Raw genomic sequence first — 57,671 nt, 5'->3', positions numbered from 1 at the left:
TTCGCGCAACCAGCCTAACTGGCAGCAGCGGGCGCAGCAGCTGTTGAAACGGCTTAATAGCCGGGGGGGAATGCCAGACAGCAATAATATCGCGAATCTTCTGGCGCAGGCTTTCCCGGACAGGATTGCACGTCGGCGTGGGTTGGACGGGCGCTACCAACTGGCAAATGGTATGGGTGCGATGCTGGACAGTGATGACGCGTTAACGCGCCACGAATGGCTCATTGCTCCGCTATTATTGCAGGGCAGTCATTCCCCGGATACGCGCATCCTGCAAGCCATTGCCGTTGATATCGAGGGGCTCACCCGCGCTTGCCCGCAATTGCTTGAGCAATCTGATACGGTGGAGTGGGACGATGCGCAAGGGACGCTGAAAGCTTTTCGTCGTAGCCAGATTGGTAAACTGACGTTGAATGTGAAGCCGCTGGCGAAGCCTTCAGAAAACGAGTTGCACCAGGCGATGCTGAACGGCATTCGGGAAAAAGGGCTGAGTGTGCTGGGCTGGACACCGGAAGCGGAACAGTATCGACTTCGCCTGCACTGCGCCTCGCGTTGGTTGCCTGAATATACCTGGCCTGACGTCAGTGATGATGCCTTGCTGGCGACGCTTGAGAGGTGGCTATTGCCGCAAATGAGCGGTGTACATTCGTTACGAGCCCTGAAAGCACTGGATGTGAAGACGGCGTTACAAAATTTACTCGACTGGTCATTGCGTCAACGTCTGGATAGTGAACTGCCAGGGCATTACACTGTGCCGACCGGAAGCCGGATTGCCATTCGTTATCACGAAGATAATCCGCCTGCGCTGGCTGTACGTATGCAGGAGATGTTTGGTGAGGCGACAACGCCGTCTATTGCCGAAGGGCGTATTCCTTTGGTGCTGGAACTGCTGTCTCCTGCTCATCGGTCACTGCAAATTACGCGTGATTTACGTGCGTTCTGGGCAGGAAGCTATCGTGACGTGCAAAAAGAGATGAAGGGGCGTTACCCCAAACACGTCTGGCCGGACGATCCGGCAAATACTGCGCCGACAAGGCGGACGAAGAAATATTCTTAGTGGGTGCGGCCTGATGCCCTCACCCCGGCCTTCTCCCACAGGGAGAGGGGGAAACCAATTTTGAGAGATTTCTTCTTTCACGGTGATGTGGAAGAAAAGAGAATCTGGCCTTTGCGCCTGAATGTTGCGGAGAAAAAGCATGGCGGGGAATGACCGCGAGCCAATAGGACGTAAGGGAAAACCTGCGCGTCCGGCAAAAGAAAAGGTGAGTCGTCGTCGTAGTGATGAGGATTACGACGATGACTATGAAGATGATTATGAGGATGAAGAACCTATGCCACGTAAAGGAAAAGGCAAAGGGCGTAAGCCTCGCGGTAAACGCGGCTGGTTCTGGCTGCTGCTGAAGCTGTTTATTGTTTTTGTTGTTTTGATGGCTATTTACGGCGTCTATCTGGATCAAAAGATCCGTAGCCGTATCGACGGAAAAGTCTGGCAATTACCGGCGGCGGTTTATGGCCGTATGGTGAACCTTGAGCCGGATATGTCCATCACAAAGAACGAAATGGTGAAACTGCTGGAGGCCACTCAGTATCGTCAGGTGTCGAAGATGACGCGTCCTGGTGAGTTTACTGTTCAGGCGAAAAGCATTGAGATGATCCGTCGTCCATTTGATTTCCCGGACAGCAAAGAGGGGCAGGTGCGTGCGCGTCTGACCTTCGATGGCGATCATCTTGAAACCATCGAGAACATGGACAACAACCGTCAGTTCGGGTTCTTCCGTCTCGATCCGCGTCTGATCACCATGCTCTCTTCTGCCAATGGCGAGCAGCGTCTGTTTGTGGCGCGTAACGGTTTCCCGGATCTGCTGGTGGATACCCTGCTGGCAACGGAAGACCGTCATTTCTATGAGCATGACGGTATCAGTCTTTACTCCATTGGCCGTGCGGTGCTGGCAAACCTGACCGCCGGGCGTACGGTGCAGGGGGCGAGTACGCTGACGCAGCAGTTGGTGAAAAACCTGTTCCTCTCCAGCGAGCGCTCATACTGGCGTAAAGCGAACGAAGCCTACATGGCCGTGCTGATGGATGCGCGTTACAGCAAAGATCGTATTCTTGAGCTGTATATGAACGAGGTGTACCTCGGTCAGAGCGGCGATAACGAGATCCGCGGTTTCCCGCTGGCGAGCCTTTATTACTTTGGACGTCCGGTGGAAGAGTTGAGCCTTGACCAGCAGGCACTGCTGGTTGGTATGGTGAAAGGGGCCTCAATCTATAACCCGTGGCGTAACCCGAAACTGGCGCTGGAACGTCGTAACCTGGTTCTGCGTCTGCTGCAACAGCAGCAGGTCATCGACCAGGAGCTTTACGACATGCTGAGCGCGCGTCCGCTGGGTGTGCAACCGCGCGGTGGGGTGATCTCTCCACAGCCTGCATTTATGCAAATGGTCCGCCAGGAGTTGCAGAGTAAGCTGGGCGATAAGGTGAAAGATCTCTCTGGCGTGAAGATCTTTACCACCTTCGATTCTGTTGCCCAGGATGCAGCTGAAAAAGCGGCGGTCGACGGAATTCCGGCACTGAAGAAACAGCGTAAGCTGAGCGACCTTGAAACCGCTATGGTTGTGGTTGACCGTAATACGGGGGAAGTGCGCGCCATGGTGGGCGGTGCGGAGCCACAGTTTGCGGGCTACAACCGGGCCATGCAGGCACGTCGCTCTATCGGTTCTCTGGCGAAGCCAGCAACCTATCTCACGGCGCTGAGCCAGCCAAATCAGTATCGCCTGAATACCTGGATTGCCGATGCGCCGCTCGCGCTGCGTCAGCCTAACGGTCAGGTATGGTCGCCACAGAACGATGATAAGCAGTTCAGTGGACAGGTTATGTTGGTGGATGCGCTGACCCGCTCCATGAACGTACCAACGGTAAATCTGGGGATGGCGCTTGGCCTGCCTGCGATTACCGATACCTGGCAGAAACTGGGTGTGCCGAAAGATCAACTGAACCCGGTTCCTGCCATGATCCTCGGCGCATTGAACCTGACGCCAATTGAAGTCGCTCAGGCGTTCCAGACCATCGCCAGCGGTGGTAATCGCGCGCAATTGTCGGCATTACGTTCGGTAATTGCTGAAGATGGTTCCGTGTTGTACCAGAGCTTCCCGCAGGCGGAGCGTGCTGTTCCGGCTCAGGCCGCCTACATGACACTGTGGACCATGCAGCAGGTTGTTCAGCGTGGTACGGGGCGTCAATTGGGAGCGAAGTACCCAGGATTGCATCTGGCAGGTAAAACCGGGACCACCAATAACAACGTGGATACCTGGTTTGCCGGTATCGATGGTCGTGAAGTGGTGATTACCTGGGTGGGACGCGATAATAACCAGCCGACCAAACTCTATGGTGCAAGTGGGGCAATGTCGATTTACCAGCGTTATCTGGCAAATCAGTCCCCGGTTCCGCTGAATCTGGTCGCACCTGAAGATGTCGTAGATATGGGCGTGGATGAGGCGGGTAACTTTGTTTGCGGCGGTGGTGTGCGTTCGCTGCCGGTCTGGACGACCAACCCAGACTCGCTGTGCCAGCAAAGTCAGCCTCAGCAGCCGACAGGCAATCCGTTTGATTCATCTTCTCAACAACAGCCGCAGCAGCAACAGCAGCCGCAGCAACAAAATGAGAAGAAAGACAGCGACGGTGTTGCAGGCTGGATCAAAGATATGTTCGGCGGAAACTAATCTGCCTCTGACCCCCTTCTGCGGAAGGGGGTTCTCTTCACCAGTAACACACATATCCCTAACCAAAATACCATCACTTCTTAACCCTACGTTTTCTCTTGTTTAATTCTTAAACCCTCAATTCTCGTAGGGGCGTATATCACTTGCTATGCCTTTTATGTTTCGCATAATATGCTGCGGTCATAATAATAATTCTCATTTTCGTTATCATTCACTTTCATCAGAGATACATCATGGCGCTTTCCAATACTGCCCAGCCAATGAATACGTCGCTGCGTAAAATCGCAGTTGTCGTAGCCACAGCGGTGGTCAGCATGTCTGCTTATGCGCAGGCTGCTGAAACCCCTAAAAAAGAAGAAACCATCACTGTTACCGCCGCTCCTGCCGCACAGGAAAGTGCCTGGGGTCCTGCTGCAACGATCGCCGCAAGACAATCCGCGACCGGGACCAAAACGGACACCCCAATTCAAAAGGTTCCACAGTCTATTTCTGTCGTGACAGCCGAAGAGATGGCGCTGCATCAGCCACGCTCGGTTAAAGAAGCCCTCAGCTATACGCCGGGTGTTGCAGTAGGCACTCGTGGTGCTTCCAATACCTATGATTATCTGGTTATTCGCGGCTTCGCGGCCGATGGTCAGAGCCAGAACAACTACCTCGACGGTATGAAGATGCAGGGCAACTTCTATAACGACGCGGTGATTGATCCTTATATGCTGGAGCGTGCTGAAATCATGCGCGGTCCGGTTTCCGTTCTTTACGGAAAAAGTAGCCCTGGTGGCCTGCTGAACATGGTGAGTAAGCGCCCAACAACCGAGCCGCTGAAAGAGATCCAGTTCAAAGTCGGTACTGATAGCCTGTTCCAGACTGGTTTTGACTTCAGCGATGCGATCGACGATGACGGCGTTTATTCATACCGCCTGACGGGTGTTGCGCGTTCTAACAACGCACAGCAAGAGGGCAAAGGGGAGCAGCGTTATGCCATCGCGCCCTCATTCTCCTGGCGTCCAGATGATAAAACCACCTTCACTTTTCTCTCCTATTTCCAGAACGAGCCTGAAACGGGTTATTACGGCTGGCTGCCAAAAGAGGGAACGGTTAATCCACTGCCAAACGGCGATCGTTTGTCGACGGATTTCAACGAAGGTGCGAAGAACAACACCTACACCCGTAACCAGAAAATGGTGGGGTACAGCTTCGACCACGAATTCAACGATACCTTTACCGTGCGTCAGAACCTGCGCTTTGCCGAGAACAAAACTTCGCAAAACAGCGTTTACGGTTATGGCGTATGTTCCGATCCTGCCAACGTTTACAGCCAGCAATGCGCGGCGTTAGCACCTGCGGATAAAGGTCACTATCTGGCACGTAAATACGTTGTCGATAATGAAAAACTGCAAAACTTTACCGTTGATACTCAGTTGCAGAGCAAATTTGCGACCGGTCAGGTGGATCACGTCTTGCTGACCGGCGTCGACTTTATGCGTATGCGTAATGACATCAACTCCTGGTTTGGTTATGACGACTCGGTCCCGCTGCTGGATCTCTACAATCCAGTAAACAGCAATTTTGATTTCGGCTCTAAAGATCCGGACAATTCCGGTGCGTACCAAATCCTAAACCGCCAGAAACAGACCGGCCTGTATGTTCAGGATCAAGCGCAGTGGGATAAAGTGCTGGTGACTCTGGGCGGCCGTTATGACTGGGCCGATCAGGACTCTTATAACCGTGTAACGAACACCACGTCTAAACGTGATGATAAACAGTTCACCTGGCGTGGCGGTGTTAACTACCTGTTCGACAACGGTGTCACGCCTTATTTCAGCTACAGCGAATCGTTTGAACCGGCTTCACAGACAGGCGCGAGTGGCAACATCTTTGCACCATCTAAAGGCAAGCAGTACGAAGCGGGCGTGAAATACGTGCCGAACGATCGTCCGATCGTGATTACTGGTGCGGTGTACCAGCTGACCAAAACCAACAATCTGATGGCTGACCCGGCAGGCTCATTCTTCTCTGTTGAAGGCGGTGAAATCCGTGCCCGTGGCGTAGAGCTGGAAGCGAAAGCGGCACTTTCTGCGAGCGTCAACGTAGTGGGTTCCTATACCTATACTGATGCAGAATACACCACCGACACCAACTACAAAGGCAATACACCTGCGCAGGTTCCAAAACACATGGCATCCGTGTGGGGGGATTACACGATGTTTGATGGTGCGCTGTCTGGCCTGACGCTGGGAACTGGCGTTCGTTATACCGGTTCCAGTAAAGGTGACCCGGCGAACTCTTTCACTGTGGGCAGCTACACCCTGGTGGATGCGTTGATCAGATACGATCTGGCGCGTGTCGGTATGGCGGGCTCAAACGTGGCGCTTCATGTGAACAACCTGTTCGATCGTGAATATGTTGCGAGCTGCTTCAACACCTACGGTTGCTTCTGGGGTGCTGAACGTCAGGTTGTCGCGACCGCGACCTTCCGCTTCTAATCTCTCTTCGGGCACGCTTCGCCGTGCCCTTTTATTAAGTTGGCCACCATGCAGGATAATAAAACGCAAACCGATACCACCTTTGCACTCCACAACACCTCCTTTCGCGTACCCGGGCGCACCTTGCTGCACCCGCTCTCTTTGACGTTCCCTGCAGGTAAAGTCACTGGCCTGATTGGTCACAATGGTTCCGGTAAATCGACCTTGCTGAAGATGCTTGGACGCCATCAATTGCCCTCCGAAGGTGATATTTTGCTGGATGGGCAGCCGCTGGAGAGCTGGAACAGCAAAGCATTTGCCCGCAAGGTGGCGTATCTGCCCCAGCAACTGCCGCAAGCAGAAGGGATGACGGTGCGTGAGCTGGTGGCGATTGGACGTTATCCGTGGCACGGTGCGCTTGGCCGCTTCGGTGTGGCTGACAGAGAGAAAGTAGAAGAGGCCATTGCATTAGTGGGATTAAAACCGCTGGCGCATCGTCTGGTGGACAGTTTATCGGGTGGTGAGCGTCAGCGAGCGTGGATTGCCATGCTGGTTGCGCAGGATAGCCGTTGTCTGCTGCTTGATGAGCCTACCTCTGCGCTGGATATTGCTCATCAGGTTGATGTTCTGGCGCTGGTGCATCGCTTAAGCCAGCAGCGTGGTCTGACGGTGATTGCCGTCCTGCATGATATCAATATGGCGGCGCGCTATTGTGATTATCTGGTTGCGCTTCGGGGGGGGGAGATGATCGCTCAGGGAACGCCATCTGAGCTGATGCGTGGCGAAACGCTGGAACATATTTACGGCATTCCTATGGGTATCCTGCCTCACCCGGCAGGGGCTGCACCGGTGAGCTTCGTGTATTGATGCTGGATTCAACTTTAATCAGCCGCCGCCGCTTGTTGACGGCGATGGCGCTTTCACCCCTGTTGTTGAAAATGGGGGCTGCACAAGCAGCGACAATCGATCCGCACCGCATTGTGGCGCTGGAATGGCTACCGGTAGAATTAATGCTGGCTCTGGGCATCACGCCTTACGGTGTTGCTGATATTCCTAACTACAACCTGTGGGTCAATGAACCGAAACTGCCTGATTCGGTTATTGATATTGGTCTGCGCACTGAGCCTAATCTTGAGTTGCTCACCCAGATGAAACCCTCTTTTTTGTTCTGGTCGGCAGGCTATGGTCCTTCTGAAGCGACGATGGCACGCATTGCGCCTGGCCGGGGCTTTACCTTCAGCGACGGTAAAAAACCGCTGACAATGGCAAAAAACTCCATCAATGAGATGGCGCAGTTTCTGAATCGTGAAGCCGAGGCGAAAAAACATCTCGCCGAATTCGACGCTCTGATTGATTCTCTGAAGCCGCGATTTACCCATCGTGGCGATCGTCCGTTACTGATGGTGACCTTGCTGGATGCCCGTCATATGCTGGTGTTCGGCAAAAACTGTCTGTTCCAGGAAGTGCTTGATAGCCTGGGTATTCGTAATGCCTGGGATGGAGAGATGACCTTCTGGGGCAGCACTACGGTGGGGATCGACCGTCTGGCGTCGTTTCGCGATGTGGACGTACTCTGCTTCGATCACGGCAATGAGCGTGAGATGCAAACCCTGATGGCAACGCCACTCTGGCAGGCGATGCCGTTTGTACGTGAACAACGATTCCAGCGTGCGCCAGCGGTGTGGTTCTATGGCGCAACGCTGTCAGCAATGCATTTTGCCCGCGTGCTGGATAATGCGCTGGGAGGCAAGGCATGAGTTCACGTATCGCGCGCTTCCCCGCATTGTTGCTGGTCCTTCTCTCTCTGACGGCACTCGCCTTAACCTGGATGAACCTGTCGACGGCACTGCCTCGCGATCAGTGGAGTTCGGCATTTGCCGCGCCAGATATCGACAACATTCAACAAATGCTGTTCCACTATAGCCTGCTGCCGCGTCTGACAATTTCATTGCTGGTCGGGGCTGGTCTGGGGCTGGTGGGCGTATTGTTCCAGCAGGTCTTACGTAATCCTCTGGCTGAACCCACCACGTTAGGGGTGGCGACCGGGGCTCAGCTCGGGATCACCATCACCACGCTGTGGGCGTTTCCGGGGGTATTAACCTCGCAGTTTGCCGCGCTGGCGGGGGCGTGTGTGGTGGGGGTGTTGGTCTTCGGTGTAGCCTGGGGAAAACGCCTCTCTCCCGTTACGTTGATCCTCGCCGGTCTTGTGGTGAGCCTATACTGTGGAGCCATCAACCAGCTGCTGGTGCTGTTCCATCATGATCAGTTGCAAAGCATGTTCCTGTGGAGTACCGGAACGCTGACGCAAACTGACTGGAGCAGCGTACAACGCCTGTGGCCGCAACTGCTGGGCGGCGCTTTGCTGACGCTTCTGCTGTTACGTCCCCTGACGTTGATGGGCCTGGATGATGGTGTGGCGCGCAACCTGGGGCTGGCGCTTTCGCTGGCCCGTCTGGCGGCTTTGTCGCTGGCCATTGTGCTGAGCGCATTGCTGGTGAATGCGGTAGGGATCATCGGCTTTATCGGGCTGTTTGCTCCACTGCTGGCGAAAATGCTCGGCGCGCGCCGTTTACTGGCTCGGCTGATGCTGGCGCCCTTGATTGGGGCGCTCATCCTTTGGCTCTCGGATCAAGTCATTCTCTGGCTGGCGCGTGTCTGGATGGAAGTCTCTACGGGGTCGGTGACGGCGCTTATTGGCGCACCGCTCCTGCTGTGGTTACTGCCACGCCTTCGCAGCATGAGTGCGCCGGCGATGGATGCGGGCGATAAAGTGTATGCCGAGCGCCAGTCGGTGCTGTGGTATAGCTTGGCTGGTCTGGCGATATTAGCACTTGCTGTATTGATGGCGCTTTCGCTTGGGCGTGATGCGCAGGGCTGGCACTGGGCAACCGGGACATTGCTTGACGAGCTGTTGCAATGGCGCTGGCCGCGTATCTTCTCTGCATTGATCGCGGGCATGATGCTGGCTGCTGCAGGTTGCATTATCCAGAGACTGACCGGCAACCCAATGGCCAGCCCGGAAGTTCTGGGTATCAGTTCCGGCGCAGCGTTTGGCGTGGTGTTGATGCTGTTCCTCGTGCCGGGTAATGCGTTTGGCTGGCTTATGCCCGCCGGGAGCATTGGCGCGGCGGTCACGCTGCTGATCATCCTGATTGCATCCGGAAGAGGCGGTTTTTCACCGCATCGTATGTTGCTTGCCGGGATGGCGCTCAGCACTGCATTTACCATGCTGCTGATGATGCTACAGGCGAGCGGTGATCCACGTATGGCGCAGATCCTGACCTGGATCTCCGGTTCGACTTATGGCGCGACCGGTAGTCAGGTTGTTCATACCGGAATTGTGATGGTGGTGTTGCTGGCAATTGTGCCGTTATGTCGTCGCTGGATGACGATCCTGCCACTGGGTGGCGAAACGGCGCGTGCTGTCGGGATTGCACTTACGCCCACCCGCATTGGCCTGCTGCTACTTGCTGCCTGCCTGACTGCGGCGGCGACGATGACTATCGGTCCATTGAGTTTTGTAGGGCTGATGGCCCCGCATATTGCCAGAATGCTTGGCTTCCGCCGGACCATGCCGCATATCGTGATTTCTGCTCTGACAGGTGGTGTGATGCTGGTCTTCGCTGACTGGTGCGGGCGAATGGTGCTCTTTCCGTATCAGATCCCGGCAGGGCTGTTGTCGACCTTTATCGGTGCGCCGTACTTTATTTATCTGCTGAGAAAGCAGAGTCGATAGTGAACATGCAGGCCGGGTAAGCGCGTAAGCGCTACCCGGCAATTCACACATGACTTAGAGCTTAGCAAACGCCTTACGTGCTGCGTCGATGGTGTTATTGATATCTTCTTCGCTATGCGCCACGGACATAAAGCCCGCCTCAAACGCGGATGGTGCCAGGTAAACCCCTTCTTCCAGCATCAGGTGGAAGAAATGCCTGAAGCGCTCTACGTCGCATTTCACCACGTCCTGATAGCAGGTAACCGTTTTGGCGTCGGTGAAGAAAATCCCGAACATCCCGCCTACGTGGTTCACTACCAGCGGAATACCTGCCTCTTCTGCGGCTTCCAGCAGGCCGTTTGCCAGTTGGGTTGTCAGGGCTGTCAGCGTTTCGTGAATACCCGGTTGCGCGACTTCGGTCAGGCAGGCAAACCCGGCAGCCATCGCGATAGGGTTACCGGACAGCGTACCCGCCTGGTAAACCGGACCCGTTGGAGCCAGTGCTTCCATCACGTCCTTACGACCACCAAATGCACCGACCGGCATACCGCCGCCGATGATTTTACCCAGACAGGTCAGGTCCGGCTCTACGCCGTAGTAAGACTGTGCCCCCGCCAGAGCCACACGGAAACCGGTCATCACTTCATCGATAATCAGCAGGGCGCCAAATTCGTCACACAGTGCGCGCAGGCCTGGCAGGAAGTCAGGCTGCGGTGGAATGCAGTTCATGTTGCCCGCAACGGGTTCAACGATGATGCAGGCAATTTCCTGCGGATACTGTTCGAATGCGGCGCGAACGGTCGCCAGATCGTTGTAGGTGCAGGTCAGCGTGTGTTTAGCAAAGTCAGCCGGTACGCCTGGAGAGTTCGGTTGTCCGAGGGTTAGCGCACCGGAACCTGCTTTCACCAACAAGCAATCAGCATGGCCGTGGTAACACCCTTCGAATTTGATGATCTTATCGCGACCGGTAAACCCGCGCGCCAGACGAATAGCGCTCATGGTCGCTTCTGTTCCGGAGTTGACCATGCGGACCATGTCCATGGTAGGAACCAGTTCGGTCACCAGTTCCGCCATTTTGACTTCCATCTCGGTTGGCGCACCAAAACTTAATCCGCGATGAGCCGCTTCAATGACCGCGTTGCGGATCGACGGGTGGTTGTGACCCAGTACCATCGGACCCCAGGAGCCAACATAATCAATATAGGCTTTGTCATCGACATCATACAGATACGCGCCGTCTGCACGTTCGATAAACAGCGGCGTTCCGCCTACGCCGGTAAAGGCGCGAACAGGGGAGTTCACGCCGCCTGGGATGAGCTCCCGGGCAGCACTGTAGAGGTTTTCTGACTTGCTCATGGCGTCGTTCCTGGTTCGTAGAAATAAGTTAAGGAGACTATTCTAAGGGATTAACCAAAGGTTATGAAATTTTTGCCGCATTGACACTTAACAATTGTTAAGGATTTTTCCGAAGACGCAGTGGTTGCGTCTGGTAGAATTCCTTGTGCTATTTGTATGACTAAAAAGAAAAGGCAATGAAAGCAGATAACCCCTCTTTTGAAGAACAGCAATTTTCGCGTGCACGACAACGTATCAGCATTCGACGACTGCTCAATCGCGATAAAACGCCACTGGCGATCCTGCTTGCTGCCGCAGTCGTGGGGTCGCTGGCAGGGCTGGCTGGTGTGGCGTTCGAAAAGGCCGTTAATGTGGTCCTGAACTGGCGCATTGGTACGGTTGCGGGATACGCGGATCGCGGCTGGGTAGTTTGGGTCATGGCGTTTGGCTTGTCCGCATTACTGGCGATGGCCGGCTATTTTTTGGTTCGCAGATTTGCGCCTGAAGCCGGAGGGTCTGGGATCCCGGAGATTGAGGGGGCGCTTGAAGAACTGCGTCCGGTTCGCTGGTGGCGGGTTATTCCGGTGAAATTTATCGGCGGGATGGGGACGCTGGGCGCGGGTATGGTGTTGGGACGCGAAGGGCCAACCGTCCAGTTAGGCGGAAACCTTGGACGTATGGTGGGCGATCTCTTCCGTATGCGTAGCGCTGAATCACGTCATACGTTACTGGCGACTGGGGCTGCTGCGGGTCTTTCTGCCGCGTTTAACGCCCCTCTGGCGGGCATCCTGTTTATTATCGAGGAGATGCGCGCGCAATTTCGCTACAACCTGATCTCCATTAAAGCGGTGTTTACAGGCGTTATCATGTCGAGCATCGTCTTTCGCATTTTCAACGGCGAAGGTGCAGTGATCGAGGTGGGAAAGCTGACCAACGCACCGGTGAACACGCTCTGGCTTTACCTGATCCTCGGTATGATTTTTGGCGTTGTAGGGCCGTTGTTTAATACGCTGGTGCTGCGAACGCAGGACATGTTCCAGCGTATCCATGGCGGGAACACAACTAAATGGGTGCTCGTGGGTGGTCTGCTTGGCGGGATGTGCGGCATACTGGGATTTGTGGAACCCAATGCTGCAGGCGGAGGCTTTGGGCTCATTCCGATTGCCGCAGCAGGCAATTTTAGCGTTGGTCTGCTCTTGTTTATGTTTGTCTCCAGAGTGATCACCACGCTGCTGTGTTTCTCTTCGGGCGCGCCCGGCGGAATATTTGCGCCCATGCTGGCATTAGGAACGCTGCTTGGCACAGCCTTTGGCATGGCGGCGGAAGCAGGCTTTCCGGCTTATCACCTGGAGGCGGGAACATTTGCTATTGCGGGAATGGGGGCGTTACTCGCGGCCTCTCTTCGTGCTCCGCTGACCGGAATTGTGCTTGTTCTGGAAATGACCGACAATTATCAGCTCATTTTGCCAATGATCATTACCTGTCTCGGCGCGACACTATTGGCCCAATTCCTGGGTGGAAAACCGCTATACTCCACCATTCTTGCTCGTACCCTGGCGAAACAGGAGGCTGAACGGGCCTCAACGCAGAATACTTGAATGAATTACCAGGGTATTAGATAATGAAAAAAAGAATTGGGTGATTTTTACCCAATAGCAGTAAGCAGTATTCATGGGAGCATAAGATGAGTGATGACGTAGTCGCTGTGCCGCTGGAGTTTACAGAAGCCGCAGCCAACAAAGTGAAAACCCTGATTGCCGACGAAGACAATCCGGATCTGAAACTGCGTGTATATATTACCGGGGGCGGCTGCAGCGGCTTCCAGTACGGTTTTACCTTTGACGACCAGGTAAACGATGGTGATATGACTATCGAGAAGCAGGGTGTCGCGCTGGTTGTTGACCCGATGAGCCTGCAATATCTGGTGGGCGGTGCGGTTGATTACAGCGAAGGCCTGGAAGGTTCTCGCTTTGTGGTGACGAACCCGAATGCAACAAGCACTTGCGGGTGTGGTTCGTCATTCAGTATTTGATTTTCCGGCGGGAGTGGCCTGATGCCATCATCCCGGAATCGCACTAAAAACGGTAACCCTCGGGTTACCGTTTTGCTTTTTACCTGCCATTCTCATCAAGCGCAAACGTCGGCAGTTTCAGATGCCAGCGAATAGCCGCTAACCGAATCGCCAGCGTCACCACCATACCCAACATGGCCGCATTCTCCAGCGGAACGGCAAAGGTGTAATAGGCTGTGGCATGAACAATCCCGCCAATAATACAGGCTGTGGCATAGATTTCAGTCCGCAGGATCATGGGAACTTCGCGTGCCAGAATGTCGCGAATGATGCCACCCCCGACGCCCGTCAATACGCCCATGCAGATGGCAACCATCGGTCCGGTATTCGCCATAAAGGCTTTATTGACGCCAATTCCTACAAAGACGGCCAGGCCGACGGCATCCAGCACCGGTAGCACCCATTTGGGCAGCCTGCGAGGCTGACGCACTAGCACGATTGTTAGCAGACAGGTGACCATCGCCACCACCAGATCGGTGGGATCTTTCACCCAAAATACCGGGCCGTTCGCGAGAGCCATATCGCGAATTGTGCCGCCGCCAACGGCGGTAACAACGCCCAGCACCAGAACACCGAACGGGTCCATGCGTAATTTCCCGGCGAGCAAAACGCCGGAGATAGCAAATACGGCTGTGCCAAGAATATCCAGCCAATAGACGAGCATCGTTAAATCCTCGGGTTTGGGTCTAAAACAACGTTAATGACTTTGTGCCAGTGCGGTGCAGAGCTGTTTAGCGGCGAGGATAATACGCGGGCTGGCGCGTTCAAACCAGTCGCTGTGCAGGGCAATCACCGGAATTTTTAACTGGCGCTGCCAGAATTGTTCAATTTTAGGAATTTCGCTTGCGTCACCGACGACGACAATGGCCTGCGGCTGGCGTGCCAGGACCTGTTCCCGGCTGACCTGTGGCCAGGGCACTCGGCTGGCGGCAAAGATATTTTCACCCCCGCAGATTTCGAGCACCTGATTCTGGATAGATCCCTGACCGGTAGTGAACAGCGGCTGACTACCAAATTGCAGAAACACCCGCTTTTTGGTGGTCTTATCATATTCGGTTTTTAGCGCCGCGTAGTCACTGAGCATACGTTGTGCAGCTTGTTCGGCTTTGCTGGGGGTTGGGCTGAAAGGGGCAAGATCGCGAAGCGCCTGAGCGACTTGCTCAATGCTTACTGCATCAATCCATTGCACTTTTATGCCCAGAGAGATGAGTTGGTTTACCTGCCGCTCGGCATTGCCACCGCGCCAGGCGAGCACCAGATCGGGCTTCAGGGCAACGATGCGCTCAAGATTCATACCTTGCCAGGTCGAGACTTGTTCGATCTGCTTCGCTTCAGGAGGAAAATCGGAATAACTGCTGACACCAACGGGGGTGATCCCGGCGGCAAAAGCCAGCTCAGTATTCGCGGGGGAGAGGGTAATCACACGCGGCGCGGCGTAAAGCCAGGCCGGTGTGAGCAGTAACAGGGCGACCAGCGCCCTTAAGGTCTGTTTACCCACGAGCCAGTTTCTGCACCAGGGTTTCCACCATTACGGTGGATTGTTTTGCTGCGACGGCCAGGAACTCGTCAAAGCTCAGGTGTGACTGTTGGTCGGCAACGTCTGAAATGGCGCGAACTACCACGAACGGGACGTTAAAGTTGTGGCATACGTGTGCAATCGCCGTGGCTTCCATTTCAACGGCAACGGCCTGTGGGAAGTTGTGACGGATTTTCGCCAGGCCCACTGAACCATTGATGAAAGCGTCACCGCTAACAATCAGGCCGCGCACAGCGTTGAGGTTCAGCTCAGCGATGCAGGTTTCTGCGGCACTAATCAGTTTCGCATCAGCTTTAAAGCCTGCCGGGCAACCCGGAAGCTGACCATATTCGTAACCGAATGCCGTGACATCCGCATCGTGATAACGCGCTTCGTCGGATACCACGATATCGCCCACTTTCAGCGTTGGAGCCAGACCGCCAGCAGAGCCGGTGTTAATGATCACATCTGGCTTACAGCGTTCGAGCAGCAGCGTCGCGCCCAGTGCTGCAGCTACTTTACCGATGCCTGATTTCAGCAGAGCAACGTCAACGCCGTTCAACTGGCCGGTATAAATTTCACAACCACCCAGTGAGAGGGTCTGACGGTTCTCAATTTTGTCACGCAGCAGCGTAACTTCTTCTTCCATTGCACCAATAATGCCGATTTTCATAGATTTACTCGCGATGTGCCTTGTTAAGATGCATAGTCTATCATGCGCATACGGGGAAACGCATTCTCACGCGGGGGAGCACATGGAACCAATCGATTTTCGCAATAAAATTAACTGGCATCGTCGTTTCCGTTCTCCGCAAGGAGCGAAAAGCGAGCACGAGATCCTGCGTATCTTTGAAAGCGATCGCGGGCGCATTATCAATTCTCCTGCCATCCGCCGCTTACAGCAAAAAACACAGGTTTTCCCACTCGAGCGTAATGCGGCAGTTCGCACGCGACTGACCCACTCAATGGAAGTTCAGCAGGTCGGGCGTTATATTGCCAAAGAGATCCTGAGCCGTCTTAAAGAGCAACGTCGCCTGGAAACCTACGGTCTGGATGAACTGACCGGGCCGTTTGAAAGCATCGTTGAGATGGCGTGTCTGATGCACGATATTGGCAACCCGCCTTTTGGACATTTTGGGGAGGCCGCTATTAATGACTGGTTCAAACAGCGGTTGTTCCCTTCAGACGCCGCCAGCCAGCCGCTTAGCGACGATCGTTGTGTCGTCAGCGCCTTACGTTTGCGGGAGGGTGAGGAAGTTGTAAACGACTTGCGGCGTAAAGTACGTCAGGATCTGTGTCACTTTGAAGGCAACGCGCAGGGTATCCGTCTGGTGCATTCCCTGATGCGTATGAACCTGACCTGGGCGCAAGTCGGTTGTATTCTCAAATATACGCGTCCGGCATGGTGGATGGGCGAACCTCCGGAGTCACACAGCTATTTGATGAAAAAACCGGGCTATTACTTATCGGAAGAAGCCTATATTGAGCGGTTGCGTAAAGAACTTTCACTGACCCCAAATGGGCGCTTCCCATTAACCTGGATAATGGAAGCGGCCGACGATATTTCCTATTGTGTTGCAGACCTGGAAGACGCGGTTGAAAAAAGAATATTCAGCGTCGAAGAACTTTATCAGCATCTTTATGATGCCTGGGGTAAACATGAAAAAGGATCTCTGTTTGCTCAGGTCGTCGAAAACGCGTGGGAGAAATCGCGTTCTAATTCTCTTAGCCGCAGTACGGAAGATCAGTTCTTTATGTATTTACGGGTCAACACATTAAATAAGTTGGTCCCCTATGCCGCAGCCCGCTTTATTGACAATTTACCGACGATTTTTACCGGTGAATTCAATCACGCCTTGCTGGAAGATGACAGCAGCTTTAGTCAACTTCTTGAGTTATATAAGAATGTAGCCGTACGCCATGTGTTCAGCCACCCGGACGTTGAACAACTGGAATTACAAGGTTATCGGGTCATAAGTGGTCTGCTGGAAATTTATCGCCCGTTACTGCAATTATCAGTCGATGAGTTTAGCGAACTGGTAGAAAAAGAACGTGTGCGGCGCTTGCCTATTGAATCCCGCCTGTTCCATAAACTTTCAACACGACATCGTCTTGCCTATGTTGAAGCAGTGAGCAAAATTGATCGCCAGACTTCCCGCTGGCCAGTGCTGGAATATTATTATCGTTGTCGACTGATTCAGGACTATATCAGCGGAATGACGGATTTGTATGCGTGGGATGAATACCGCAAGCTCATGGCGGTTGAATAAACACTGAGTTTTGTAAAGACGACCAATAAATTTTTACTTTTTCCATAAACTTAATCCCGGAACTTCGCGCTATAAAACGAATCTGATGTACACAGCAATTTTGCGTTATCTGTAAAATAGAGATTGAGAAACATGAAAAAAACCACATTAGCAATGAGTGCACTGGCTCTGAGTTTAGGTTTAGCGCTGTCTCCTCTGTCTGCTACTGCAGCCGAGACCGCGTCTTCGGCTGCAACCGCGCAGCAGATGCCTAGCCTGGCCCCGATGCTCGAAAAAGTGATGCCATCGGTGGTGAGCATTAACGTTGAGGGCAGTACAACCGTCAATACGCCGCGTATGCCGCGTAACTTCCAGCAGTTCTTTGGCGATAACTCCCCGTTCTGTCAGGACGGTTCGCCATTCCAGAGCTCCCCGTTCTGTCAGGGGGGGGGGGCAGGTGATGACAGCGGAAGCAGCAACGGTGGCGGTCAACAGCAGAAATTCATGGCTCTTGGCTCTGGCGTTATCATCGATGCGGCGAAAGGCTATGTCGTAACCAACAACCACGTTGTCGATAATGCTAACAGCATCAAAGTTCAGCTGAGTGATGGTCGTAAATTCGATGCAAAAGTGGTGGGGAAAGACCCACGCTCTGACATCGCACTGATTCAGATTCAGGATCCGAAAAACCTGACAGCGATTAAAATCGCCGATTCTGACGCACTGCGCGTTGGTGACTACACCGTTGCAATCGGTAACCCGTTCGGTCTGGGTGAAACCGTAACCTCGGGTATTGTCTCTGCGCTGGGACGTAGCGGCCTGAACGCTGAAAACTACGAAAACTTTATCCAGACGGATGCCGCGATTAACCGGGGTAACTCGGGCGGTGCGCTGGTTAACCTGAACGGCGAGTTGATTGGTATCAACACCGCGATCCTGGCGCCAGACGGTGGCAATATTGGTATCGGTTTTGCTATCCCGAGCAACATGGTGAAAAACCTGACGGCTCAGATGGTGCAGTATGGCCAGGTTAAACGCGGTGAGTTGGGCATTCTGGGTACTGAACTGAACTCTGAACTGGCGAAAGCGATGAAAGTTGACGCTCAGCGCGGGGCATTTGTCAGCCAGGTTATGCCAAATTCATCTGCGGCGAAGGCTGGTATCAAAGCAGGTGATGTGATCACCTCTCTGAACGGTAAGCCTATCATCAGTTTTGCAGCGCTGCGTGCCGAAGTGGGCTCGATGCCGGTGGGTAGCAAAATTCAGTTGGGTCTGCTGCGTGATGGTAAACCGGTGAACGTGAGCCTTGAACTGCAGCAGAGCAGCCAGACTCAGGTTGACTCCAGCTCTATCTTCAGCGGTATTGAAGGGGCTGAGATGAGCAACAAGGGTGACGATAAAGGCGTGGTGGTGAATAACGTGAAAGCGAATTCTCCGGCAGCCCGAATCGGCCTGAAAAAAGGTGATGTGATCATGGGGGCTAACCAGCAACCCGTGAAAAACATTGCCGAACTGCGCAAAATTCTCGACAGCAAACCGTCTGTGCTGGCGTTGAATATTCAGCGTGGTGATTCTTCACTCTACCTGTTAATGCAGTAACCCTCTCAACCCTCTGCTCGCGTTCGGGCAGAGGGTTTTCCTGTTTCTGTGACCCTTTCCACAAGTCCATACTTCTCCCCCTGACTTTGTGCATTCGCACAATGTAGCAGTGATTGAACTCCCCTATGCTTGAGCTCTGCTCACAGGAGGGTTACATGGCTGGCTGGCATCTCGATACCAAAATGGCGCAGGATATCGTGGCACGTACTATGCGCATCATTGATACCAATATTAACGTAATGGATGCGCGTGGCCGTATTATTGGCAGTGGCGATCGGGAGCGTATTGGGGAATTGCACGAAGGCGCACTGCTGGTGCTCTCTCAGGGGCGCGTGGTGGATATTGATGATGCCGTTGCAAAACATCTCCACGGTGTACGTCAGGGCATTAATTTACCTCTGCGGCTTGAAGGTGAAATTGTCGGTGTGATTGGCTTGACCGGAGAGCCAGAGTCACTGCGAAAATACGGTGAACTGGTGTGCATGACGGCAGAGATGATGCTGGAGCAGTCACGGCTAATGCATCTGCTGGCGCAGGATAGCCGCCTGCGTGAAGAGCTGGTCATGAACCTGATTCAGGCTGAAGAACACACGCCCGCTCTCAGTGAATGGGCACAGCGTCTGGGAATCGACCTCAATCAGCCGCGCGTGGTGGCGGTGATAGAGGTGGATAGCGGCCAGTTAGGGGTAGACAGTGCGATGGCGGAACTGCAACAGCTGCAAAATGCGCTGGCTACACCGGAACGTAATAACCTCGTCGCGATTGTCTCCCTGACGGAGATGGTTGTACTTAAGCCAGCACTCAATCAGTTTGGCCGCTGGGATGCAGAAGATCACCGCCGACGAGTCGACCAACTGATCGCCCGTATGAAAGAGAACGGCCAGCTCCGTTTTCGCGTTGCATTAGGAAACTACTTTACCGGGCCAGGCAGTATTGCCCGTTCGTGGCGTACGGCACGCACCACGATGATGGTCGGTAAACAACGTATGCCCGAAAGCCGTAGCTATTTCTATCAGGATTTGATGTTACCGGTGTTACTCGACAGCTTGCGCGGTGGTTGGCAGGCCAATGAACTGGCGCGTCCTTTGGTTCGCCTGAAAGCGATGGATAACAATGGGCTGTTGCGCCGTACATTGCAGGCCTGGTTTCGTCATAACGTGCAGCCTTTGGCAACATCTAAGGCACTGTTTATCCACCGTAATACGCTGGAATATAGACTTAACCGGATTTCGGAGCTAACGGGTCTGGATCTGGGGAATTTTGACGACAGGTTGTTATTGTATGTGGCGTTGCAACTGGATGAGCAGCGGTAGGTAAATGCAAGACGGCAACCTTAGGTTGCCGTTTTAGTGTTTGCTCCCTCTCCTCATAGGGAGAGGAGGGGGAAAGCATCAGGCCGCACCTGGCTTATTTGGTGCGAGTCAACTTCTCAAGATCGGCTTCGATTTCACTGATCTTGTTGGTGACAACGCTTTCCAGATGGCGCAGGTCATCCAGGATCTTACGTTTAAGATCCACTTCGGTGCGGTCACGTTGGCAGATCTGATCGAGTTCATCGATCACATAGCGCAGGTTCGGGCTAATCTCCTGAACCTCTTTGTATCCCTGCCCGATGCCATCAGCGACGACAGTCTTACGCTGACGTGGGTATTTAAACTTCACGCTCTTTGCAAAAAACTCGCCCTTGTCCTTGTGAAAATAGATTTTCAGAATATCGTTATTGGCTTCCTGGCGGAGGCTGTAACGATCAATTTCATCAGGATTGGTAATGCCCAGACTTTTCAGATTATCGTACATAGCGGTACCCTTTGATCTCAACATAACCTTTGAATAATTAACGAAAAAATCTAATTTCGCTACCCCCGGATACAAAAAAAGCGGGGTTGCCCCCGCTTTTTGTTATACCGGATTAATCGATAGTACGCAGCAATTCATTAATGCCGACTTTGCCGCGGGTTTTAGCATCAACTTTCTTCACAATCACTGCACAGTACAGGCTGTATTTGCCATCTTTTGACGGCAGGTTGCCGGAAACGACAACGGAGCCTGCTGGCACGCGACCGTAGTGAACCTCACCGGTTTCACGGTCATAAATGCGGGTGCTTTGGCCGATGTAAACGCCCATGGAGATGACTGAGCCTTCTTCAACGATCACGCCTTCAACGACTTCAGAGCGTGCGCCGATGAAGCAGTTATCTTCGATGATGGTTGGGTTAGCCTGCAGAGGCTCCAGTACACCACCGATACCCACGCCGCCGGACAGGTGAACGTTTTTGCCGATCTGAGCACAAGAACCCACGGTTGCCCAGGTATCCACCATCGTACCTTCGTCAACGTATGCACCGATGTTCACATAAGATGGCATCAGGACAGTATTACGCGCAATGAATGCACCCTGACGAACCGCTGCCGGTGGAACGACACGGAAGCCTTCTTTCTGGAAACGCGCTTCGTCGTAATCGGCGAATTTCATGGGTACTTTATCGAAGTAGCGGCTTTCTGCACCGTCGATAACCTGGTTATCGTTAATACGGAAAGAGAGCAGCACGGCCTTCTTCAGCCACTGATGGGTTACCCAATGGCCATCAATTTTTTCCGCGACGCGAAGTGCGCCGGAATCAAGCAGGGAGATCACCTGGTTAACCGCTTCGCGGGTTACGGTATCCACATTTGCCGGAGTGATGTCGGCACGACGCTCAAAAGCGGACTCAATAACGTTCTGTAACTGCTGCATTGTTTACTCTATCCATTTCACTAAAAAACACGTCACCCTTTATCGTTTGGATTGAGGGCTGCTGTCAACCGTTGTTGTACCTCTCGTTGCAACGCATTATTAAGTGCGCGCCTGTCGGCGGTTGCGATTATGAATAAATCTTCTACTCGCTCGCCAATGGTTGTAATTCTGGCTCCGTGAAGCGAAATTCCCAGATCGGCAAAAACCTGGCCGACGCGGGCAAGCAGTCCAGGCTGATCGAGCGCTATCAGCTCCAGGAAGGATTTACGGTCGGTGTGGGTCGGCAGGAAATTGACCTCGGTATCGACAGTAAAATGGCGCAATTTGGCGGGCTGACGACGAGGCTGTGGTGGCTGCCAGCTGTGCTGGGTAATGGCTTGTTCCAGACCAAATCGAATGCCTTCGTGGCGATCTGCCGAAAGTGGACTCCCGTCCGGCTCCAGCACGATAAAGGTATCCATCGCCATTCCGTCGCGGGTCGTGAAAATTTGCGCGTCATGAACGCTCAGATTGCGCCGGTCCAGCTCCGCACACACGGCAGCGAACAGATAGGCTCTGTCCGGGCTCCAGATGAAGATCTCCGTGCCGCCGCGCGTGGCTTGTGGGCTGAGCAAGATCATCGGTTTCGACAAATCGTGCTTCAGTAAATGCCGTGCATGCCAGGCAAGCTGATTTGGGCTATGGCGTACAAAGTAGTTCGCGCGACAGCGTGCCCAGATTTGATGTAATGCTTCTTCATCAATGTTTTCCATCCGCAGTAGCGCCAGGGCCTGGAGCTGGTGGTGACGGACGCGCTCGCGCATGTCTGGGGTGTTTTGCATCCCGCGTCGCAGCTGTTTTTCCGTCGCGAAATATAGCTCGCGCAACAGGCTCTGTTTCCAGCTGTTCCACAGCGTCTCATTGGTGGCGCAAATATCAGCCACTGTCAGGCAGACCAGATAGCGCAGACGGTTCTCGGTTTGCACCTCTTCGGCAAACTGCTTAATGACCTCCGGATCCTGAATATCACGGCGCTGTGCGGTGACTGACATCAGCAGATGATGGCGTACCAGCCAGGCGACAAGTTGCGTTTCACGTGAATTCAGGCCGTGCAGTTCGGCAAATTTGAGGACGTCTTGTGCACCCAGTACCGAATGGTCTCCGCCCCGGCCTTTGGCAATATCGTGGAACAGCGCGGCGATCAAAATCAGTTCTGGATGTGTGAGACGTGGCCACAGTTCGACACACAATGGGTGACGGGAGCGAGTCTCTTCTTTGGCGAAGCTCTCCAGTTTGAGCATGACGCGGATCGTGTGCTCATCTACGGTATAGGCGTGGAAAAGATCGAACTGCATCTGGCCCACAATGTGTGACCATTGCGGCATATAAGCCCACAGTACACTGTGGCGATGCATAGGCAACAAGCCACGGCTGACTGCGCCTGGGTGGCGGAGCATGCTTAAAAAGAGCGAACGCGCTTCCGGGATATAACACAGTGGCTGAGTCAGATGGCGACGCGCATGGCGCAAATGGCGCAGTGTTGTGGAGTAAATTCCGGTGATCGTGCTGTTGCGAACCATGGTGTAGAACATTCGCAGGATCGCTTCCGGCTCGCGGATAAACAGTGTTTCATCGCGCAGATCGATAAGCGTACCGCGTAACTGGAATTCATCATCAACAGGACGCGGTTTTTCATCGGCAGTGAGCGCCAGAATGGCCTCGTCGAACAGTTGCAGCAGCATCTGGTTTAGCTCAGTGACACGACGAGTGACACGGAAGAAATCCTTCATCATATGCTCAACCGGTTCGTTACCTTCACCGCTGTAGTTCAGACGCTGGGCGACACTAAGCTGGCGGTCGAAAAGCAGACGGTTATCGTAGCGGTTAAGTTCCAGATGCAGAGCAAAGCGAATACGCCACAGGAGATGCAGACATTCGTTTAGCTCGTTGCGCTCGGCTTCGGTTAAGAAGCCGAAACCGACCATTTCATCCAGCGACGTTGCACCAAAGTGGCGGCGCGCAACCCACTGCAACGTGTGGATATCGCGCAGGCCTCCGGGGCTACTTTTAATATCTGGCTCAAGGTTATAGCTGGTTCCGTGGTAGCGCTGGTGGCGCACGTTTTGTTCTTCAACCTTGGCGGCGAAAAACTTTTCAGAAGGCCAAAAACCGTCGCTGAAAATGTGTTTTTGCAGCTCAAGAAACAGAGCAACATCGCCAATTAACAGGCGCGTTTCAATCAGGTTGGTGGCAACGGTGAGATCCGATAGTCCTTCAAGCAGACACTCTTCCAGCGTCCGGACGCTGTGACCGACTTCCAGCTTCACATCCCACAGAAGGGTGAGCAATTCACCTATTTTTTGCGCCTGATCGTCTGACAGCTTTTTACGGCTCAGGATCAAAAGATCGATATCGGATAAAGGATGTAATTCGCCACGCCCATAGCCGCCGACGGCAACCAGTGCCACATCGCTGATTTGTCCGAATCCATAGTCAATCCACAGGCGTTGCAACAACTGGTCGATAAACTCGGTGCGTGCTTCGATGAGCGCTTCAGCAGAGATCCCTGCATCAAACGCGCTACCTAGCCAGCGATGGAAAACATCCATATGCGCTTTAATATCAGCGCAGGTCAGCTCTTGTTGAGGCCAGACGCCGGGGTTATCGGGCTGATCGGGAAGGGTGGGGAGTGCCGTATTAGCATACTGTTCAGGTAAAAGATTACTCATCGCGTGCCACCCATAAGAAAAAACTATAGCCATTAAAAAAGCCGGCATTTGCCGGCTTTTTATCATTCGTTGTGCGTCAGTATTGCCGGGATGGTGTCATCCTTGCGCAACGTCATAATTTCGCAGCCGTTGTCTGTTACCACAATAGTATGCTCGTACTGCGCAGACAAGCTTCTGTCTTTGGTTTTCACCGTCCAGCCATCTTTCATGGTGCGGATACGGTAATCGCCGGAGTTGACCATAGGTTCGATGGTAAAGGTCATGCCTTTTTGCAGGACAACACCGCCGTCATCTGCATCATAGTGCAGAACCTGTGGCTCTTCGTGGAACACACGACCAATGCCGTGACCACAGTATTCGCGCACCACGGAAAAACCTTCAGCTTCAACGAATTTCTGAATAGCCGCACCGATAGTGCGCAGACGAATGCCTGGCTTAACCATTTTCAGCGCCAGGTAGAGGCTTTCCTGGGTCACTTTGCATAAACGTTCACCCAGAATGGTCGGTTTGCCGACAATAAACATCTTCGAGGTGTCGCCGTGATATTCGTCTTTAATAACGGTCACATCGATATTAACGATATCGCCATCTTTCAGCAGTTTCGCATCATCAGGAATGCCGTGACAGACCACTTCATTAATAGAGATGCAAACGGATTTCGGGAAACCGTGGTAGCCGAGGCAGGCGGAGACGGCATGTTGCTCATTTACAATGTAGTCATTACAGATACGATCCAGCTCGCCAGTGCTTACGCCGGGCTTAACAAAAGGTTCGATCATTTCCAGCACTTCAGCGGCCAGACGACCGGCGACGCGCATCTTTTCAATTTCTTCAGGTGTCTTAATAGAGATAGCCATGTAATCTGTCCATCGGTGTCGTTTTTTTCGACAATACTAATCTACGTGTCGTCAATGGTATCAGTCTGGCGTACTCGCTGCCAAATTGAGAATCATTAACAGCACACCCCGCCAACAACTGTTGGTTTCTGGCTGCATTTTGTGGTATAAAGCGCGCCGGACTTCCGATCCATTTCATATACACAGAATGGACGGAGGCGACAAATCTCACTTTGTGTAACAACACACACGTATCGACACATATTCCGGGGTGCCCTTTGGGGTCGGTAATATGGGATACGTGGAGGCATAACCCCAACTTTTAAATAGAGGTTTTAAAACATGGCAACTGTTTCCATGCGCGACATGCTCAAGGCTGGTGTTCACTTTGGTCACCAGACCCGTTACTGGAACCCGAAAATGAAGCCTTTCATCTTCGGCGCACGTAACAAAGTTCACATCATCAACCTTGAGAAAACTGTACCAATGTTCAACGAAGCCTTGGCTGAGCTGAACAAGATCTCTTCCCGTAAAGGTAAGATTCTGTTCGTTGGTACTAAGCGCGCTGCAAGCGAAGCTGTGAAAGATGCTGCTAACAGCTGCGACCAGTTCTTCGTGAACCATCGCTGGTTGGGCGGCATGCTGACTAACTGGAAAACCGTTCGTCAGTCAATCAAACGCCTGAAAGATCTGGAAACTCAGTCTCAGGACGGTACTTTCGACAAGCTGACCAAAAAAGAAGCGCTGATGCGCACTCGTGAGCTGGACAAGCTGGAAAACAGCCTGGGCGGTATCAAAGATATGGGCGGCCTGCCAGACGCGCTGTTCGTAATCGATGCTGACCACGAGCACATCGCAATCAAAGAAGCTAACAACCTGGGTATCCCGGTATTCGCTATCGTTGATACCAACTCCGATCCGGACGGTGTTGACTTCGTTATCCCGGGTAACGACGATGCAATCCGTGCTGTTAGCCTGTACCTGAGCGCTGTTGCTACTACCGTTCGTGAAGGCCGTTCCCAGGATCTGGCTTCTCAGGCGGAAGAAAGCTTCGTAGAAGCTGAATAATAAGGTTCTAACCCTTATTTAGTACCGTGTATAAATAGGGGCCTCTATCTGGCCCCTTTTTCACTTTTAAGCCTGTTTGGTTTCTTAAAACCGGGCAGGTCATCTCTCCCGAGGATTAAAGAATGGCTGAAATTACCGCATCCCTGGTAAAAGAGCTGCGCGAGCGTACTGGCGCAGGCATGATGGATTGCAAAAAAGCGCTGACTGAAGCAAACGGCGACATCGAGCTGGCAATCGAAAACATGCGTAAATCTGGTGCGATCAAAGCGGCGAAAAAAGCAGGTAACGTTGCTGCTGACGGCGTGATCATCACTAAGATCAACGGCAACTACGGTATCATTCTGGAAGTTAACTGCCAGACTGACTTCGTTGCTAAAGATGGCGGCTTCCAGGCATTTGCTAACAAAGTTCTGGACGCAGCTGTTGCTGGCAAAATCACTGACGTTGAAGTTCTGAAAGCACAGTTCGAAGAAGAACGTGTTGCGCTGGTTGCTAAAATCGGTGAGAACATCAACATCCGTCGCGTTTCTTCTCTGGAAGGTGACGTTCTGGGCTCTTACCAGCACGGCGCACGTATCGGTGTTCTGGTTGCGGCTAAAGGTGCTGATGAAGAGCTGGTTAAACAGCTGGCAATGCACATCGCTGCAAGCAAACCAGAATTCGTTAAACCAGAAGACGTGTCTGCTGAAGTGGTAGAGAAAGAGTACCAGGTTCAGCTGGATATCGCGATGCAGTCTGGTAAGCCAAAAGAAATCGCAGAGAAAATGGTTGAAGGCCGCATGAAGAAATTCACCGGCGAAGTTTCTCTGACTGGTCAGCCTTTCGTAATGGACCCAAGCAAGTCTGTTGCTCAGCTGCTGAAAGAGCATAACGCTGACGTGACTGGCTTCATCCGCTTCGAAGTGGGCGAAGGCATCGAGAAAGTTGAGACTGACTTCGCAGCAGAAGTTGCTGCAATGTCCAAGCAGTCTTAATAATGAAAAGGAGCCGCCTGAGGGCGGCTTCTTTTTGTCACCCGTCACACGAAAATCAGACAGGTTGCTGTATCACTGTGCTGATATGCGACATATCATGTCGCCAGAATTAACCCCCATCTTAATCGTTGACAGTCTCAGGAAAGAAACATGGCTACCAATGCAAAACCCGTGTACAAACGCATTCTGCTTAAGCTGAGTGGCGAAGCGCTGCAGGGATCGGAAGGCTTCGGTATTGACGCAAGCATCCTTGATCGCATGGCACAGGAAATCAAAGAACTGGTCGAACTGGGCATTCAGGTTGGCGTGGTCATTGGCGGTGGCAACCTTTTCCGTGGTGCTGGTCTGGCGAAAGCGGGGATGAACCGTGTTGTGGGCGACCACATGGGTATGCTGGCAACCGTGATGAATGGCCTGGCCATGCGTGATGCGCTTCATCGCGCCTATGTAAACGCCCGTCTGATGTCTGCTATTCCACTGAATGGTGTATGTGATAACTACAGCTGGGCAGAGGCCATTAGCCTGCTGCGTAACAACCGCGTAGTGATCCTCTCTGCGGGTACAGGGAATCCGTTCTTTACCACCGACTCTGCGGCATGTCTGCGCGGGATTGAAATTGAAGCCGACGTTGTGCTTAAAGCAACGAAAGTAGATGGCGTGTTTACAGCCGATCCAGCCAAAGATCCCACGGCGACCATGTACGAACAGCTGACCTACAACGAAGTTCTGGATAAAGAGCTGAAAGTGATGGATCTTGCCGCCTTCACGCTGGCCCGAGACCACAAACTGCCAATTCGTGTCTTCAACATGAATAAACCTGGTGCACTGCGTCGCGTAGTGATGGGTGAAAAAGAAGGCACTTTGATTACGGAATAATTTCCGTTGGCGGTAAATACAGGTAAGATTCGGCTCTACTTTATTGCGGTTTTTTACCTGGACGCGCCCCGGGCGCTGTCATGAATTAAACAGGGCTATACTTAGCACATCTTTTAACGGTGGTGCTGGCGGATAGTCTGCCTGAGACAAGTTTTCAAGGATTCGTAACGTGATTAACGAAATCAGAAAAGATGCAGAAGTGCGCATGGATAAATGCGTAGAAGCCTTCAAAAACCAAATCAGCAAAGTGCGTACTGGTCGTGCTTCCCCAAGCCTGCTTGATGGCATTATCGTGGAATACTACGGTACACCAACACCACTGCGTCAGTTGGCAAGCGTCACGGTTGAAGATACCCGTACGCTGAAAATCAACGTATTCGATCGCTCTATGGGGCCGGCCGTTGAGAAAGCGATTATGGCGTCCGACCTGGGTCTGAACCCAAGCTCCGCAGGTACTGACATCCGCGTACCACTGCCAGCGCTGACGGAAGAACGTCGTAAAGAGTTGATCAAAGTTGTTCGTGGTGAAGCAGAGCAGGGGCGCGTTGCTGTTCGTAACGTGCGCCGTGATGCGAACGATAAAGTGAAAGCCCTGCTGAAAGATAAAGAAATCAGTGAAGACGACGATCGCCGTTCTCAGGACGACGTGCAGAAACTGACTGACGCTGCCATCAAGAAACTTGATGCGGCGCTGGCAGATAAAGAAGCGGAACTGATGCAGTTCTGATTTCTGTCGTAATCTGATTGAACGCCGTACAGAAAGTCCTGGTGACTTTGCTGGCGGCGTTTTGCTTTTTTCTGGTTTAATTTTTTCCGGACATCTCATGAAGCATTTAACTCTCCTCGGCTCAACTGGCTCTATCGGTTGTAGCACTCTCGACGTCGTTCGCCATAACCCTGAACATTACGCAGTGACTGCCCTGGTGGCCGGTAAAAATGTTCAGCGTATGGTTGAGCAATGTCTTGAGTTTACCCCCCGCTATGCGGTTATGGATGACGAGGACAGTGCTCGCCAGGTTAAGGCATTGCTTCTTGAAAAAGGCAGTCACACTGACGTTCTGAGTGGTCAGCAGGCGGCATGTGATATGGCTTCACTTGATGATGTTGATCAGGTCATGGCGGCAATCGTCGGTGCGGCAGGGCTTTTGCCGACGCTTGCCGCTATTGATGCGGGGAAAACCGTCTTACTGGCGAACAAAGAGTCACTGGTGACCTGTGGGCGCTTGTTTATGGATGCAGTTAAGCAACGAGGTGCACGTCTTTTACCTGTCGACAGCGAACACAACGCTATTTTTCAGAGTTTGCCGCAACCTTTTCAGCAAAACCTGGGGTACGCTGATCTGGAGCAAAATGGTGTTGTGTCCATTCTGCTTACCGGGTCTGGTGGCCCGTTCCGGGAAACGCCACTGTCTGAATTGAGCGCGATGACGCCGGATCAGGCATGTCGTCACCCGAACTGGTCGATGGGACGCAAGATTTCAGTCGATTCAGCCACCATGATGAACAAAGGTCTGGAATACATTGAAGCGCGTTGGCTGTTCAATGCCTCTGCAAAACAGATGGAAGTACTGATCCACCCGCAATCGGTGATTCACTCCATGGTGCGTTACCAGGATGGCAGTGTGCTTGCGCAACTGGGTGAGCCGGATATGCGTACACCCATTGCACATTCGATGGCGTGGCCAAACCGTGTGCAGTCTGGCGTAAAGCCGCTCGATTTTTGCAAGCTAAGTTCACTGACGTTCAGCGAGCCTGATTATGACCGCTATCCGTGCCTGAAGCTGGCGATGGAAGCGTTCGACCAGGGGCAGGCAGCGACAACAGCACTCAATGCGGCTAATGAAATTACCGTTGCCGCGTTTCTTGCACAGCAAATCCGCTTTACGGATATTGCCGCATTAAATCTATCTGTTCTGGAAATGATGGATTTACGTGAGCCGCAAAGCGTAGAAGAGGTGCTGACTGTCGATGCTGATGCACGTATTGTGGCGCAAAAACAGGTGACTCGTCTCTCAAGCTGGTGATAATCCACCCACTAGTGGTCGTGCTATTTGTTAGCGTTGTGCTTCAGTGATATAGTCTGCGCCACCTGATCGCAGGTATTTGGCTTTATGTGGTCAGGTAAGCCGTGGTTTGACACGGCTTTTTTGTGTATAGGCTTCAGTATTCCTGAGTACCGTTAAATCCTTTTCAGGGACTAAAAACGCGTTATGTTGTCTGTGAATCAACCATTAAGCGTAAACTTGCCAGCACATGGCTGTCGTCATGTCGCAATCATTATGGATGGCAATGGCCGCTGGGCGAAAAGACAAGGGAAGATACGGGCCTTTGGGCATAAAGCTGGGGCGAAATCTGTTCGCCGCGCCGTTTCTTTTGCCGCCAATAACGGCATTGATGCGTTAACGCTCTATGCTTTTAGCAGTGAAAACTGGAATCGACCCGCGCAGGAAGTGAGCGCGTTGATGGAGTTATTTGTGTGGGCGCTCGACAGTGAAGTAAAAAGCCTGCACCGCCACAACGTCCGTCTGTGCATCATTGGTGATACCAGTCGTTTTAACTCGCGTCTGCAGGAACGTATTCGTAAAGCTGAGGCGTTGACCGAAAATAACACAGGTCTGACACTCAATATTGCGGCGAATTACGGCGGGCGTTGGGATATTATCCAGGGCGTTCGGCATTTGGCTGAACAGGTTCAGGAAGGGCTGTTGAGACCCGACCAAATTGATGAAGAGGCGCTGAGTAAGCAAATCTGCATGAATGAACTGACTCCCGTGGATTTAGTAATTAGGACAGGGGGAGAGCATCGTATTAGTAACTTCTTGCTGTGGCAAATTGCCTATGCCGAACTTTACTTTACAGATGTTCTTTGGCCCGATTTTGATGAACAAGACTTTGAAGGTGCGCTGCATGCCTTTGCCAATCGAGAGCGTCGTTTCGGCGGCACCGAGCCTGGTGGCGACAAAGCCTGATGGGGGTAGCTTTTGCTGAAGTATCGCCTGATTTCCGCTTTTGTATTAATACCTATTGTTATTGCGGCGCTGTTTTTACTGCCTCCGGTGGGATTCGCTATTGTCACGCTGGTGGTATGTATGCTTGCCGCGTGGGAATGGGGACAGTTTAGCGGCTTTACCTCACGCACTCAGCGGGTATGGCTGGCGGTGCTCTGTGGCCTGTTATTGGCGCTGATGCTGTTTACGTTGCCTGAATACCATCATGATATTCATCAGCCATTGGTTGCTGGCGCACTGTGGGCGTCGCTAGGCTGGTGGGGTGTTGCACTCTTGCTGGTGCTTTTTTATCCAGGCTCAGCGGCAGTATGGCGTGAATCTAAAGTTCTGCGTCTTATTTTCGGCCTGCTCACAATTGTTCCTTTTTTCTGGGGTATGCTCGCGCTGCGCGCCTGGCACTATGATGACAATCACTACAGCGGTGCATTTTGGCTGCTTTATGTCATGATTCTCGTCTGGGGGGCTGACTCCGGGGCCTATATGTTTGGTAAACTGTTTGGCAAGCATAAACTTGCGCCAAAGGTTTCCCCTGGTAAAACCTGGCAAGGGTTTATCGGTGGCCTGTTTACGGCCGCGGTGATTTCCTGGGGCTACGGTGTCTGGGCGAATCTCGAAGTCGCACCGTCAACGTTGCTGGTTTGCTCCATTTTTGCTGCGCTGGCATCGGTACTCGGTGATTTGACTGAAAGTATGTTCAAGCGTGAAGCAGGGATTAAGGACAGTGGTCACCTTATTCCAGGTCATGGCGGTATTCTGGATCGCATTGATAGCCTGACAGCTGCGGTCCCTGTGTTTGCCTGCCTGTTGTTACTGGTATTCGGGACGATTTAACGGAAGGTTTTATGCTGAGCATTCTCTGGAATCTGGCGGCGTTCATTGTTGCACTGGGTGTACTGATTACCGTGCATGAATTTGGCCATTTCTGGGTTGCTCGGCGCTGTGGTGTGCGAGTGGAGCGATTCTCCATCGGGTTTGGTAAATCACTCTGGAAACGCACCGATCGCCATGGCACTGAATTTGTCATCGCACTTATTCCTCTGGGTGGCTATGTCAAAATGCTCGACGAGCGTGTTGAGCCTGTAGCCCCCGAATTGCGGCACTATGCGTTCAACAACAAAACTGTTGGCCAACGTGCTGCTATCATTGCTGCCGGTCCGGTAGCCAACTTTATCTTTGCTATCTTCGCTTACTGGCTGGTGTTTATCATCGGTGTTCCTGGTGTGCGTCCGGTGGTGGGTGAAATTGCCCCTAATTCCATCGCGGCAAATGCGCAAATTAATCCTGGGATGGAACTTAAAGCGATTGATGGCATCGAAACCCCTGATTGGGATGCCGTGCGACTACAACTGGTTGCCAAGATTGGTGATGAGCAGGCAACTGTCAGCGTGTCGCCGTTTGGGTCTGATCAGCGGCAGGAGAAAGTCCTGAACTTACGCCACTGGGATTTCGAGCCTGATAAAGAAGATCCCGTTTCAGCGTTGGGTATTCGTCCTCGTAGCGCGCAGATCGAGCCGGTATTAGCCGAAGTACAGGTAAATTCAGCGGCGAGTAAAGCGGGTTTGCAAGCGGGCGACAGGATCGTTAAAGTCGATGGTCAGCCATTAACACAATGGATGACCTTTGTTAATCTGGTGCGCGATAATCCAGGTGTTTCGCTCGCGCTAGAAGTAGAAAGGCAGGGGAGTCCGCTCTCTCTGACGTTAATTCCGGATACTAAATCGGGTAGCGGTAGGGCTGAGGGGTTCGCAGGCGTTGTGCCTAAAGTGATCCCACTGCCAGATGAGTATAAGACAATACGCCAGTATGGGCCGTTTAGTGCCATTCTTGAAGCCACGGATAAAACATGGCAACTGATGAAGCTAACGGTCAACATGTTGGGGAAATTGATAACCGGTGATGTGAAACTGAACAACCTCAGTGGGCCAATCTCTATTGCCCAGGGGGCTGGGATGTCAGCGGAGTTCGGGGTGATTTACTATCTCATGTTTCTCGCGCTCATTAGCGTGAACCTGGGGATAATCAACCTGTTCCCGCTTCCCGTGTTAGACGGGGGTCATCTGCTGTTTTTAGCGATTGAAAAGCTAAAAGGCGGACCGGTATCCGAGCGAGTTCAAGACTTTAGTTATCGCATTGGCTCGATTTTGCTGGTGCTGTTAATGGGGCTTGCACTTTTCAATGATTTCTCTCGGTTGTAAGAGAGTTAGTTAGGAAGAACGCATAATAACGATGGCGATGAAAAAGTTGCTCATAGCGTCGCTGCTGTTTAGCAGCGCAACCGTATACGGTGCTGACGGGTTCGTAGTGAAAGACATTCATTTCGAAGGCCTTCAGCGTGTCGCCGTTGGTGCAGCCCTCCTCAGTATGCCTGTGCGCCCTGGCGACACGGTTAATGATGATGATATCAGTAACACCATCCGTGCTCTGTTTGCCACTGGCAACTTTGAGGACGTCCGCGTCCTGCGTGATGGTGATACGCTGCTGGTTCAGGTAAAAGAACGCCCGACGATCGCCAGTATCACTTTCTCCGGCAACAAGTCGGTTAAAGATGACATGCTCAAGCAGAACCTTGAAGCATCTGGTGTCCGTGTGGGTGAATCCCTGGACCGCACAACTCTCTCCGATATTGAGAAAGGACTGGAAGACTTCTACTACAGCGTCGGTAAATACAGCGCTAGCGTGAAAGCGGTTGTCACACCGCTGCCGCGTAACCGTGTAGACCTTAAGCTGGTCTTCCAGGAAGGTGTCTCTGCGAAGATCCAACAGATCAACATCGTTGGTAACCATGCTTTCACCACCGATGAGTTGATTTCAACGTTCCAGTTGCGTGATGAAGTACCATGGTGGAACGTGGTTGGCGATCGAAAATACCAGAAGCAAAAGCTTGCGGGTGACCTCGAAACTCTGCGTAGCTACTATCTGGATCGCGGTTATGCCCGTTTCAACATCGATTCTACTCAGGTGAGTCTGACGCCGGACAAGAAAGGTATCTACATTACGGTTAACATTACTGAAGGCGAGCAGTACAAGCTTTCGGGTGTTGAAGTGAGTGGAAATCTGGCGGGCCATTCTGCAGAGATCGAGACACTGACTAAAATTCAGCCAGGCGATCTGTATAGCGGCGCGAAAGTAACCAAAATGGAAGACAGCATTAAGAAACTGCTCGGCCGTTATGGTTATGCCTATCCACGTGTACAAACTCAGCCTGAAATCAACGATGCTGATAAAACCGTTAAGCTGCGTGTGAATGTCGATGCCGGTAACCGTTTCTACGTGCGTAAGATCCGCTTTGAAGGTAACGATACCTCCAAAGATTCCGTTCTGCGCCGCGAAATGCGTCAGATGGAAGGTGCATGGTTAGGCAGCGATCTGGTTGACCAGGGTAAAGAACGTCTGAACCGTCTCGGCTACTTTGAAACAGTAGATACAGATACCCAGCGTGTTCCTGGCAGCCCGGATCAAGTTGATGTTGTTTATAAAGTGAAAGAGCGTAACACCGGTAGCTTCAACTTCGGTGTGGGTTACGGTACTGAAAGTGGTGTGAGTTTCCAGGTTGGTGTTCAACAAGATAACTGGTTAGGCACAGGTTATTCTGTTGGCATTAACGGGACCAAAAACGACTATCAGACCTACTCTGAATTCTCTGTCACAAACCCTTACTTCACTGTTGATGGTGTAAGTTTGGGTGGTCGTATTTTCTATAACGACTTTAAAGCGGATGATGCGGATCTTTCCTCCTATACCAACAAAAGTTATGGTCTGGATGGTACGCTCGGCTTCCCGATTAACGAATACAACACCCTGCGTGCTGGCTTAGGTTACGTACATAACGACCTGTCCAACATGCAACCGCAGGTGGCAATGTGGCGTTATCTGGACTCTATTGGTCAGTCGACAAGCACATCCAGTGACAGCAACGGGTTTGCTGCGGATGACTTCACCTTCAACTACGGCTGGACCTATAATCGTCTTGATCGCGGTTATTTCCCGACAGAAGGTTCGCGCGTTAACCTGAACGGTAAAGTCACCATCCCTGGTTCCGATAACGAGTTCTATAAAGTTACGCTGGATACCGCGTCTTACTTCCCTATTGATGATGACCATAAATGGGTCGTTCTGGGTCGTACCCGTTGGGGTTATGGCGATGGTCTGGGCGGTAAAGAACTGCCGTTCTATGAGAACTTCTATGCCGGTGGTTCCAGTACCGTTCGTGGCTTCCAGTCCAATAACATTGGTCCGAAAGCGGTGTATTACGGCGGTAAAGGGCTGGATAACTGCGATACGACAGATACGACGAAATTATGTAGCTCTGATGATGCCGTTGGTGGTAACGCCATGGCTGTCGCTAGCCTTGAGTTCATCACACCAACGCCGTTTATCAGTGATAAATATGCGAACTCAGTCCGTACTTCCTTCTTCTGGGATACGGGTACAGTGTGGGATACCAACTGGAGTACGAAAGGGATGCCTGCTGACATTCCAGACTACAGCGATCCGAGCAATATTCGCATGTCTGCAGGTATCGCATTACAATGGATGTCACCGCTGGGGCCGTTGGTGTTCTCCTACGCCCAGCCGTTTAAGAAATACGATGGAGACAAAGCGGAACAGTTCCAGTTTAACATTGGTAAAACCTGGTAATAATTCGCTGCAACGGAATGCGCAGGCAGTGTAGCGCTGACAATTGGCGATCGTGAAAACGATCGCCTTGCCACGCAAAGAACGGCACTCTTGGGTGCTAATGGGATGGTAAGGAGTTAATTGTGAAAAAGTGGTTATTAGCTGCAGGTCTCGGTTTAGCGATGGTAACGTCTGCCCAGGCAGCGGATAAAGTTGCAATCGTCAACATGGGTAGCTTGTTCCAGCAGGTTGCACAGAAAACGGGTGTTTCCGCAACGCTGGAAAACGAGTTCAAAGGCCGTGCAAGCGAACTGCAAGGTATGGAAAACGATCTTCAGTCCAAAATGCAGCGTCTGCAGCGTGATGGTTCTACCATGAAGGCAGCAGACCGTAGCAAACTGGAAAAAGACGTAATGGCTCAGCGCCAGACTTTCTCTCAGAAGGCACAGGCATTCGAGCAGGATCGTCAACGTCGTTCTAACGAAGAACGTGGCAAACTGGTTACTCGTATTCAGACTGCTGTTAAATCAGTTGCTGCCGATCAGAGCATCGATCTGGTTGTAGATGCGAATGCCGTTGCTTACAACAGCAAAGATGTTAAAGACATTACTGCTGATGTACTGAAACAGGTTAAATAAGTAATGCCTTCAATTCGACTGGCTGATTTGGCTCAGCAGTTGGATGCAGAATTACACGGTGATGGCGATATCGTCATCACCGCTGTTGCGTCCATGCAATCTGCTAAAGCTGGCAACATTACCTTCATGGTAAGCCCTAAGTACCGTGAACATCTGGCTCAATGCCAGGCGTCGGCTGTTGTTCTGACGCAGGATGATCTTCCGTTTGCCGCAGGCGCTGCATTGGTAGTGAAGAACCCCTACCTGACGTATGCTCGCATGGCTCAAATTCTTGATACCACGCCGCAACCGGCGAAAAACATTGCTGCAAGTGCAGCGATCGACCCGACGGCGAAGCTGGGTAACAATGTTGCTATTGGCGCGAATGCTGTTATTGAATCCGGCGTTGTACTGGGTGATAACGTAGTGATTGGTTCGGGTAGCTTCGTTGGGAAAAATACCAAAATTGGTGCAGGTTCCCGTTTATGGGCCAATGTGTCCGTTTACCATGAAGTTGAGATCGGCGAAAATTGCCTTGTTCAGTCTGGAACTGTAATTGGTTCAGACGGGTTTGGTTATGCTAACGATCGTGGTAATTGGGTGAAGATCCCACAGCTTGGTCGTGTCATTATTGGCGATCGTGTTGAGATCGGTGCATGTACAACCATTGACCGTGGGGCGCTTGATGACACCATTATTGGCAACGGTGTTATCATCGATAATCAGTGTCAGATTGCACATAACGTCGTGATTGGCGACAATACTGCTGTTGCAGGTGGCGTAATCATGGCTGGCAGCCTGAAAATTGGCCGTTATTGTATGATTGGCGGGGCTAGCGTGATCAATGGGCATATGGAAATATGCGACAAAGTCACGGTAACCGGGATGGGCATGGTGATGCGTCCTATTACTGAGCCAGGTGTCTACTCCTCCGGTATCCCGCTGCAGCCCAACAAGGTGTGGCGTAAAACAGCAGCTTTGGTGATGAATATTGATGATATGAGCAAGCGACTCAAGGCTCTTGAGCGCAAGATCGATCAACAAGACTAAACGTTCACCCGTTTAACGCTAACTTTCCCGGCCTGTCGGCTTTCTTATAAACCGGCAGGCCGTGTTATTATTGCTATTCAGTACATTTTGACAGGAAGAGTATTTTGACTACTGACACTCATACTCTGCATATTGAAGAGATTTTAGAACTTCTGCCTCACCGCTATCCGTTTTTGCTGGTAGACCGTGTGCTGGATTTTGAAGAAGGTCGTTTTCTGCGCGCAGTGAAAAATGTCTCCGTAAATGAGCCATTCTTCCAGGGGCATTTCCCTGGTAAACCTATCTTCCCGGGGGTGTTGATCCTGGAAGCGATGGCACAGGCAACGGGTATTCTGGCGTTTAAAAGCGTTGGTAAACTGGAGCCTGGTGAGTTGTATTACTTCGCAGGTATTGATGAAGCGCGCTTTAAGCGTCCAGTCGTGCCCGGTGATCAGATGATCATGGAAGTCACTTTTGAAAAAACGCGTCGTGGCCTGACTCGCTTCAAAGGCGTAGCTCTGGTTGATGGCAAAGTTGTTTGCGAAGCGACAATGATGTGCGCGCGTAGCCGGGAGGCCTGATACGTGATTGATAAATCCGCCTTTATTCATCCTACTGCGATTGTGGAAGTTGGTGCCATCATTGGTGCTAATGCCCACATTGGTCCTTTCTGTATTGTTGGGCCCAATGTTGAAATTGGTGAGGGTACAGTACTGAAATCTCACGTTGTGGTGAATGGTCATACGACCATTGGTCGCAACAACGAGATCTATCAGTTTGCCTCCATTGGTGAAGTAAACCAGGACCTGAAATACGCTGGTGAACCGACCCGTGTGGAAATTGGCGATCGTAACCGTATTCGCGAAAGCGTCACCATTCATCGTGGCACAGTACAGGGTGGTGGATTGACAAAGGTGGGCAGCGACAACCTGTTTATGATCAATGCACATATCGCGCACGATTGTACGGTAGGTAGCCGCTGTATTCTCGCCAACAATGCAACGCTGGCGGGACACGTATCGGTTGATGATTTCGCAATTATTGGCGGCATGACTGCTGTCCATCAATTTTGCATCATTGGTGCACATGTGATGGTCGGTGGCTGCTCCGGTGTGGCGCAAGATGTCCCACCGTACGTCATTGCGCAGGGCAATCACGCAACGCCGTTTGGCGTGAATATCGAAGGTCTCAAGCGTCGTGGCTTTAGCCGTGAAGCGATTACAGCGATCCGTAACGCGTACAAACTACTGTACCGTAGCGGAAAAACGCTGGAAGAGGCTAAACCGGAAATTGCTGAGTTAGCGAAAAAATACCCTGAAGTGAATGAGTTCATGGAGTTCTTTGAACGTTCAACTCGCGGTCTGATTCGTTAATGGTCGACAATCGTCCTCTTACGATAGCCCTGGTCGCCGGAGAAACCTCCGGCGATATTCTTGGTGCAGGTCTTATCCGTGCGCTTAAAGCTCGTGTACCGAATGCTCGCTTTGTGGGTGTTGCGGGTCCACTTATGCAGGCTGAAGGTTGCGAAGCCTGGTATGAAATGGAAGAGTTGGCGGTCATGGGCATTGTTGAGGTGCTGGGACGCCTGCGTCGCCTGTTGCATATTCGCGCCGATCTCACTCGCCGTTTTACCGATCTCAAACCCGATGTGTTTGTTGGTATCGATGCGCCTGACTTCAATATCACGCTTGAAGGCAATCTGAAAAAACAGGGCATCAAAACCATTCATTACGTCAGTCCATCTGTTTGGGCGTGGCGACAGAAACGCGTTTTCAAAATAGGAAAATCCACCGATTTGGTGCTGGCTTTTCTGCCTTTCGAAAAAGCGTTTTACGATAGATTCAATGTTCCGTGCCGCTTTATCGGCCATACCATGGCAGATGCAATGCCATTGGATCCAGATAAAAATGCGGCGCGTGACGTGTTGGGTATTCCGCATGATGCACATTGTCTGGCACTACTGCCCGGAAGTCGTGGAGCGGAAGTGGAGATGCTGAGTGCTGATTTCCTGAAAACAGCACAAATACTGCGTAACACATACCCCGACCTGGAAGTGGTTGTACCGTTAGTGAATGCTAAACGTCGCGAGCAGTTCGAACGAATTAAGGCAGAGGTTGCACCTGACCTGCATGTCCACTTACTGGATGGTAAAGGCCGCGAGGCTATGGTGGCCAGCGATGCGGCATTGCTGGCGTCGGGTACGGCAGCGCTGGAGTGTATGCTGGCAAAATGCCCGATGGTTGTAGGCTACCGCATGAAGCCATTCACCTTCTGGCTGGCAAAACGTCTGGTTAAAACGGATTATGTTTCTTTGCCAAACTTACTTGCCGGGCGTGAATTGGTGAAAGAATTGTTACAGGATGAATGCCAGCCTCAGGCGTTGGCGGATGCATTATTGCCGCTCCTGGCAGACGGTAAAACCAGCCATCAGATGCATGATACTTTCAGGGAACTGCATCAGCAGATCCGTTGTAATGCCGATGAGCAAGCGGCTGACGCGGTGCTGGAGCTAGCAAAATGATAGAATTTATCTATCCACACACGCACCTTGTGGCGGGTGTGGATGAAGTGGGCCGTGGCCCTCTGGTTGGTGCAGTGGTGACTGCTGCCGTGATCCTTGATCCGGCTCGCCCGATTGTTGGGTTAAACGATTCTAAAAAACTTTCAGAAAAGCGCCGATTGGCGCTCTTTGATGAGATCAACGAAAACGCTCTGGCCTGGAGTCTGGGTCGCGCGGAACCGCATGAAATCGATGAATTAAATATATTGCACGCTACTATGCTGGCGATGCAGCGTGCGGTTGCGGGACTGAAAATTGCGCCGGAATACGTCCTTATTGACGGTAATCGCTGTCCGGCACTGCCAGTGCCTTCTATGGCTGTGGTCAAAGGTGATAGCCGGGTTGCTGAAATCAGTGCCGCTTCTATTATGGCTAAAGTGACACGTGACGCCGAAATGGCTGAACTGGATCTCATTTATCCCCAGTATGGTTTTGCCCAGCATAAGGGATATCCAACCGCTTTCCATCTGGAAAGGCTGGCTGAATATGGCGCAACTGAACATCATCGGCGCAGCTTTGGTCCGGTGAAACGCGCGCTGGGACTGGTGTCCTGAATCAATACGCAAGCAAATAAGTAACGCGGAATCTGAAGATGGCTGAACCACGTTTCGTACACCTGCGGGTGCATAGCGACTACTCCATGATTGATGGGCTGGCGAAGACCGGACCGCTTGTAAAAAAGGCGGCTGCTCTTGGCATGCCTGCGCTGGCGATCACCGATTTCCTCAACCTTTGCGGTCTGGTGAAGTTCTACGGGACGGCGCATGGCGCAGGGCTGAAACCTATCGTTGGAGCAGATTTTCATGTGCAGAGCGAGTTACTCGGCGATGAAATGACGCAGCTCACCGTACTTGCCATGAACAACACAGGGTATCAGAACCTGACGTTGTTGATCTCCCGTGCGTATCAGCGTGGCTATGGCGTATTGGGTCCCTGGATTGATCGCGACTGGCTGGCGGAGTTGAGTGAAGGGCTGTTGCTGATTTCAGGCGGTCGCATGGGCGATGTCGGTAAAAGCTTGCAGCGAGGAAACCCGGCTCTGGTTGAGCAGTGTGTTTCATTTTACGAACAGCATTTCCCGGATCGTTACTATCTTGAACTGATCCGTACCGGACGGCCAGAAGAAGAAAATTATCTGCATGCCACTGTGGCTCTGGCGGAGGAGCGCGGGTTGCCGGTTGTGGCCACTAACGATGTGCGCTTCCTCGAACCGGGGGATTTTGACGCGCATGAGATTCGCGTGGCGATCCATGATGGTTTTACGCTCGACGATCCCAAACGCCCACGTAACTACTCACCGCAGCAGTATATGCGCAGTGAGGATGAGATGTGCGAGTTGTTCGCCGATCTTCCGGAAGCGCTGGAAAACTCAGTTGAAATTGCTAAACGCTGTAATGTGACGGTGCGTTTAGGCGAATACTTCTTGCCCCAATTCCCGACCGGCGAGATGACTACGGAAGATTTTCTGGTCCTCAAATCGAAAGAGGGCCTGGAAGATCGTCTGGAATTTCTGTTCCCTGATGAAAATGTGCGGAAAGAGAAACGACCGCCTTACGATGAGCGACTGGATATTGAACTCCAGGTTATCAACCAGATGGGATTCCCTGGCTACTTCCTGATCGTGATGGAGTTTATCCAGTGGTCCAAGGATAACGGCGTACCTGTTGGTCCAGGACGTGGTTCTGGTGCGGGGTCGCTCGTGGCCTATGCACTTAAAATTACCGATCTTGATCCGCTGGAGTTTGACCTGCTGTTTGAACGTTTCCTTAACCCGGAACGTGTTTCCATGCCCGACTTTGACGTTGACTTCTGTATGGAGAAGCGCGACCAGGTTATTGATCACGTGGCTGAAATGTACGGTCGTGATGCGGTATCGCAGATTATCACTTTCGGTACAATGGCCGCGAAAGCGGTTATCCGTGACGTAGGACGCGTGCTGGGACATCCATACGGATTTGTTGACCGAATTTCTAAGCTAGTTCCGCCTGATCCTGGCATGACGCTTGCGAAAGCGTTCGAAGCAGAGCCGCAATTACCGGAAATTTACGAAGCGGACGAAGAAGTTAAAGCGCTGATTGATATGGCGCGTAAGCTGGAAGGTGTCACGCGAAATGCCGGTAAGCACGCGGGGGGCGTGGTTATTGCGCCAACCAAAATTACTGACTTTGCTCCGCTATACTGCGATGAGGCAGGGCAGCATCCAGTAACCCAGTTTGACAAGAATGACGTTGAATACGCCGGGCTCGTGAAATTTGACTTCCTGGGTTTGCGTACGCTCACTATCATTGACTGGGCACTGAAGATGATCAATCCGCGTCGGGCTAAACAAGGCCTGGAACCGATTGATATCGCAGCCATCCCTCTTGATGATAAGAAAAGTTTCGACATGCTGCAGCGCTCGGAAACCACAGCGGTATTCCAGCTTGAATCCCGTGGCATGAAAGATTTGATTAAGCGCCTGCAGCCTGACTGCTTCGAAGATATGATCGCACTGGTCGCCCTTTTTCGTCCGGGCCCACTGCAGTCAGGGATGGTAGATAACTTTATTGACCGTAAACACGGGCGCGAAGAGATTTCTTACCCGGATGTACAGTGGCAGCACGAAAGCCTGAAACCCGTACTGGAGCCGACCTACGGCATTATCTTGTACCAGGAACAGGTTATGCAGATTGCACAGGTGCTTTCTGGCTATACGCTCGGCGGCGCAGATATGCTTCGCCGCGCGATGGGTAAGAAAAAGCCTGAAGAGATGGCCAAACAGCGTGGTACGTTCGAAGAAGGCGCAAAAAATAACGGCGTTGATGGCGAGCTGGCGATGAAGATTTTCGACCTGGTGGAGAAATTCGCTGGGTACGGATTTAACAAATCACACTCCGCCGCCTATGCTTTGGTGTCATACCAGACGCTGTGGCTGAAAGCGCACTATCCCGCAGAGTTTATGGCAGCGGTAATGACCGCAGATATGGACAACACGGAGAAAGTGGTTGGCCTGGTGGATGAGTGCTGGCGCATGGGGTTGAAAATCCTGCCGCCAGACATTAACTCCGGTCTTTACCATTTCCACGTCAATGATGACGGCGAGATTGTGTATGGGATCGGTGCGATCAAAGGGGTAGGTGAAGGTCCGATCGAAGCGATTCTTGAGGCGCGTAACAACGGCGGATATTTCCGCGAGCTGTTCGACCTCTGTGCCCGTACCGACACTAAAAAATTGAACCGTCGTGTGCTGGAAAAGCTGATCATGTCTGGCGCGTTCGACAGGCTGGGGCCACATCGTGCCGCGCTGATGAACTCGTTGGCGGATGCCCTGAAGGCAGCCGATCAGCATGCAAAAGCGGAAGCGATTGGGCAGGCCGATATGTTTGGCGTGCTGGCAGAAGAACCTGAGCAAGTTGAACAGTCTTATGCCAGCTGCCAGCCGTGGCCAGAACAGGTTGTACTGGATGGTGAGCGTGAAACGTTAGGGCTTTACCTGACGGGTCACCCGATCACCCAGTACCTAAAAGAAATTGAGCGCTATGTCGGAGGCTATCGGCTGAAAGACATGCATCCGACAGAACGTGGTAAAATTACCACAGCTGCGGGGCTCGTGATTGCTGCAAGGGTAATGGTCACCAAGCGCGGCAATCGTATCGGCATCTGTACGCTGGATGACCGTTCCGGGCGTCTGGAGGTGATGTTGTTCACCGACGCGCTGGATAAATACCAGCAATTGCTGGAAAAAGACCGCATACTTATCGTCAGCGGACAGGTCAGCTTTGATGACTTCAGCGGGGGGCTTAAAATGACCGCCCGTGAAGTGATGGACATTGACGAAGCCCGGGAAAAATATGCTCGCGGGCTTGCTATCTCGCTGACGGACAGGCAAATTGATGACCAGCTTTTAAACCGACTCCGTCAGTCTCTGGAACCCCACCGCTCGGGGACCATTCCAGTACATCTCTACTATCAGAGGGCGGATGCACGTGCGCGCTTGCGCTTTGGTGCAACGTGGCGTGTCTCTCCGAGCGATCGTTTACTTAACGATCTCCGTGGCCTCATTGGTTCGGAGCAGGTGGAACTGGAGTTTGACTAATACAGGAATACTATGAGTCTGAATTTCCTTGATTTCGAACAGCCGATTGCAGAGCTGGAAGCGAAAATCGATTCTCTGACAGCGGTAAGCCGTCAGGATGAAAAACTGGATATTAACATCGACGAAGAAGTGCATCGTCTGCGTGAAAAAAGCGTAGAACTGACGCGCAAAATCTTTGCCGATCTCGGCGCATGGCAGATAGCCCAACTGGCACGTCACCCTCAGCGTCCGTACACCCTGGATTATGTCCGCCTGGCGTTTGATGAATTTGACGAACTGGCTGGCGATCGCGCTTATGCTGACGACAAAGCCATCGTGGGCGGTATTGCTCGTCTGGATGGGCGTCCGGTGATGATCATTGGTCATCAGAAAGGGCGTGAAACCAAAGAGAAAATTCGTCGTAACTTTGGTATGCCAGCGCCAGAAGGCTATCGTAAAGCACTGCGTTTGATGGAGATGGCTGAGCGTTTCAATATGCCAATCATCACCTTCATTGACACCCCAGGTGCGTACCCTGGTGTGGGGGCTGAAGAACGTGGTCAATCTGAAGCGATTGCCCGTAACCTGCGTGAGATGTCACGCTTGAATGTACCGGTTATCTGCACCGTTATTGGTGAGGGTGGCTCCGGTGGGGCGCTGGCAATCGGTGTGGGCGATAAAGTGAATATGCTGCAGTACAGCACCTATTCCGTTATTTCCCCAGAGGGTTGTGCATCCATTCTGTGGAAAAGCGCGGACAAAGCCCCGCTGGCTGCAGAAGCCATGGGTATCATTGCGCCACGCCTGAAAGAACTGAAGTTGATCGACTCCGTGATCCAGGAGCCGTTGGGTGGTGCGCATCGCAACCCGGAAGCGATGGCTGCATCGCTGAAAGCACAGCTGCTGGCCGATCTCGCCGATCTCGATGTGTTAAGCAAAGACGATCTGCGCAATCGCCGTTATCAGCGTCTGATGAACTACGGTTACGCCTAAGCGTCACAATTATCCGAAAAGCCGCACAATGTTGCGGCTTTTTTTATACCTGTTGTTTAGCTCAGCTATGCTTAGCTAATGTTTTTCAAGGAGGTAAGCCGTGAATATTATTGCGATTATGGGGCCGCACGGCGTCTTTTATAAAGACGAACCCATCAAGGAGCTGGAACAGGCATTAGCTGCGCGTGGGTTTCAATTGATCTGGCCGCACAACAGTGCTGATCTGCTAAAGTTTATCGAGCATAACCCCCGGATTTGCGGCGTCATCTTTGACTGGGATGAGTATGATCTGGAGCTGTGCAGTGACATCAATCAGCTCAATGAATACTTGCCGCTCTATGCTTTCATTAATACCCACTCAACGATGGATGTCTGCGCCCATGATATGCGCATGGCGTTATGGTTCTTCGAATATGCGCTGGGTGCTGCGGAAGATATCGCGACGCGCGTTGAACAGTATACGCGTGAATATCTCGACAATATTACCCCACCGTTTACCCGCGCGCTTTTCACCTATGTGAAGGAAGGGAAGTACACCTTTTGTACGCCAGGACATATGGCTGGCACGGCGTATCAGAAGAGCCCTGTCGGTTGTCTTTTCTATGATTTTTTTGGCGGGAACACTCTTAAAGCTGATGTATCGATTTCAGTCACGGAACTGGGTTCTTTGCTCGACCATACCGGCCCGCATCTGGATGCCGAAGAATACATTGCCCGCACTTTTGGTGCGGAGCAGAGTTACATGGTGACTAACGGAACGTCGACGTCGAACAAAATTGTTGGGATGTATGCAGCGCCCGCTGGCAGCACGCTACTGATTGACCGTAATTGCCATAAATCTTTGGCACATCTTCTGATGATGAGTGATGTTGTCCCACTGTGGTTATCACCCACGCGTAATGCGCTGGGGATCCTGGGGGGAATTCCGCGTCGTGAATTTTCCCACGCTGCCATTGAACAAAAAGTGGCAACCATTCCCGGTGCAACCTGGCCGATTCACGCGGTGATCACCAACTCCACGTACGATGGTCTGCTGTATAACACCAACTGGATCAAGCAGACACTCGACGTGCCTTCTGTTCATTTCGATTCGGCCTGGGTTCCTTATACCAACTTCCATCCAATCTATGCTGGTAAAAGTGGGATGAGCGGTGAACGCGTACCGGGCAAAGTCTTCTTCGAAACGCAGTCGACTCACAAAATGCTGGCTGCCTTTTCTCAGGCCTCCTTAATCCATATTAAGGGCGAATATGACGAAGAGACATTCAATGAAGCCTTTATGATGCACACCACCACTTCCCCGAGCTATCCGCTGGTGGCCTCCATTGAAACGGCAGCGGCAATGCTGCGTGGAAATCCGGGCAAGCGACTGATCAACCGTTCTGTGGAAAGGGCGCTCCATTTCCGCAAAGAAGTACAGCGGCTAAAAGAGGAAGCTGACGGATGGTTCTTTGACATCTGGCAACCGGAAGAGATTGATGAAGCTGAATGTTGGCCCGTAGCACCGGGTGAAAACTGGCATGGCTTCCGTGATGCCGATGGCGATCATATGTTCCTCGATCCCGTGAAAGTGACGATTCTGACGCCGGGCATGGACGAACAAGGCGTGATGAGTGATGAAGGGATCCCTGCCGCACTGGTAGCGAAATTCCTTGATGAGCGTGGTGTCGTGGTGGAGAAGACCGGACCATATAATCTGTTGTTCCTGTTCAGCATCGGCATTGATAAGACCCGCGCGATGGGACTGTTGCGCGGTCTGATGGAGTTCAAACGTGCCTACGATCTGAATTTGCGGGTGAAGAATATGCTGCCCGATCTCTATGCCGAAGATCCTGATTTTTACCGCAATATGCGCATTCAGGATCTGGCGCAGGGGATCCACAAACTGATCCGTCAGCACGATCTGCCACGCCTGATGTTGCAGGCTTTTGACGTGCTGCCAGAGATGAAGTTAACACCGTATAAAGCCTGGCAACAGCAGGTGAAAGGTGAGGTTGAAACCATCGAACTGGAAAATCTGGTTGGACGCGTGTCGGCGAACATGATTCTGCCATATCCACCAGGCGTGCCGCTGCTGATGCCGGGAGAGATGCTCACTGAAGAAAGTCGGGCTGTGCTCGATTTTCTGCTGATGCTTTGTTCCGTAGGACGCCACTATCCTGGTTTTGAGACCGATATCCATGGCGCGAAGCGTGATGAGCAAGGCGGTTACTGGGTCCGAGTCCTAAAATAAGGAGGGCAGCTTGCAAGCCCCGGGTTTTCGGTTGTAACGTTCAGGCATCATAAAAAGGAGAAGCTATGCTGGGTTTAAAACAGGTTCACCACATTGCGATCATTGCGACCGATTACGCCAAAAGTAAGGCATTCTATTGCGATATCTTGGGTTTCACGCTGTTGAGCGAGTTTTACCGTGAGGAACGTGATTCATGGAAAGGGGATCTTGCGTTGAACGGCCAATATGCCATTGAGCTGTTTTCTTTTCCTTTTCCGCCTGCGCGTCCGTCACGACCTGAAGCCTGTGGACTGCGTCATTTAGCGTTTAGCGTCGATGATGTTGAGCGTGCGATAAAACATCTTGAGAGTCATGGCGTGAAATGCGAAGCGATTCGGGTCGATCCCTTTACCGATAAGCGTTTTACCTTTTTCAACGATCCGGACGGATTACCGCTGGAGCTTTACCAGCAGTAATATCCATCATGTGTGATAATGCCCGCTCAGTTCGGGCATTTTTTATGTGTAATTTCATATGACTTCTTCTGCTATCGCTCAAGTCGTTTCGCCGTACCGCCAGTTGCTGGTGGGGTTTAGCGGCGGACTGGATTCCACCGTTTTGCTTCATCGGCTTAAACTCTGGCGTGATCTGGAACCTGATGTTCGGCTTCGGGCGATTCACATTCACCATGGTTTGAGCACGCATGCTGACGCCTGGGTAGCACACTGTGAAGCATTATGCGCGAAGTGGGCGATCCCACTTGTTGTTGAGCGTGTCACGCTCCGGGATGAAGGCTTGGGAATTGAAGCGCAAGCACGGAAAGCCCGCTACGCTGCGTTTGCAAACGCACTGCAAGCTGGTGAAGCTCTGGTGACAGCGCAGCATCTTGATGATCAATGTGAAACTTTTTTGCTGGCGCTTAAGCGGGGAAGTGGTCCTGCGGGGCTTTCCGCTATGCCGGCGCGGACTGATTTTGCGGATACTGAACTGATTCGCCCGTTATTGGGAGAAACGCGTGCTTCCCTTGAAGCCTGGGCGCAGGAGCATCACCTGCGCTGGATTGAAGATGAGAGCAATCTGGACGATAGCTACGACCGCAATTTTCTGCGTTTACGCGTTTTACCCCTCCTGAATCATCGCTGGCCACATTTTGCTGATGCTACGGCAAGAAGTGCTCTGCTTTGTGCAGAGCAGGAAAGTTTGCTGGACGAATTACTGCGCGAAGAGTTGATCGGCATAACCTCTTCAGAGGGTGCGCTGGCGATCCCCCCGCTTGAGGGGATGAGCGTAGTGCGTCGTTCTGCGCTGTTACGCCGCTGGCTTGGCACACAGGGGGCAGTAATGCCTTCACGTGCGATGCTGAACCGCATCTGGGATGAGGTGGCTCAGGCACGGCAAGATGCCACGCCTTGTTTGCATCTGAACGGCTTTGAGGTGAGACGCTATAAAGAGCAGCTTTGGTGGATCAAATGCCAGCCCTCACTTGCGGAGATGATCCTCGACTGGGATTGTCCTGACGAAGCACTGGTGTTGCCTGCAGGAGCAGGGACGGTGTCGCTTGTGGCGTCCGGGAATGTCCGTTTACCGACGGAGAATGAGACTGTCACTGTGCGCTTTAAAGCCCACGGCTTGCTGCATATTGTTGGACGGAACGGCGGACGTAAGCTGAAAAAAATCTGGCAGGAGTGCAATGTGCCACCCTGGTTACGTGACACCACACCGCTGCTATTTTACGGCGAAACGCTAATTGCCGCCGCTGGGGTATTTGTGACTCAGGAAGGATGGGCGGAGCAGGGCGTGTGTTTTGAATGGAGAGCATACGGGCAGCAGGCTGCCCGTTCGTGAAAATCAGGACTCGCTCACCACGACGGTTCCGATTTCTGGGTGACTGAAGCTGGCAATTTTATCGAGACGGAGCTCACGTGTTGCACCAGCATCTTCCACGACCAGATATTCCACATTTTTCCGTGAAACCAGGTCGCTGGCTTTGGCCTTCAACACTTCGCCATCTTTTAACTCCAGCGTCAGCATCAAATGATGCTGGCAGGCGAGTTCGAGGTTGTCATAGTCATCACAATTGATGGGTTGATAGGTATCATTCATCGACATAATCGCTCACCAGTAAATTCGCAGCAGCATACGCTGCTTTTTCCCTGACCGATTCTGAAAGGCTCTCATCAGAGGCCACTTCATTTAGCACTTTCAATACACAGCCCAACGCGTCCGGGATGTATCCCAGATCGCCGCTGGCGATTTCCGCATACCGTTTGCGAATTAACTCACAATAATTATTCACATCCCCTCCTGCCAGCGTACTGACTTTACTGTGAGATATCATTAAGCCTACGAAGATAAACTCGGTTTAGCAAGGTGACTATACCATACTCATTCAAGCAATATCAGCGCCTTGATGGTCTGCCATTCATCACCTCGTAACAGCCTTTTTGCGCTATTTTCGCTACAATGCACGCCTGAATCGAAAGGAGTTCTCTCATGGCGCTGAAAGCGACAATTTATAAAGCGGTGATCAATGTGGCCGATCTTGACCGCAACCAGTTTCTCGATGCGTCATTAACCCTGGCGCGTCACCCTTCTGAGACCCAGGAGCGGATGATGTTACGCCTGCTGGCATGGATTAAACACGCCGACGAACGCCTGCAATTTACTCGTGGTTTAAGTGCGGAAGATGAACCAGAAGCCTGGTTGCGTAACGACCATCTGGGTATTGATTTGTGGATAGAACTCGGTCTGCCGGATGAACGTCGTATTAAGAAGGCATGCACCCAGGCTGCGCAAGTGTCGCTGTTTACCTATAATCAACGGGCCGCTGAAATATGGTGGCAGCAGCACAAGAATAAGTGTGCGCAGTATGCCAATCTCTCAGTCTGGTATCTGGACGATGAGCAACTGGCGCAGGTGAGTGCGTTCGCGAGCCGTACTATGGTATTGCAGGCGACCATTCAGGATGGCGCGATCTGGCTCTCCGACTCTCAGAATAATCTGGAAATACAGTTTACGGCGTGGCAACCCACTTCATGATTGTTTTGTCCCGAAATGTCAGCATCCCTGATAATGAGCTAGAGATCACGGCGATCCGTGCGCAGGGTGCGGGCGGACAGCATGTTAACAAGGCCTCAACCGCCATTCATTTGCGCTTTGACATCCGGGCATCCAGCCTGCCAGAGTATTACAAAGAAAGCCTTCTTGCTGCCAGCCATCATCTGATCACCAGCGAAGGGATCATTGTGATTAAGGCTCAGGAGTATCGTAGCCAGGAATTAAACCGGGAAGCAGCCATTTCCAGGCTGGTGGCGGTGATAAAAGAATTAACCGCAGTGCAAAAAAGTCGCCGTGAAACCAGACCAACACGCGCATCGAAAGAGCGCAGGTTATCGACGAAAGCTCAGAAATCCACAGTGAAAGCACTACGCGGTAAAGTTCGTCGCCCGATGGAGTGACGAAAAGGAACACCATTTTCATAAGGAATTCATTGTGAAAAAAGCAGTATTGTCAGTACTGGCAGTCAGTACGCTCTTTGCACTTTTTGGGTGTAATAACCGTTCAGAAACCCAGATGTTGCAACCGACGCCAACTGAAGAATTAAAACCGATGCAGCAGAGCTGGCGTGGTGTATTACCTTGCGCTGATTGCGAAGGGATCGAAACGTCATTGTTTCTGGAGAAAGATGGTAGCTGGGTGATGAACCAGCGCTATCAGGGAGCAAAAGAACCTTCGTCGTTTGCAACCTACGGAACCTGGGCTCGTACCGCAGAGAAGTTGATTCTTACGGATACCACCGGAGAGAAAACCTATTTCCGGGCCAAAGGCGAGGGGATGGAGATGCTCGATCGTGAGGGTAATCCAATCGAGTCTCAGTTTAATTACACTCTGGCGCCGGTTAAAGCGGCTTTGCCGTCAACGCCAATGGCGATGCGAGGGATGTATTTTTACATGGCTGATGCCGCGATCTTTACGGACTGTGCAACAGGTAAGAAAGTGAGTGTGGCTAATAACGCCCAACTGGAGCGTGATTATGCTGTCGCGCGAGGTAATGACAGTAAACCAGTGCTACTGACCGTTGAGGGTCACTTCACACTGGAAGCCAATCCGGATAGCGGCGAGATGGTGAAAACGCTGGTGGCGGATAAAGACGCGAAGTTTGTTGCGGGCAAAGAGTGCGGGAGTAAGTAAGCTAAGCTGCGTTTTGCCATAAAAAACCCCGCATTTGCGGGGTTTTTCGTTTCTTAGCCTTTAATGGCTTTCACCAGGTAATCAAGGATGTCGCCGGTCTTGATCATCTGTTTCTCGCCGCTACGACGGTATTTGTATTCAATCTCGTCGCTGTCGAGGTTGCGGTCGCCGATAACGACAGTGTGCGGAATACCGATCAGTTCCATATCAGCAAACATCACGCCTGGACGCTCTTTACGGTCATCCATCAGCACTTCGATACCCTGAGCACGCAATTCGCTGTAGAGCTTCTCAGCCAGTTCTTGCACGCGATAAGATTTGTGCATATTCATTGGCAGGATAGCGACCTGGAACGGAGCGATATTATCTGGCCAGACAATCCCGCGTTCGTCATGGTTCTGCTCAATCGCCGCGGCAACCACACGTGTTACCCCGATTCCATAGCAACCCATAGTCAGGATCTGGTTACGACCGTCTTCACCCTGAACTGAAGCATTCAGCGCCTGAGAGTATTTCGTACCCAACTGGAAGATGTGACCCACTTCGATACCGCGTTTGATCATCAAAGTACCCTGGCCGTCCGGGCTTGGGTCGCCCGCAACTACGTTACGGATGTCAGCCACTTCTGGTGTCGCGACATCGCGCTCCCAATTAATGCCGAAGTAGTGCTTACCGTCGATGTTTGCACCCGCGGAGAAATCACTCATTGCGGCAACGGTACGGTCAATGATCACCGGAATTGGCAGATTAACCGGACCAAGAGAACCCGGACCTGCGTTGACCACAGCACGGATCTCGGCTTCGGTAGCGAAAGTCAGTGGGCTTGCAACCTGTGGCAGTTTTTCCGCTTTTACTTCGTTCAGTTCGTGATCGCCACGGACCAGCAATGCAACCAGCGGATATGCGCTGCCTTCCGCTGATTTTACCAGCAGCGTTTTCACCGTTTTCTCAATTGGCAGATTGAACTGTTCAACCAGCTCGGCGATGGTTTTCGCATTTGGCGTATCAACCAGTTTCATCTCTTCGGTTGCGGCTGCGCGCGGTGTTGTAGGCGCCAGAGCTTCCGCAAATTCGATATTGGCTGCGTAATCAGAGGTATCAGAGAAGATCACATCGTCTTCACCGCTTTGCGCCAGCACCTGGAATTCGTGAGATGCGCTACCGCCAATGGAGCCGGTGTCAGCCTGTACGGCACGGAAATCCAGACCCATGCGGGAGAAGATTTTGCTGTAGGCTTCGTACATCTTGTCGTAAGTCTCTTGCAGAGATTCCTGCGATGTATGGAAAGAGTACGCATCTTTCATCAGGAATTCGCGAGAACGCATCACGCCAAAACGCGGGCGGACCTCGTCACGGAATTTAGTCTGGACCTGGAAGAAATTCAGCGGCAGCTGTTTGTAAGAGCTCAGCTCGTTACGAATCAGGTCAGTGATCACTTCTTCATGTGTAGGACCCAGGACAAACGGACGCTCGCCACGGTCAACAAAACGCAGCAGTTCCGGGCCGTACTGCTCCCAACGACCGCTTTCCATCCACAGGTCTGCGGGCTGAACCACAGGCATGGACACCTCGATTGCACCGGCGTTGTTCATCTCTTCACGCACGATGTTTTCGACTTTTTTCAGGACGCGCAGGCCAGTCGGCAGCCAGGTATATAACCCGGAGGCCAGCTTGCGGATCATCCCGGCGCGCAGCATCAACTGGTGGCTGATCACTTCGGCGTCGGCAGGTGTCTCCTTCAGAGTGGAGAGCAGATATTGGCTAGTACGCATGTTGTTACGGTTCCATTTCTACGATTGGAACAGGCTGAAACACCAGCCTGACACAAAAAAAGTGGTTTAGTTTACCAGTGTGGCAAAGATGCCAAAAGAGAGGAAAATAAAATTACTTTGGCTCAAGGGCAAAGACTTCAAAACCATCCTCAGTAACGCGCCAGCGAACATTAAAATCAAGCAGCCAGACAGCATACGTTTTCCCTGCTTCTTCTTCCTTACGGTAGGCTGGACGGGGATCCTGAGCCAGTACCTCAACGATAAATTCCCGCAGGTGGGGATAGCGTTTTTCCAGCAGGTTTAACTGTTGAATAACTTCAACTGAGAACCCGACTGGCATATCTGCCTGTGGCGCTTGTTGGGCATAGCTTGCGCGTGCATCCGGCAAGGCTTCGGCAAAGGGCAAATAAGGCTTGATGTCGATGACGGGTGTGCCATCAACGAGATCGAGGCTGCCTAAATCCAGTATGACCTGATCTTTCTGACACCGGATGCCTTTTAACTCAACCAGAGACATACCGATCGGGTTTGGGCGAAATGTCGAGCGGGTCGCAAAGACGCCCATTCTGGCGTTTCCACCCAGGCGAGGAGGACGAACAGTTGGACGCCATCCACCTTCCATTGTTTGATGGAAGACAAAAATGACCCACAAATGACTAAATGCATCGAGCCCACGAACGGCGTCGGCCTGGTTGTAAGGTGCAAGCAAGTGAAGCTCACCATTGCTTTTTACCAAACCAGGCTGGCGTGGCACGGCGAACTTCTCTTTATAAGGTGAGCGGATAACGCCTATCTGCTCAAACTGAAATGAACTCATTTCGCCGAAATGTTCAGTGCAGAACCGATGCAAACGGCCTGACGGTAGCAGCCAGGTGTTCCACTGGTCACTTCGCAACTGTGCAGCAGAACCGCGTTAGCTTTCATTTTTGCCGCGTTGATCTGCATGCGCTTACGTGCCGTAGGGATGTTGGGTGGGGAGTCCTGATTAGTTGCCTGACAGGATTCGCCGCTCACTTCACCCAGTTCACGGAAAGGTTTACCCACCAGATCGTCAGCTTTGGTAATAATTCTTACCGGTGCAGGACGTGGTGCTTTCGGTTTTACTGGCTCCGCTTTTGGCGGTGTTGCAGTGCTTTGAACAGGTTCAACAGGAGATCTGCTTAGCATAGAACAGCCGCTCAGCATGAGTGCTAAAAGACAGATCGGTAAAGCACGCATAATATTTCCTCAATGGATAATCAAATCGTCAGATATTGAATCAGTTGCCTGCACAAATGACAAGACGGGCATACGCCCGTCCTGATGATTTTACACTAAGGTCAGATTACCAGCCTTTAACCGCACCGCCGTTAAAGACTTTGTTTGCTTCCTGATACACTTCATCTGACTGATACGCCTGAACGAATTTCTTCACGTTTTCAGCATCTTTGTTGTCTTCGCGAGTCACGATCAGGTTGACGTACGGGGAGTCTTTGTCTTCAACGAAGATACCGTCTTTAGCCGGTGTCAGACCAATCTGGCTAGCGTAGGTGGTATTGATAACCGCCAGCGCAATTTGTGCATCGTCCAGAGAGCGTGGCAGTTGTGGGGCTTCCAGCTCAACCAGCTTCAGATTTTTAGGATTCTCGACAACATCAAGAGCGGTTGGCAGCAGGCCTACACCTTCTTTCAGTTTGATCAGGCCCACTTTCTGCAGGAGCAGCAGTGAACGGCCAAGGTTAGTTGGATCGTTAGGGATAGCGACCTGGGAGCCAGGCTGCAGTTCATCCAGAGATTTAATTTTCTTGGAGTAACCAGCAATTGGGTAAACGAAGGTATTACCGACGGCAACCAGTTTGTAACCGCGATCTTTGATCTGCTGATCCAGATACGGTTTATGCTGGAAGGCGTTTGCATCGATATCGCCTTTGCTGAGTGCTTCGTTCGGCAGCACATAATCGTTAAAGGTCACCAGCTCAACATCCAGGCCATATTTCTCTTTTGCCACTTTCTGAGCAACTTCTGCAACCTGCTGTTCTGCACCCACGATAACGCCCACTTTGATGTGGTTTGGATCTTTCTCGTCCTGACCGCAACCCACCAGTGCCAGAGAGCCGATCAGCGCGCCTACCGCTGCAAAGGTCTTTAATTTAAACGCCATGTTTTATCCTTAACTCGTCGAGTTTGTGTTGTGTGTAACGTTATTTGTGAGTAACAGCCCGGACGATGCGATCGCCAGAGAATTGGATTAAGTAAACCAGAACAACCAGCAATACCAGAACGGTGTTCATCACGGTAGCGTTATAGCCAATATACCCGTACTGATAACCAATCTGGCCTAAACCGCCAGCCCCCACAGCGCCGCCCATTGCGGAATAGCCCACCAGAGTAATGAGTGTAATGGTTGCCGCATTTACCAGACCCGGCAGTGCTTCAGGCAGTAAGACTTTACGAACGATCTGAATAGGCGTTGCGCCCATCGCGCGTGAGGCTTCAATCAAACCGGTCGGGATTTCCAGTAGCGCATTTTCTACCATACGGGCAATAAAGGGTGCAGCACCGACGGTCAGTGGCACAATCGCGGCCTGCAGCCCGATAGATGTACCGACAATCACGCGGGTAAAAGGAATCATCCAGACCAGAAGAATAATGAACGGGATGGAACGGAATATATTCACCAGTGCGGAGAGCGTACGATACAGTTTTGAGTTCTCAATGATCTGGCCAGGGCGCGTGACATACAGCAGCACGCCGACTGGCAAACCAATCACAAAACCAAAAAAGCCCGATACGAAGGTCATTGCCAGCGTTTCCCATACGCCGCGAACCAGCAGCCACATCATCGGTTCAGACATAACCCAGTACCTCTACTTTTACATGGTGTTCTTGCAGCCACGCGATTGCGCCTTGCGTCTCTTCTTGCGTGCCGTGCATTTCTGTCAGCATGATGCCGAACTTAACGCCACCGGCATAATCCATCTGCGCGCTAATAATGTTGTTGTTCACATTAAAGCGACGTGCAGTTTCGGACAGCAACGGAGCATCAACGGACTGACCGGTGAACTCCATACGTAACATGGGCACGCTGTCTGGCGTCGGTTCTGCTTTCAGACGGGCCAGATAATCTTCCGGGATATCCAGATGCAGTGTGGATTGAATAAACTGTTGAGCCAGTGGTGTCTTCGGATGTGAGAACACTTCGCTGACCGTATCCTGTTCGATCAATTCACCGTTGCTGATGACTGCGACGCAGTCACAAATACGTTTAACCACATCCATCTCATGTGTAATAAGAAGGATGGTCAAACCCAGACGCCGGTTAATGTCTTTCAGCAGTTCCAGAATAGAACGTGTGGTTGCTGGATCTAATGCGCTGGTGGCTTCATCGCACAGCAGGACTTTCGGATTGCTTGCCAGCGCGCGGGCAATTGCGACGCGCTGTTTTTGACCGCCGGACAAATTTGCCGGGTAGCTATCGTGCTTATCAGCAAGGCCGACCAGATCCAGTAATTCCGTAACGCGACGCTTAATTTCGTCTTTAGGGGTATTATCCAGTTCCAGTGGCAATGCCACGTTGCCGAAAACAGTGCGGGATGCCAGCAGGTTAAAGTGCTGGAAGATCATGCCAATCTGGCGGCGCGCTTTCGTTAATTCTTTTTCAGAGAGCGCCGTGAGTTCTTGCCCACCGACCTCTACATTTCCCTGAGTAGGGCGCTCAAGTAAGTTAACACAACGGATCAGCGTACTTTTACCTGCACCCGATGCGCCAATGACGCCATAAATTTGACCAGCAGGAACATGCAGGCTGACGTTGTTCAGCGCCTGAATGGTTCGGTTCCCCTGCTGGAACACTTTGGTGATATTGGAAAGTTTAATCATTAGATTATTTTTATCGTATGTAAGTTAGCCGTGGCATTTTGTTCTGCCAGATACGGGGGATGCCCGTAAACAAAATGGATGTTAAGGCATCCAGACGGCTAAATCAATCCAACTCTGTGCGATGAGCACTTTATTGCGCTGCGATTCATGAGATACTAACCAGACATGCCTTTTTCAGGAGCAAACCGGTGGCAAAATCAGTACCCGCAATTTTTCTCGATCGTGATGGCACTATCAATGTGGATCACGGTTATGTCCACGAGATTGATGAGTTCGAGTTTATCGATGGCGTAATAGATGCAATGCGTCAGTTGAAAGAGATGGGTTATGTGCTCGTGGTGGTCACCAACCAGTCCGGTATTGCGCGTGGCAAGTTTACCGAAGCACAATTCGAAACGCTGACGGAATGGATGGATTGGTCGTTAGCAGATCGAGGGGTAGATTTGGATGGCATCTATTACTGCCCACACCATCCTCAAGGAACAGTAGAGGAGTATCGCCAAACTTGTGATTGCCGTAAGCCACATCCAGGGATGTTTGTCTCAGCACAGGAATTTCTGCATATCGATATGGCTGCTTCTTATATGGTGGGTGACAAACTGGAAGATATGCAGGCTGCAACCGCAGCTGGTGTTGGTACGAAGGTATTAGTGCGTACGGGTAAACCTGTGACCCCAGAGGCAGAGAATGTGGCGGATTGGGTGATAAGTAGTCTGGCAGAGCTGCCAAAAGAGATTAAAAAGCATCAAAAGTAAACGTTTTGGTGGAAATGTGAGCGGTTGAAATAAAATTGCATTTTTCCGCTTGTCATTCCTTGGAAGCTCCCTATAATGCGCCTCCATCGACACGGCGGATGTGAATCACTTCACAAACAACCCGGTCGGATGAAGAGAAAAAT

The 57,671-nt window shown here is 52.0% G+C and carries 51 protein-coding genes (1 of these 51 running past the window's edge); 35 read left to right on the top strand and 16 right to left on the bottom strand.

What is annotated here, in order from left to right; translation table 11 throughout:
* The 6 genes from hrpB to fhuB all read left to right on the top strand — a co-directional run.
* A protein-coding gene (hrpB, locus tag GF617_RS04885) for an ATP-dependent helicase HrpB (protein ID WP_203451208.1) crosses the window boundary here: on the top strand, nt 1-1,057 show its 3' portion. 1,373 nt of this gene lie to the left of the window's left edge; 1,057 of the gene's 2,430 nt are visible here — the last part of the coding sequence; the start codon falls outside the window, past its left edge; the stop codon is at nt 1,055-1,057.
* A 139-nt stretch (nt 1,058-1,196) separates the two neighbouring features.
* Nucleotides 1,197-3,719, top strand: a complete 2,523-nt coding sequence (gene mrcB, locus GF617_RS04880; protein ID WP_181622301.1) for a bifunctional glycosyl transferase/transpeptidase — start codon at nt 1,197-1,199, stop codon at nt 3,717-3,719.
* A 233-nt stretch (nt 3,720-3,952) separates the two neighbouring features.
* Nucleotides 3,953-6,202, top strand: coding sequence for a ferrichrome porin FhuA (gene fhuA, locus GF617_RS04875; RefSeq protein ID WP_181622302.1), 2,250 nt, complete (start codon nt 3,953-3,955; stop codon nt 6,200-6,202).
* 48 nt (nt 6,203-6,250) lie between these two features.
* Nucleotides 6,251-7,048, top strand: a complete 798-nt coding sequence (fhuC, locus tag GF617_RS04870; RefSeq protein ID WP_181622303.1) for a Fe3+-hydroxamate ABC transporter ATP-binding protein FhuC — start codon at nt 6,251-6,253, stop codon at nt 7,046-7,048.
* On the top strand, nt 7,048-7,938 hold the full coding sequence (gene fhuD / locus GF617_RS04865; RefSeq protein ID WP_203451207.1) for a Fe(3+)-hydroxamate ABC transporter substrate-binding protein FhuD: 891 nt from the start codon (nt 7,048-7,050) through the stop codon (nt 7,936-7,938). Before fhuC ends, fhuD begins: the two co-directional genes overlap by 1 nt.
* Nucleotides 7,935-9,917 (top strand): Fe(3+)-hydroxamate ABC transporter permease FhuB, encoded by a 1,983-nt coding sequence (fhuB, locus tag GF617_RS04860; protein WP_203451206.1) that lies wholly within the window; start codon nt 7,935-7,937, stop codon nt 9,915-9,917. Before fhuD ends, fhuB begins: the two co-directional genes overlap by 4 nt.
* Before the next feature lie 54 nt (nt 9,918-9,971).
* On the opposite strand, the gene hemL is transcribed toward fhuB, so the two are convergent.
* A complete protein-coding gene (gene hemL, locus GF617_RS04855; protein WP_181622306.1) occupies nt 9,972-11,252 on the bottom strand; it encodes a glutamate-1-semialdehyde 2,1-aminomutase in 1,281 nt (426 codons plus the stop codon).
* A 176-nt stretch (nt 11,253-11,428) separates the two neighbouring features.
* Here hemL and clcA point away from each other — a divergent pair, with 176 nt between their 5' ends.
* Together clcA and erpA are read left to right on the top strand one after the other, a co-directional pair.
* Nucleotides 11,429-12,829, top strand: a complete 1,401-nt coding sequence (clcA, locus tag GF617_RS04850; protein WP_203451205.1) for a H(+)/Cl(-) exchange transporter ClcA — start codon at nt 11,429-11,431, stop codon at nt 12,827-12,829.
* An 86-nt stretch (nt 12,830-12,915) separates the two neighbouring features.
* Nucleotides 12,916-13,263 carry an iron-sulfur cluster insertion protein ErpA gene (erpA, locus tag GF617_RS04845; protein ID WP_014068960.1) on the top strand — a complete coding sequence of 116 codons (348 nt, stop codon included), beginning with the start codon at nt 12,916-12,918 and terminating at the stop codon, nt 13,261-13,263.
* A gap of 79 nt (nt 13,264-13,342) precedes the next feature.
* Here the strand turns inward: erpA and GF617_RS04840 are convergent, their stop codons facing one another.
* The 3 genes from GF617_RS04840 to mtnN are packed head-to-tail and all read right to left on the bottom strand — an operon-like array spanning nt 13,343 to nt 15,491.
* The gene (locus GF617_RS04840) at nt 13,343-13,966 is read right to left on the bottom strand and encodes a TRIC cation channel family protein (RefSeq protein ID WP_181622308.1); all 624 of its coding nucleotides are present in this window, start codon (nt 13,964-13,966) and stop codon (nt 13,343-13,345) included.
* 33 nt (nt 13,967-13,999) lie between these two features.
* Nucleotides 14,000-14,800: a vitamin B12 ABC transporter substrate-binding protein BtuF gene (gene btuF / locus GF617_RS04835; RefSeq protein ID WP_181622309.1), complete on the bottom strand. Its 801-nt coding sequence runs from the start codon at nt 14,798-14,800 to the stop codon at nt 14,000-14,002.
* A complete protein-coding gene (gene mtnN, locus GF617_RS04830; RefSeq protein WP_181622310.1) occupies nt 14,793-15,491 on the bottom strand; it encodes a 5'-methylthioadenosine/S-adenosylhomocysteine nucleosidase in 699 nt (232 codons plus the stop codon). Before mtnN ends, btuF begins: the two co-directional genes overlap by 8 nt.
* An 82-nt stretch (nt 15,492-15,573) precedes the next feature.
* Between mtnN and dgt the strand changes: the two genes are divergently transcribed.
* The 3 genes from dgt to cdaR all read left to right on the top strand — a co-directional run bounded on the left by dgt (nt 15,574) and on the right by cdaR (nt 19,979).
* Nucleotides 15,574-17,088: a dGTPase gene (gene dgt / locus GF617_RS04825; RefSeq protein WP_181622311.1), complete on the top strand. Its 1,515-nt coding sequence runs from the start codon at nt 15,574-15,576 to the stop codon at nt 17,086-17,088.
* 132 nt (nt 17,089-17,220) lie between these two features.
* Nucleotides 17,221-18,666, top strand: a complete 1,446-nt coding sequence (gene degP, locus GF617_RS04820) for a serine endoprotease DegP (protein WP_181622312.1) — start codon at nt 17,221-17,223, stop codon at nt 18,664-18,666.
* A gap of 155 nt (nt 18,667-18,821) precedes the next feature.
* Nucleotides 18,822-19,979, top strand: coding sequence for a DNA-binding transcriptional regulator CdaR (cdaR, locus tag GF617_RS04815; protein WP_014068966.1), 1,158 nt, complete (start codon nt 18,822-18,824; stop codon nt 19,977-19,979).
* A gap of 94 nt (nt 19,980-20,073) precedes the next feature.
* On the opposite strand, the gene GF617_RS04810 is transcribed toward cdaR, so the two are convergent.
* From GF617_RS04810 to map, 4 genes are all read right to left on the bottom strand, one after another.
* Nucleotides 20,074-20,463, bottom strand: a complete 390-nt coding sequence (locus GF617_RS04810; RefSeq protein WP_181622313.1) for a DUF3461 family protein — start codon at nt 20,461-20,463, stop codon at nt 20,074-20,076.
* A 112-nt stretch (nt 20,464-20,575) separates the two neighbouring features.
* Complete coding sequence (dapD, locus tag GF617_RS04805; RefSeq protein WP_181622314.1) at nt 20,576-21,400, bottom strand: 2,3,4,5-tetrahydropyridine-2,6-dicarboxylate N-succinyltransferase; 825 nt, start codon at nt 21,398-21,400, stop codon at nt 20,576-20,578.
* Nucleotides 21,401-21,432: 32 nt separating this feature from the next.
* On the bottom strand, nt 21,433-24,108 hold the full coding sequence (gene glnD / locus GF617_RS04800; protein ID WP_181622315.1) for a bifunctional uridylyltransferase/uridylyl-removing protein GlnD: 2,676 nt from the start codon (nt 24,106-24,108) through the stop codon (nt 21,433-21,435).
* A 62-nt stretch (nt 24,109-24,170) separates the two neighbouring features.
* On the bottom strand, nt 24,171-24,965 hold the full coding sequence (map, locus tag GF617_RS04795; RefSeq protein WP_181622316.1) for a type I methionyl aminopeptidase: 795 nt from the start codon (nt 24,963-24,965) through the stop codon (nt 24,171-24,173).
* A gap of 321 nt (nt 24,966-25,286) precedes the next feature.
* On the opposite strand from map, the gene rpsB reads away from it, so the two are divergent.
* The 20 genes from rpsB (at nt 25,287) to tilS (ending at nt 48,797) form a co-directional block, all read left to right on the top strand.
* Complete coding sequence (gene rpsB, locus GF617_RS04790) at nt 25,287-26,012, top strand: 30S ribosomal protein S2 (protein ID WP_181622317.1); 726 nt, start codon at nt 25,287-25,289, stop codon at nt 26,010-26,012.
* A 122-nt stretch (nt 26,013-26,134) separates the two neighbouring features.
* Complete coding sequence (tsf, locus tag GF617_RS04785; RefSeq protein ID WP_181622318.1) at nt 26,135-26,986, top strand: translation elongation factor Ts; 852 nt, start codon at nt 26,135-26,137, stop codon at nt 26,984-26,986.
* 150 nt (nt 26,987-27,136) lie between these two features.
* Complete coding sequence (gene pyrH, locus GF617_RS04780) at nt 27,137-27,862, top strand: UMP kinase (RefSeq protein WP_181622319.1); 726 nt, start codon at nt 27,137-27,139, stop codon at nt 27,860-27,862.
* 169 nt (nt 27,863-28,031) lie between these two features.
* Nucleotides 28,032-28,589, top strand: coding sequence for a ribosome recycling factor (gene frr / locus GF617_RS04775; RefSeq protein WP_181622320.1), 558 nt, complete (start codon nt 28,032-28,034; stop codon nt 28,587-28,589).
* A 97-nt stretch (nt 28,590-28,686) separates the two neighbouring features.
* Nucleotides 28,687-29,886 (top strand): 1-deoxy-D-xylulose-5-phosphate reductoisomerase, encoded by a 1,200-nt coding sequence (ispC, locus tag GF617_RS04770; protein WP_181622321.1) that lies wholly within the window; start codon nt 28,687-28,689, stop codon nt 29,884-29,886.
* Nucleotides 29,887-30,072: 186 nt separating this feature from the next.
* Nucleotides 30,073-30,831 carry a (2E,6E)-farnesyl-diphosphate-specific ditrans,polycis-undecaprenyl-diphosphate synthase gene (ispU, locus tag GF617_RS04765; RefSeq protein ID WP_181622322.1) on the top strand — a complete coding sequence of 253 codons (759 nt, stop codon included), beginning with the start codon at nt 30,073-30,075 and terminating at the stop codon, nt 30,829-30,831.
* A gap of 12 nt (nt 30,832-30,843) precedes the next feature.
* The gene (gene cdsA / locus GF617_RS04760; protein ID WP_203451204.1) at nt 30,844-31,701 is read left to right on the top strand and encodes a phosphatidate cytidylyltransferase; all 858 of its coding nucleotides are present in this window, start codon (nt 30,844-30,846) and stop codon (nt 31,699-31,701) included.
* An 11-nt stretch (nt 31,702-31,712) separates the two neighbouring features.
* Entirely contained in the window at nt 31,713-33,065 is a 1,353-nt protein-coding gene (gene rseP, locus GF617_RS04755; protein WP_181622324.1) for a sigma E protease regulator RseP, read from the top strand.
* A 31-nt stretch (nt 33,066-33,096) separates the two neighbouring features.
* A complete protein-coding gene (bamA, locus tag GF617_RS04750) occupies nt 33,097-35,508 on the top strand; it encodes an outer membrane protein assembly factor BamA (protein WP_181622325.1) in 2,412 nt (803 codons plus the stop codon).
* 122 nt (nt 35,509-35,630) lie between these two features.
* On the top strand, nt 35,631-36,125 hold the full coding sequence (gene skp, locus GF617_RS04745) for a molecular chaperone Skp (protein ID WP_181622326.1): 495 nt from the start codon (nt 35,631-35,633) through the stop codon (nt 36,123-36,125).
* Nucleotides 36,126-36,128: 3 nt separating this feature from the next.
* Nucleotides 36,129-37,154, top strand: a complete 1,026-nt coding sequence (lpxD, locus tag GF617_RS04740) for a UDP-3-O-(3-hydroxymyristoyl)glucosamine N-acyltransferase (RefSeq protein WP_203451203.1) — start codon at nt 36,129-36,131, stop codon at nt 37,152-37,154.
* Nucleotides 37,155-37,258: 104 nt separating this feature from the next.
* Entirely contained in the window at nt 37,259-37,714 is a 456-nt protein-coding gene (fabZ, locus tag GF617_RS04735) for a 3-hydroxyacyl-ACP dehydratase FabZ (protein WP_007373234.1), read from the top strand.
* 3 nt (nt 37,715-37,717) lie between these two features.
* Nucleotides 37,718-38,506, top strand: a complete 789-nt coding sequence (gene lpxA, locus GF617_RS04730) for an acyl-ACP--UDP-N-acetylglucosamine O-acyltransferase (protein WP_181622328.1) — start codon at nt 37,718-37,720, stop codon at nt 38,504-38,506.
* Entirely contained in the window at nt 38,506-39,654 is a 1,149-nt protein-coding gene (gene lpxB / locus GF617_RS04725) for a lipid-A-disaccharide synthase (protein ID WP_181622329.1), read from the top strand. Before lpxA ends, lpxB begins: the two co-directional genes overlap by 1 nt.
* Nucleotides 39,651-40,247: a ribonuclease HII gene (gene rnhB, locus GF617_RS04720; RefSeq protein WP_203451202.1), complete on the top strand. Its 597-nt coding sequence runs from the start codon at nt 39,651-39,653 to the stop codon at nt 40,245-40,247. The genes lpxB and rnhB overlap by 4 nt, the downstream gene beginning before the upstream one ends.
* 38 nt (nt 40,248-40,285) lie before the next feature.
* The gene (gene dnaE, locus GF617_RS04715) at nt 40,286-43,768 is read left to right on the top strand and encodes a DNA polymerase III subunit alpha (protein ID WP_203451201.1); all 3,483 of its coding nucleotides are present in this window, start codon (nt 40,286-40,288) and stop codon (nt 43,766-43,768) included.
* Between the two features lie 12 nt (nt 43,769-43,780).
* Nucleotides 43,781-44,740 carry an acetyl-CoA carboxylase carboxyl transferase subunit alpha gene (gene accA / locus GF617_RS04710; protein ID WP_181622332.1) on the top strand — a complete coding sequence of 320 codons (960 nt, stop codon included), beginning with the start codon at nt 43,781-43,783 and terminating at the stop codon, nt 44,738-44,740.
* Nucleotides 44,741-44,840: 100 nt separating this feature from the next.
* On the top strand, nt 44,841-46,973 hold the full coding sequence (locus tag GF617_RS04705; protein WP_203451200.1) for a lysine decarboxylase LdcC: 2,133 nt from the start codon (nt 44,841-44,843) through the stop codon (nt 46,971-46,973).
* A 65-nt stretch (nt 46,974-47,038) separates the two neighbouring features.
* Entirely contained in the window at nt 47,039-47,428 is a 390-nt protein-coding gene (locus GF617_RS04700) for a VOC family protein (RefSeq protein ID WP_203451199.1), read from the top strand.
* Nucleotides 47,429-47,486: 58 nt separating this feature from the next.
* A complete protein-coding gene (gene tilS / locus GF617_RS04695; RefSeq protein ID WP_203451198.1) occupies nt 47,487-48,797 on the top strand; it encodes a tRNA lysidine(34) synthetase TilS in 1,311 nt (436 codons plus the stop codon).
* Between the two features lie 3 nt (nt 48,798-48,800).
* On the opposite strand, the gene rof is transcribed toward tilS, so the two are convergent.
* Nucleotides 48,801-49,061: a Rho-binding antiterminator gene (gene rof / locus GF617_RS04690; RefSeq protein WP_181622336.1), complete on the bottom strand. Its 261-nt coding sequence runs from the start codon at nt 49,059-49,061 to the stop codon at nt 48,801-48,803.
* Nucleotides 49,048-49,248: a YaeP family protein gene (locus tag GF617_RS04685; protein ID WP_006173580.1), complete on the bottom strand. Its 201-nt coding sequence runs from the start codon at nt 49,246-49,248 to the stop codon at nt 49,048-49,050. Before GF617_RS04685 ends, rof begins: the two co-directional genes overlap by 14 nt.
* Nucleotides 49,249-49,445: 197 nt before the next feature.
* On the opposite strand from GF617_RS04685, the gene GF617_RS04680 reads away from it, so the two are divergent.
* Genes GF617_RS04680 through nlpE form a run of 3 tightly spaced genes read left to right on the top strand, consistent with a single transcriptional unit; the run spans nt 49,446 to nt 51,143 of the window.
* A complete protein-coding gene (locus GF617_RS04680; RefSeq protein ID WP_203451197.1) occupies nt 49,446-49,991 on the top strand; it encodes a YaeQ family protein in 546 nt (181 codons plus the stop codon).
* Nucleotides 49,988-50,410 carry an alternative ribosome rescue aminoacyl-tRNA hydrolase ArfB gene (gene arfB / locus GF617_RS04675; RefSeq protein ID WP_181622338.1) on the top strand — a complete coding sequence of 141 codons (423 nt, stop codon included), beginning with the start codon at nt 49,988-49,990 and terminating at the stop codon, nt 50,408-50,410. Before GF617_RS04680 ends, arfB begins: the two co-directional genes overlap by 4 nt.
* Nucleotides 50,411-50,444: 34 nt before the next feature.
* Nucleotides 50,445-51,143, top strand: coding sequence for an envelope stress response activation lipoprotein NlpE (gene nlpE, locus GF617_RS04670; protein WP_181622339.1), 699 nt, complete (start codon nt 50,445-50,447; stop codon nt 51,141-51,143).
* Nucleotides 51,144-51,196: 53 nt separating this feature from the next.
* Here the strand turns inward: nlpE and proS are convergent, their stop codons facing one another.
* The 6 genes from proS to metN form a co-directional block, all read right to left on the bottom strand.
* Nucleotides 51,197-52,915, bottom strand: coding sequence for a proline--tRNA ligase (gene proS / locus GF617_RS04665; protein WP_181622340.1), 1,719 nt, complete (start codon nt 52,913-52,915; stop codon nt 51,197-51,199).
* A 112-nt stretch (nt 52,916-53,027) separates the two neighbouring features.
* Nucleotides 53,028-53,732 (bottom strand): tRNA (N6-threonylcarbamoyladenosine(37)-N6)-methyltransferase TrmO, encoded by a 705-nt coding sequence (gene tsaA / locus GF617_RS04660; protein WP_181622341.1) that lies wholly within the window; start codon nt 53,730-53,732, stop codon nt 53,028-53,030.
* On the bottom strand, nt 53,729-54,133 hold the full coding sequence (rcsF, locus tag GF617_RS04655) for an Rcs stress response system protein RcsF (protein WP_181622342.1): 405 nt from the start codon (nt 54,131-54,133) through the stop codon (nt 53,729-53,731). Before rcsF ends, tsaA begins: the two co-directional genes overlap by 4 nt.
* 106 nt (nt 54,134-54,239) lie before the next feature.
* The gene (gene metQ, locus GF617_RS04650; RefSeq protein WP_181622343.1) at nt 54,240-55,055 is read right to left on the bottom strand and encodes a methionine ABC transporter substrate-binding lipoprotein MetQ; all 816 of its coding nucleotides are present in this window, start codon (nt 55,053-55,055) and stop codon (nt 54,240-54,242) included.
* Nucleotides 55,056-55,095: 40 nt separating this feature from the next.
* Nucleotides 55,096-55,749 (bottom strand): methionine ABC transporter permease MetI, encoded by a 654-nt coding sequence (locus GF617_RS04645; RefSeq protein WP_203451196.1) that lies wholly within the window; start codon nt 55,747-55,749, stop codon nt 55,096-55,098.
* Nucleotides 55,742-56,773: a methionine ABC transporter ATP-binding protein MetN gene (gene metN, locus GF617_RS04640; protein WP_181622345.1), complete on the bottom strand. Its 1,032-nt coding sequence runs from the start codon at nt 56,771-56,773 to the stop codon at nt 55,742-55,744. The genes GF617_RS04645 and metN overlap by 8 nt, the downstream gene beginning before the upstream one ends.
* A 188-nt stretch (nt 56,774-56,961) precedes the next feature.
* Here metN and gmhB point away from each other — a divergent pair, with 188 nt between their 5' ends.
* Nucleotides 56,962-57,528: a D-glycero-beta-D-manno-heptose 1,7-bisphosphate 7-phosphatase gene (gene gmhB / locus GF617_RS04635; protein WP_181622346.1), complete on the top strand. Its 567-nt coding sequence runs from the start codon at nt 56,962-56,964 to the stop codon at nt 57,526-57,528.
* Nucleotides 57,529-57,671: the final 143 nt, after the last annotated feature.

Origin of the sequence: Lelliottia sp. RWM.1 (assembly GCF_016859735.1) — a bacterium.
GTDB lineage: Bacteria > Pseudomonadota > Gammaproteobacteria > Enterobacterales > Enterobacteriaceae > Enterobacter.
Note: the sequence above shows the minus strand (reverse complement) of the source record. Positions and strands in the feature narration are given on the sequence as shown.

Bases quoted from the DNA above. Each gene is read 5' to 3' on its own strand.
- ispU (WP_181622322.1), top strand. From the start codon at position 30,073: ATGTTGTCTGTGAATCAACCATTAAGCGTAAACTTGCCAGCACATGGC.
- fhuB (WP_203451206.1), top strand. From the start codon at position 7,935: ATGAGTTCACGTATCGCGCGCTTCCCCGCATTGTTGCTGGTCCTTCTC.
- rpsB (WP_181622317.1), top strand. From the start codon at position 25,287: ATGGCAACTGTTTCCATGCGCGACATGCTCAAGGCTGGTGTTCACTTT.
- dnaE (WP_203451201.1), top strand. From the start codon at position 40,286: ATGGCTGAACCACGTTTCGTACACCTGCGGGTGCATAGCGACTACTCC.
- rseP (WP_181622324.1), top strand. From the start codon at position 31,713: ATGCTGAGCATTCTCTGGAATCTGGCGGCGTTCATTGTTGCACTGGGT.
- metQ (WP_181622343.1), bottom strand. From the start codon at position 55,055: ATGGCGTTTAAATTAAAGACCTTTGCAGCGGTAGGCGCGCTGATCGGC.
- glnD (WP_181622315.1), bottom strand. From the start codon at position 24,108: ATGAGTAATCTTTTACCTGAACAGTATGCTAATACGGCACTCCCCACC.
- GF617_RS04680 (WP_203451197.1), top strand. From the start codon at position 49,446: ATGGCGCTGAAAGCGACAATTTATAAAGCGGTGATCAATGTGGCCGAT.
- degP (WP_181622312.1), top strand. From the start codon at position 17,221: ATGAAAAAAACCACATTAGCAATGAGTGCACTGGCTCTGAGTTTAGGT.
- lpxD (WP_203451203.1), top strand. From the start codon at position 36,129: ATGCCTTCAATTCGACTGGCTGATTTGGCTCAGCAGTTGGATGCAGAA.
- hemL (WP_181622306.1), bottom strand. From the start codon at position 11,252: ATGAGCAAGTCAGAAAACCTCTACAGTGCTGCCCGGGAGCTCATCCCA.
- proS (WP_181622340.1), bottom strand. From the start codon at position 52,915: ATGCGTACTAGCCAATATCTGCTCTCCACTCTGAAGGAGACACCTGCC.
- rcsF (WP_181622342.1), bottom strand. From the start codon at position 54,133: ATGCGTGCTTTACCGATCTGTCTTTTAGCACTCATGCTGAGCGGCTGT.
- bamA (WP_181622325.1), top strand. From the start codon at position 33,097: ATGGCGATGAAAAAGTTGCTCATAGCGTCGCTGCTGTTTAGCAGCGCA.
- accA (WP_181622332.1), top strand. From the start codon at position 43,781: ATGAGTCTGAATTTCCTTGATTTCGAACAGCCGATTGCAGAGCTGGAA.
- fhuC (WP_181622303.1), top strand. From the start codon at position 6,251: ATGCAGGATAATAAAACGCAAACCGATACCACCTTTGCACTCCACAAC.
- arfB (WP_181622338.1), top strand. From the start codon at position 49,988: ATGATTGTTTTGTCCCGAAATGTCAGCATCCCTGATAATGAGCTAGAG.
- tsaA (WP_181622341.1), bottom strand. From the start codon at position 53,732: ATGAGTTCATTTCAGTTTGAGCAGATAGGCGTTATCCGCTCACCTTAT.
- GF617_RS04700 (WP_203451199.1), top strand. From the start codon at position 47,039: ATGCTGGGTTTAAAACAGGTTCACCACATTGCGATCATTGCGACCGAT.
- dgt (WP_181622311.1), top strand. From the start codon at position 15,574: ATGGAACCAATCGATTTTCGCAATAAAATTAACTGGCATCGTCGTTTC.
- clcA (WP_203451205.1), top strand. From the start codon at position 11,429: ATGAAAGCAGATAACCCCTCTTTTGAAGAACAGCAATTTTCGCGTGCA.
- mrcB (WP_181622301.1), top strand. From the start codon at position 1,197: ATGGCGGGGAATGACCGCGAGCCAATAGGACGTAAGGGAAAACCTGCG.
- metN (WP_181622345.1), bottom strand. From the start codon at position 56,773: ATGATTAAACTTTCCAATATCACCAAAGTGTTCCAGCAGGGGAACCGA.
- rof (WP_181622336.1), bottom strand. From the start codon at position 49,061: ATGTCGATGAATGATACCTATCAACCCATCAATTGTGATGACTATGAC.
- fhuD (WP_203451207.1), top strand. From the start codon at position 7,048: ATGCTGGATTCAACTTTAATCAGCCGCCGCCGCTTGTTGACGGCGATG.
- erpA (WP_014068960.1), top strand. From the start codon at position 12,916: ATGAGTGATGACGTAGTCGCTGTGCCGCTGGAGTTTACAGAAGCCGCA.
- pyrH (WP_181622319.1), top strand. From the start codon at position 27,137: ATGGCTACCAATGCAAAACCCGTGTACAAACGCATTCTGCTTAAGCTG.
- map (WP_181622316.1), bottom strand. From the start codon at position 24,965: ATGGCTATCTCTATTAAGACACCTGAAGAAATTGAAAAGATGCGCGTC.
- cdaR (WP_014068966.1), top strand. From the start codon at position 18,822: ATGGCTGGCTGGCATCTCGATACCAAAATGGCGCAGGATATCGTGGCA.
- dapD (WP_181622314.1), bottom strand. From the start codon at position 21,400: ATGCAGCAGTTACAGAACGTTATTGAGTCCGCTTTTGAGCGTCGTGCC.
- ispC (WP_181622321.1), top strand. From the start codon at position 28,687: ATGAAGCATTTAACTCTCCTCGGCTCAACTGGCTCTATCGGTTGTAGC.
- GF617_RS04840 (WP_181622308.1), bottom strand. From the start codon at position 13,966: ATGCTCGTCTATTGGCTGGATATTCTTGGCACAGCCGTATTTGCTATC.
- mtnN (WP_181622310.1), bottom strand. From the start codon at position 15,491: ATGAAAATCGGCATTATTGGTGCAATGGAAGAAGAAGTTACGCTGCTG.
- rnhB (WP_203451202.1), top strand. From the start codon at position 39,651: ATGATAGAATTTATCTATCCACACACGCACCTTGTGGCGGGTGTGGAT.
- GF617_RS04645 (WP_203451196.1), bottom strand. From the start codon at position 55,749: ATGTCTGAACCGATGATGTGGCTGCTGGTTCGCGGCGTATGGGAAACG.
- tsf (WP_181622318.1), top strand. From the start codon at position 26,135: ATGGCTGAAATTACCGCATCCCTGGTAAAAGAGCTGCGCGAGCGTACT.
- lpxB (WP_181622329.1), top strand. From the start codon at position 38,506: ATGGTCGACAATCGTCCTCTTACGATAGCCCTGGTCGCCGGAGAAACC.
- tilS (WP_203451198.1), top strand. From the start codon at position 47,487: ATGACTTCTTCTGCTATCGCTCAAGTCGTTTCGCCGTACCGCCAGTTG.
- fhuA (WP_181622302.1), top strand. From the start codon at position 3,953: ATGGCGCTTTCCAATACTGCCCAGCCAATGAATACGTCGCTGCGTAAA.
- GF617_RS04810 (WP_181622313.1), bottom strand. From the start codon at position 20,463: ATGTACGATAATCTGAAAAGTCTGGGCATTACCAATCCTGATGAAATT.